Origin of the sequence: Acetivibrio cellulolyticus CD2 (assembly GCF_000179595.2) — a bacterium.
Lineage (GTDB): Bacteria > Bacillota > Clostridia > Acetivibrionales > Acetivibrionaceae > Acetivibrio > Acetivibrio cellulolyticus.
This window is the reverse complement of sequence record NZ_JH556653.1, coordinates 1,237,261-1,294,931: the sequence shown is the minus strand read 5'-3', so window position 1 is coordinate 1,294,931 and position 57,671 is coordinate 1,237,261. Positions and strand designations below refer to the sequence as shown.

At 35.2% G+C, this 57,671-nt stretch carries 52 protein-coding genes and 2 tRNA genes (1 of these 54 running past the window's edge); 45 read left to right on the top strand and 9 right to left on the bottom strand.

Translation table 11 applies throughout. From position 1 onward, the window contains the following. The 10 genes from wecB to atpC form a co-directional block, all read left to right on the top strand. On the top strand, positions 1-600 hold the 3' portion of the coding sequence (wecB, locus tag ACECE_RS0207780; protein ID WP_010246358.1) for a non-hydrolyzing UDP-N-acetylglucosamine 2-epimerase. Its footprint begins 555 nt before the window's first position; the window shows 600 of its 1,155 coding nt (coding positions 556-1,155); its start codon lies off the left edge, out of view; its stop codon occupies positions 598-600. A gap of 282 nt (positions 601-882) precedes the next feature. Then, positions 883-1,275, top strand: a complete 393-nt coding sequence (locus ACECE_RS0207775; RefSeq protein ID WP_010246356.1) for a hypothetical protein — start codon at positions 883-885, stop codon at positions 1,273-1,275. A 12-nt stretch (positions 1,276-1,287) separates the two neighbouring features. Beyond that, positions 1,288-2,043, top strand: a complete 756-nt coding sequence (locus tag ACECE_RS0207770) for a F0F1 ATP synthase subunit A (RefSeq protein WP_010246354.1) — start codon at positions 1,288-1,290, stop codon at positions 2,041-2,043. Between the two features lie 13 nt (positions 2,044-2,056). Beyond that, positions 2,057-2,275: an ATP synthase F0 subunit C gene (gene atpE / locus ACECE_RS0207765; protein ID WP_010246351.1), complete on the top strand. Its 219-nt coding sequence runs from the start codon at positions 2,057-2,059 to the stop codon at positions 2,273-2,275. Positions 2,276-2,389: 114 nt separating this feature from the next. Further along, on the top strand, positions 2,390-2,878 hold the full coding sequence (gene atpF, locus ACECE_RS0207760) for a F0F1 ATP synthase subunit B (protein WP_010246349.1): 489 nt from the start codon (positions 2,390-2,392) through the stop codon (positions 2,876-2,878). Between the two features lie 106 nt (positions 2,879-2,984). Further along, entirely contained in the window at positions 2,985-3,518 is a 534-nt protein-coding gene (gene atpH, locus ACECE_RS0207755) for an ATP synthase F1 subunit delta (RefSeq protein WP_010246347.1), read from the top strand. Between the two features lie 88 nt (positions 3,519-3,606). Further along, a complete protein-coding gene (gene atpA, locus ACECE_RS0207750) occupies positions 3,607-5,127 on the top strand; it encodes a F0F1 ATP synthase subunit alpha (protein ID WP_010246345.1) in 1,521 nt (506 codons plus the stop codon). A gap of 42 nt (positions 5,128-5,169) precedes the next feature. Continuing rightward, positions 5,170-6,057: an ATP synthase F1 subunit gamma gene (atpG, locus tag ACECE_RS0207745; RefSeq protein WP_010246344.1), complete on the top strand. Its 888-nt coding sequence runs from the start codon at positions 5,170-5,172 to the stop codon at positions 6,055-6,057. A gap of 42 nt (positions 6,058-6,099) precedes the next feature. Beyond that, positions 6,100-7,494: a F0F1 ATP synthase subunit beta gene (gene atpD, locus ACECE_RS0207740; RefSeq protein WP_010246342.1), complete on the top strand. Its 1,395-nt coding sequence runs from the start codon at positions 6,100-6,102 to the stop codon at positions 7,492-7,494. Between the two features lie 174 nt (positions 7,495-7,668). Beyond that, positions 7,669-8,076, top strand: a complete 408-nt coding sequence (gene atpC, locus ACECE_RS0207735) for an ATP synthase F1 subunit epsilon (RefSeq protein WP_010246340.1) — start codon at positions 7,669-7,671, stop codon at positions 8,074-8,076. 15 nt (positions 8,077-8,091) lie between these two features. On the opposite strand, the gene ACECE_RS32315 is transcribed toward atpC, so the two are convergent. Next, a complete protein-coding gene (locus ACECE_RS32315; protein WP_407636655.1) occupies positions 8,092-8,181 on the bottom strand; it encodes a L,D-transpeptidase family protein in 90 nt (29 codons plus the stop codon). Positions 8,182-8,593: 412 nt separating this feature from the next. Between ACECE_RS32315 and ACECE_RS0207730 the strand changes: the two genes are divergently transcribed. From ACECE_RS0207730 to ACECE_RS0207685, 10 genes are all read left to right on the top strand, one after another. Beyond that, positions 8,594-13,480 (top strand): S-layer homology domain-containing protein, encoded by a 4,887-nt coding sequence (locus tag ACECE_RS0207730; RefSeq protein WP_010246338.1) that lies wholly within the window; start codon positions 8,594-8,596, stop codon positions 13,478-13,480. A 52-nt stretch (positions 13,481-13,532) separates the two neighbouring features. Continuing rightward, entirely contained in the window at positions 13,533-17,363 is a 3,831-nt protein-coding gene (locus ACECE_RS0207725) for a fibronectin type III domain-containing protein (protein WP_010246336.1), read from the top strand. Positions 17,364-17,421: 58 nt separating this feature from the next. Next, complete coding sequence (locus ACECE_RS0207720; RefSeq protein WP_010246335.1) at positions 17,422-18,276, top strand: S-layer homology domain-containing protein; 855 nt, start codon at positions 17,422-17,424, stop codon at positions 18,274-18,276. A gap of 190 nt (positions 18,277-18,466) precedes the next feature. Then, a complete protein-coding gene (locus ACECE_RS0207715; protein ID WP_010246334.1) occupies positions 18,467-19,234 on the top strand; it encodes a YwmB family TATA-box binding protein in 768 nt (255 codons plus the stop codon). 57 nt (positions 19,235-19,291) lie between these two features. Further along, positions 19,292-20,557: a UDP-N-acetylglucosamine 1-carboxyvinyltransferase gene (gene murA, locus ACECE_RS0207710; RefSeq protein WP_010246333.1), complete on the top strand. Its 1,266-nt coding sequence runs from the start codon at positions 19,292-19,294 to the stop codon at positions 20,555-20,557. A 221-nt stretch (positions 20,558-20,778) separates the two neighbouring features. Beyond that, on the top strand, positions 20,779-21,531 hold the full coding sequence (gene sigI, locus ACECE_RS0207705; RefSeq protein ID WP_010246332.1) for an RNA polymerase sigma-I factor: 753 nt from the start codon (positions 20,779-20,781) through the stop codon (positions 21,529-21,531). Then, positions 21,524-23,368: a PA14 domain-containing protein gene (locus ACECE_RS0207700; RefSeq protein WP_010246331.1), complete on the top strand. Its 1,845-nt coding sequence runs from the start codon at positions 21,524-21,526 to the stop codon at positions 23,366-23,368. Before sigI ends, ACECE_RS0207700 begins: the two co-directional genes overlap by 8 nt. Positions 23,369-23,587: 219 nt before the next feature. Next, complete coding sequence (gene spoIID / locus ACECE_RS0207695; protein WP_010246330.1) at positions 23,588-24,586, top strand: stage II sporulation protein D; 999 nt, start codon at positions 23,588-23,590, stop codon at positions 24,584-24,586. A gap of 71 nt (positions 24,587-24,657) precedes the next feature. Continuing rightward, positions 24,658-25,542 carry a M23 family metallopeptidase gene (locus tag ACECE_RS0207690; RefSeq protein WP_010246328.1) on the top strand — a complete coding sequence of 295 codons (885 nt, stop codon included), beginning with the start codon at positions 24,658-24,660 and terminating at the stop codon, positions 25,540-25,542. 544 nt (positions 25,543-26,086) lie between these two features. Beyond that, the gene (locus ACECE_RS0207685; RefSeq protein ID WP_010246327.1) at positions 26,087-26,875 is read left to right on the top strand and encodes a dockerin type I repeat-containing protein; all 789 of its coding nucleotides are present in this window, start codon (positions 26,087-26,089) and stop codon (positions 26,873-26,875) included. Between the two features lie 153 nt (positions 26,876-27,028). Here ACECE_RS0207685 and ACECE_RS0207680 read toward each other — a convergent pair whose 3' ends face one another. Then, the gene (locus ACECE_RS0207680) at positions 27,029-27,595 is read right to left on the bottom strand and encodes an NlpC/P60 family protein (RefSeq protein ID WP_456048998.1); all 567 of its coding nucleotides are present in this window, start codon (positions 27,593-27,595) and stop codon (positions 27,029-27,031) included. Between the two features lie 532 nt (positions 27,596-28,127). Here ACECE_RS0207680 and spoIIID point away from each other — a divergent pair. From spoIIID to fabZ, 7 genes are all read left to right on the top strand, one after another. Continuing rightward, positions 28,128-28,379: a sporulation transcriptional regulator SpoIIID gene (gene spoIIID, locus ACECE_RS0207675; RefSeq protein ID WP_010246323.1), complete on the top strand. Its 252-nt coding sequence runs from the start codon at positions 28,128-28,130 to the stop codon at positions 28,377-28,379. Between the two features lie 320 nt (positions 28,380-28,699). Beyond that, a complete protein-coding gene (gene mreB / locus ACECE_RS0207670; protein ID WP_010246321.1) occupies positions 28,700-29,734 on the top strand; it encodes a rod shape-determining protein in 1,035 nt (344 codons plus the stop codon). A gap of 129 nt (positions 29,735-29,863) precedes the next feature. Next, entirely contained in the window at positions 29,864-30,643 is a 780-nt protein-coding gene (locus ACECE_RS0207665; protein WP_010246319.1) for a flagellar hook-basal body protein, read from the top strand. A gap of 131 nt (positions 30,644-30,774) precedes the next feature. Continuing rightward, positions 30,775-31,572, top strand: coding sequence for a flagellar hook-basal body protein (locus tag ACECE_RS0207660; protein ID WP_010246317.1), 798 nt, complete (start codon positions 30,775-30,777; stop codon positions 31,570-31,572). 36 nt (positions 31,573-31,608) lie between these two features. Beyond that, positions 31,609-31,962, top strand: coding sequence for a rod-binding protein (locus ACECE_RS0207655; RefSeq protein WP_010246315.1), 354 nt, complete (start codon positions 31,609-31,611; stop codon positions 31,960-31,962). A gap of 63 nt (positions 31,963-32,025) precedes the next feature. Next, complete coding sequence (locus tag ACECE_RS0207650; protein WP_010246313.1) at positions 32,026-33,162, top strand: phosphodiester glycosidase family protein; 1,137 nt, start codon at positions 32,026-32,028, stop codon at positions 33,160-33,162. A 110-nt stretch (positions 33,163-33,272) separates the two neighbouring features. Further along, complete coding sequence (gene fabZ / locus ACECE_RS0207645) at positions 33,273-33,722, top strand: 3-hydroxyacyl-ACP dehydratase FabZ (protein WP_010246311.1); 450 nt, start codon at positions 33,273-33,275, stop codon at positions 33,720-33,722. Between the two features lie 161 nt (positions 33,723-33,883). Here the strand turns inward: fabZ and murC are convergent, their stop codons facing one another. Then, positions 33,884-35,293, bottom strand: coding sequence for a UDP-N-acetylmuramate--L-alanine ligase (murC, locus tag ACECE_RS0207640; protein WP_010246310.1), 1,410 nt, complete (start codon positions 35,291-35,293; stop codon positions 33,884-33,886). 336 nt (positions 35,294-35,629) lie between these two features. Here murC and purR point away from each other — a divergent pair, with 336 nt between their 5' ends. The 8 genes from purR (at position 35,630) to spoVT (ending at position 46,239) form a co-directional block, all read left to right on the top strand. After that, entirely contained in the window at positions 35,630-36,448 is an 819-nt protein-coding gene (gene purR, locus ACECE_RS0207635; RefSeq protein WP_010246309.1) for a pur operon repressor, read from the top strand. 343 nt (positions 36,449-36,791) lie between these two features. Beyond that, on the top strand, positions 36,792-37,088 hold the full coding sequence (gene spoVG, locus ACECE_RS0207630; RefSeq protein WP_010246308.1) for a septation regulator SpoVG: 297 nt from the start codon (positions 36,792-36,794) through the stop codon (positions 37,086-37,088). Positions 37,089-37,475: 387 nt separating this feature from the next. Further along, a complete protein-coding gene (glmU, locus tag ACECE_RS0207625; protein ID WP_010246305.1) occupies positions 37,476-38,855 on the top strand; it encodes a bifunctional UDP-N-acetylglucosamine diphosphorylase/glucosamine-1-phosphate N-acetyltransferase GlmU in 1,380 nt (459 codons plus the stop codon). 208 nt (positions 38,856-39,063) lie between these two features. Next, a complete protein-coding gene (locus ACECE_RS0207620) occupies positions 39,064-40,029 on the top strand; it encodes a ribose-phosphate pyrophosphokinase (RefSeq protein WP_010246304.1) in 966 nt (321 codons plus the stop codon). A gap of 154 nt (positions 40,030-40,183) precedes the next feature. Next, the gene (gene pth / locus ACECE_RS0207615; RefSeq protein WP_010246302.1) at positions 40,184-40,756 is read left to right on the top strand and encodes an aminoacyl-tRNA hydrolase; all 573 of its coding nucleotides are present in this window, start codon (positions 40,184-40,186) and stop codon (positions 40,754-40,756) included. 33 nt (positions 40,757-40,789) lie between these two features. Beyond that, complete coding sequence (mfd, locus tag ACECE_RS0207610) at positions 40,790-44,323, top strand: transcription-repair coupling factor (protein WP_010246300.1); 3,534 nt, start codon at positions 40,790-40,792, stop codon at positions 44,321-44,323. Positions 44,324-44,409: 86 nt separating this feature from the next. Continuing rightward, positions 44,410-45,477, top strand: a complete 1,068-nt coding sequence (locus tag ACECE_RS0207605; protein ID WP_010246298.1) for a peptidylprolyl isomerase — start codon at positions 44,410-44,412, stop codon at positions 45,475-45,477. Between the two features lie 207 nt (positions 45,478-45,684). Next, positions 45,685-46,239: a stage V sporulation protein T gene (spoVT, locus tag ACECE_RS0207600; protein WP_010246295.1), complete on the top strand. Its 555-nt coding sequence runs from the start codon at positions 45,685-45,687 to the stop codon at positions 46,237-46,239. Positions 46,240-46,474: 235 nt separating this feature from the next. Here the strand turns inward: spoVT and ACECE_RS0207595 are convergent, their stop codons facing one another. Continuing rightward, positions 46,475-46,846, bottom strand: coding sequence for a L,D-transpeptidase (locus ACECE_RS0207595; protein ID WP_010246293.1), 372 nt, complete (start codon positions 46,844-46,846; stop codon positions 46,475-46,477). 351 nt (positions 46,847-47,197) lie between these two features. Between ACECE_RS0207595 and mazG the strand changes: the two genes are divergently transcribed. The 9 genes from mazG to ACECE_RS0207550 all read left to right on the top strand — a co-directional run bounded on the left by mazG (position 47,198) and on the right by ACECE_RS0207550 (position 51,375). Next, complete coding sequence (gene mazG, locus ACECE_RS0207590) at positions 47,198-47,983, top strand: nucleoside triphosphate pyrophosphohydrolase (RefSeq protein WP_010246292.1); 786 nt, start codon at positions 47,198-47,200, stop codon at positions 47,981-47,983. A 165-nt stretch (positions 47,984-48,148) separates the two neighbouring features. After that, positions 48,149-48,424 (top strand): HU family DNA-binding protein, encoded by a 276-nt coding sequence (locus ACECE_RS0207585; RefSeq protein WP_010246291.1) that lies wholly within the window; start codon positions 48,149-48,151, stop codon positions 48,422-48,424. Positions 48,425-48,520: 96 nt separating this feature from the next. Next, a complete protein-coding gene (locus tag ACECE_RS0207580; RefSeq protein ID WP_010246289.1) occupies positions 48,521-48,760 on the top strand; it encodes an RNA-binding S4 domain-containing protein in 240 nt (79 codons plus the stop codon). Between the two features lie 206 nt (positions 48,761-48,966). Then, a complete protein-coding gene (gene yabP / locus ACECE_RS0207575) occupies positions 48,967-49,260 on the top strand; it encodes a sporulation protein YabP (RefSeq protein WP_010246288.1) in 294 nt (97 codons plus the stop codon). 73 nt (positions 49,261-49,333) lie between these two features. After that, positions 49,334-49,786, top strand: a complete 453-nt coding sequence (gene yabQ / locus ACECE_RS0207570; RefSeq protein ID WP_010246287.1) for a spore cortex biosynthesis protein YabQ — start codon at positions 49,334-49,336, stop codon at positions 49,784-49,786. A 262-nt stretch (positions 49,787-50,048) separates the two neighbouring features. After that, on the top strand, positions 50,049-50,327 hold the full coding sequence (locus tag ACECE_RS0207565; protein ID WP_010246286.1) for an FtsB family cell division protein: 279 nt from the start codon (positions 50,049-50,051) through the stop codon (positions 50,325-50,327). Positions 50,328-50,443: 116 nt separating this feature from the next. Then, a complete protein-coding gene (locus ACECE_RS0207560) occupies positions 50,444-50,875 on the top strand; it encodes a S1 domain-containing RNA-binding protein (RefSeq protein ID WP_010246285.1) in 432 nt (143 codons plus the stop codon). Positions 50,876-51,203: 328 nt separating this feature from the next. Then, a tRNA-Leu gene (locus ACECE_RS0207555) sits at positions 51,204-51,292 on the top strand. A gap of 6 nt (positions 51,293-51,298) precedes the next feature. Next, positions 51,299-51,375 (top strand) — tRNA-Met (locus ACECE_RS0207550). A gap of 185 nt (positions 51,376-51,560) precedes the next feature. On the opposite strand, the gene ACECE_RS0207545 is transcribed toward ACECE_RS0207550, so the two are convergent. Continuing rightward, a complete protein-coding gene (locus ACECE_RS0207545; RefSeq protein ID WP_010246283.1) occupies positions 51,561-52,646 on the bottom strand; it encodes an acyltransferase in 1,086 nt (361 codons plus the stop codon). A gap of 292 nt (positions 52,647-52,938) precedes the next feature. On the opposite strand from ACECE_RS0207545, the gene ACECE_RS0207540 reads away from it, so the two are divergent. Beyond that, positions 52,939-54,561, top strand: coding sequence for a glycoside hydrolase family 9 protein (locus ACECE_RS0207540; protein WP_010246281.1), 1,623 nt, complete (start codon positions 52,939-52,941; stop codon positions 54,559-54,561). A 191-nt stretch (positions 54,562-54,752) separates the two neighbouring features. Here the strand turns inward: ACECE_RS0207540 and ACECE_RS0207535 are convergent, their stop codons facing one another. The 4 genes from ACECE_RS0207535 to ACECE_RS30050 form a co-directional block, all read right to left on the bottom strand. Then, the gene (locus ACECE_RS0207535) at positions 54,753-55,541 is read right to left on the bottom strand and encodes an anti-sigma factor family protein (protein ID WP_010246279.1); all 789 of its coding nucleotides are present in this window, start codon (positions 55,539-55,541) and stop codon (positions 54,753-54,755) included. A 1-nt stretch (position 55,542) separates the two neighbouring features. Further along, positions 55,543-56,097, bottom strand: coding sequence for an RNA polymerase sigma factor (locus ACECE_RS0207530; protein WP_010246277.1), 555 nt, complete (start codon positions 56,095-56,097; stop codon positions 55,543-55,545). A gap of 457 nt (positions 56,098-56,554) precedes the next feature. Further along, a complete protein-coding gene (locus ACECE_RS0207525) occupies positions 56,555-56,908 on the bottom strand; it encodes an arsenate reductase family protein (RefSeq protein ID WP_010246275.1) in 354 nt (117 codons plus the stop codon). A 222-nt stretch (positions 56,909-57,130) separates the two neighbouring features. Then, a partial coding sequence (locus ACECE_RS30050) for a group II intron maturase-specific domain-containing protein (RefSeq protein WP_010246273.1) occupies positions 57,131-57,671 on the bottom strand: 541 nt, incomplete at its 5' end.

Below are 57,671 nucleotides of genomic sequence, written 5' to 3'. Positions count from 1 at the left end.
GAAGGTTATGTTTTCCAAAACAGTGATTTGAGGGCTATTGATTTTTCAGGAAGTAGGGTTATAACTGTTACAGCTCACAGAAGAGAAAACCTTGGTGAGCCATTAAAAAATATCTGCCAGGCTTTAAAGCACGTTGCAGATACTTTTGAAGATGTGAAGATAGTATATCCCGTTCATCTGAACCCTGCAGTGCAGTCCGTTGCAAGAGAGATTATGGGAGGGCATAGCCGTATTCACTTGATTGATCCGTTGGATGTACAGGATATGCACAATCTTATGGATAGATCCTACCTTGTAATGACTGATTCAGGCGGATTGCAGGAGGAAGCTCCATCTCTGGGCAAACCAGTACTTGTCCTTAGAAACGAGACCGAGAGACCGGAGGCTGTAGAAGCAGGTACTGTTAAACTTGCTGGCACGGATAAGGACAAGATAATAGATTTGTCCTGTGAACTTCTTAGTAGCAATAAGGAGTATCAGGAAATGGCCAAAGCGGTTAATCCATATGGTGATGGATTTGCGTCTTCGAGAATTGCCAAAGCACTTCTTTATGAATTTGGGTTAACGGAGGAAAAACCTTTAGAATTTCTTATAAAGTAAATATAGAAATTTGCCGAAAAATATATTAGTTATATGAGATTTTTTTAGTACATTTTATGTTGAATAATATCATAACGTGTGTTAATATGATTTCATTGTTTAAAAAATAACGATGTTGCCGAAAAAGCTTGTATTAGAGCTGTGTCGGTTTTTTTATTAAATTTTTTAGGTAATAGCAAGTTGGAGACACCTAAATAATATTGTTTATTTTGCTATATGTGGAATGAAAGAGGCAAAAGTGAAGGGGCTATGCTCCCGAAATACAAAAAAGGATGAATAGCATTGGCTGATAATGCTTTACAGAAGTTTTTAATAAAAAGAGTTTTAATATTTTTTATAGTTTTGTTAATAATTAATTTAATATTTCTTGATCAAAGATGGTTAATAGCTATAGGCTTAATTTGCGGGACGATTTTTGGAATACTTAAGTTCTTATATACATCAAATTTTATAACAAGTTTGATTAGTATAGATAACAAAAGCTTTGTAGCTGCCAGGACATTAGTAAAATTTATGTTGGCACAAATGGCAACGTTAGTATTGATTGCAGTATCAATAAAATTTAATATGTGGTTTTTTGCAGGAGTTTTAACAGGTGTATTGCTTATACCGGCAGTAATCATGGTTAACAGCATAACTGAGGCTTTGCATATATCCCATAATAAGTTTCAATAAGAGGGTGTAAACATGGAAGGCATTGGAGAAGAAATACTTGAGTTAATAAAAAGTCATAATATTGACATTCATTTGTTTGGTCAAACGATTCAGATTCCACAGTCTGTTATAGTAACATGGCTTATAATGGCGTTTCTTATTGTATTTTCAATAGTTTTTACAAGGAATCTTAAACTGGTTCCTCATGGAAAACAAAATGTTGTTGAGGTAATAGTAGAGTTTGTAAACAACTTTGCAAAGGACACTATAGGTCATCATTGGAAGATGTTTGCTCCATATATTGGCACAGTTTTGTTGTTCCTTGTAATTTCAAATACAATATCTATATTTAATGTAATTCCAAGTGGTGAAGAGTTATATCATTTAACTCATATTGAAGCATTAAAAAGCTTACCAGACTTTAACCTGCTGCCACCAACAAAGAATGCAAGTGTTACCTTGGCTTTTGCAGTTATGTCAATGGTAGTTGTACTGGTAGCTGGCATAAAGGTCAAGAAGGTATCCGGTTGGCTCAAAAGCTTTATTGAGCCTGTACCTGTTATGCTTCCATTTAAAATCCTTGACTATTTTATAAGACCAATATCGTTGTGCTTCCGACAATTTGGAAATATATTGGGTGCTGCAATAGTAATGGAATTGCTTTATATTGCTATACCAATACTTTTACCAGGTGTACTCAGTATATATTTTGATATATTTGATGGAATTTTACAGGCGTATGTTTTTGTTTTCCTAACATCACTCTATATTGCTGAGGCAATTGAATAAGGAGGTGAAGATAATGAATTTAATGGCTATAGGAGCGGGTATTGCAGTTTTAACAGGTCTTGGAGCAGGAATTGGTATTAGTTTGGCAACTGGAAAAGCGGCTGAAGCGGTAGCAAGACAACCAGAAGCATCATCAAAGATACAAACAGTTTTACTGTTGGGTGCAGCTTTGGCAGAAGCAACTGCTATTTATGGATTCGTTATCGCATTATTGTTAGTACTGTTAAAATAATAAACGGTAAGAAACTTTTTATTCCATTATGATTTTGAAGGGGATACTGGTGTTTGGTATCCCTCTTCATAGATGGAGTATAAAAATCTAGTTTGCCGTTGGAAAGGGACTTTTATGGATTTACTATTTGGTGTTCCAGATTTTATATGGGCAATTATAAATTTATTAGTTCTTTATTTGATTTTAAAGAAGTTTCTTTTTAAGCCTATTACTGAATTTATGGAAAATAGGGCAAATTTAATAAAGGAGCAGTTGGAAGGCTCTCAAAAAAGTAATGAGGAAGCAGCTGATCTTAAGCTTGCTTATGAAAGGAAGCTTGAGACCGCACATGCAGACGCTAGCAAAATAATAAATGATGCAAAGCTTGATGCACAAGATAAGTATGATGAGATAATAAAGAAGGCCAAAGCTGATGCAGAAGTCTTAAGAGAGAAAGCAGAAGCAGAGATTGAGCGTGAAAGAAATGAAATGATAAAAGCAATGAGAAATGAAATTGTTAGTCTTGCTCTTGAAGCTGCTTCAAAGGTTATGGAAGCCAACATGAATACTGAAGCCAACAAGAAACTTGTTGATGAAGTTGTTACTAAAAAGGGCATTGCATAGGAATGTAGTTCAATAAGACTTATAGATGTGATGCCTTAAATTAAGATTTATAAAATGCAAAGACTAATTTTTTATTTAACGATACCTTATGAAAGGAAGTATTATAATGCCATTAGTAGAAAGCAGATATGCTGAGGCATTGATTGAGATAACTCAAAAAGATGGCAGTACTGATAAAGTATTGAATGATTTTGATACTTTAATAAATCTGATTAATAATAACTCAGATTTGAGCGCTTTTTTGGAAAACCCTCAGATTCAGGTTGGTGATAAAAAAAAGCTATTGATGGATATGTTAGAAGGTATTGATCCTAACATTTTAAAGTTAATTATGTTATTAATCGATAAAGGGAGAATCAAGCAAATAAGAGGTATTTTCAGCGAGTATAAAAGGTTTGCTGATGAAAGAAGAGATGTATTGAATTTGAAAATAATCTCTGCAGTTAAATTGGATGAGTTGCAGGTTGATAAAATAATAGAAAAATATAAAATGATATATAAGAAAGACCGTGTAAATACTGATCTTCAAATAGATGAATCCTTGATTGGCGGTATAAAAGTACAGATTGAAGACAGGGTAGAGGACTTTTCATTGAAAACCAGACTGGATGGTCTTAAAAGCTTGTTAATTCAAGAATAGAGCGTTTAATGCCTATCCGAAGTAGTATTCAGATATTCCTTAACATAGAAATTTAATTGATTTTCAGCTTTATAGAGAGGTGATATATATGATTCTTAGGCCTGAAGAGGTAAGTTCGATAATTAAACAACAGATAGAAAGCTATGGAAATAAAGAAAAGGTAGATGACGTTGGCTTTGTATTGAGTGCAGGAGACGGTATAGCAAGAATATATGGTCTGAAAAATTGTATGTACGGTGAACTTTTGGAGTTTGAAAGCGGAGTTTACGGTATGGCAATGAACCTTGAAGAAGACAATATAGGAAGTGTTCTCTTTGGTGAAGGTTTGGAGGTAAAGGAAGGAACACAGGTAAGAAGAACGGGTAAACCTGTTGAAGTACCGGTTGGTATGGAATTGATAGGAAGAGTTATAAATCCACTCGGTAAACCAATAGATGGAAAAGGTCCGATTTCAAGTAATCAATTCAGACCAATCGAGAGACCAGCACCGGGGGTTATTGACAGAAAGAGCGTAAATACTCCCCTCCAAACAGGAATTATGGCAATCGATGCTATGGTGCCTATTGGAAGAGGACAAAGAGAGTTGATAATCGGCGACAGGCAAACAGGAAAAACTGCTATAGCTATAGATGCTATCATTAACCAAAAGGGAAAAGATGTTATATGCGTTTATGTTTCTGTTGGGCAGAAGGCATCTACTGTTGTAGGAATAATAAACACCCTTCAGGAATTTGGAGCCATGGATTACACTGTAGTGGTTTCTTCAACTGCAAGTGATATGTCGACAGTTCAATATATAGCACCATATGCAGGCTGCGCTGTTGCTGAGGAGTTTATGTATAACCATAAAAAGGACGTTTTGATTGTATATGATGATCTTTCTAAGCATGCTGTTGCTTACAGAGCGATGTCGCTTCTTTTGAGAAGACCTCCAGGACGTGAAGCTTTCCCGGGAGATGTATTTTATTTGCATTCAAGGCTTTTGGAGAGGTCAGCAAAACTGAGTGACAGCCTTGGGGGAGGTTCCATAACAGCACTTCCTATAATTGAAACACAGGCAGGAGACGTATCTGCATACATCCCTACAAATGTAATATCCATTACTGATGGACAGATTTATCTTGAATCTCAATTATTCCATTCAGGCCAAAGACCTGCTGTTAATGTAGGTTTGTCGGTATCCAGAGTTGGTGGTGCTGCGCAAATAAAGGCAATGAAGAAGGTTGCAGGTTCTATAAGAATTAACCTTGCTCAGTATAGGGAATTGGTGGTGTTCTCCCAATTTGGATCAGATCTTGATAAGGCAACAAGAGATAAGCTGCTTCAGGGGGAGAGACTTGTAGAAACTTTGAAGCAGTCTCTGCATAAAACTTTGCCTGTTGAAGAGCAGGTAGTTATATTGTATTGTGCAACCAACAAGTACCTTATGGATTTACCTATAAAGAAGGTAAGGGATTTTAACCAAGAACTCCTGAAATATGTTAAAGAGAAACATGTTGGAATTCTTGACTCAATACGTAATACTGGAAACTTGGATGAAGCGGCTGAGAATAGCTTAAAAGCTGCAATAGATGATTTTAAAAGCAAATATAATGTAGAAAATAAGTAATCCATTGTGGAAGAATAATAAATTTTAAGCTGGTGATGAGATTTGGCTCAAATAAATGAGATTAAGCTCAGAATTAAGGGTATAAAAGATACAAAACAGATTACAAAGGCCATGAAGTTGATTTCTGCAGCAAAGCTAAAGAAGGCCAGAAAACAGCTTGACCACGCTTTGCCTTTTTTTGAGAAGGTTAGGGCTACTATGGTAGATATACTTATGCATAGTGGAGAAATTGAAAATAAGTTTTTTGACTTAAGAGATGAAAAAGAAGGCAAGAAAAAGGCCTATATAGTTATAACTGGAGACAAGGGACTTGCCGGCGGCTATAATCACAATATGATAAAGCTGGTGGAGGAGCATCTCAAGGGAGATCATGAGGCACTTTTATTTGTTGCAGGTAATGTAGGAAAATATCACTTTACAAAGAATAAATACAATGTATACATGGAGTTTGATTACCCTGTGCAGAATCCGACTATTTACAGGGCAAGGGAAATATCAGAACTTGTTTTGGATTTATTTGCTGAGGGTGTTTTTGATGAGATGTATTTAGCATTCACAAATATGCACTCAACGATATCAATAGAGCCTAAGGTTATCAAATTGCTTCCATTGGAACTTCATGAACTCAAAATGGATATGAAGATAACTGAAAATCCCGAAGAAAGGGTAGATGATGTCATTGTTTATGACCCATCTCCTCAAGAGGTATTGGATATCCTGGTTGGAAAATATGTCAAGGGTGTAATATACGGGGCTTTTGTTGAAGCATTCACAAGTGAGCAGAGTGCAAGGATGACAGCAATGGATAGTGCAACAACTAATGCCGACGATATTTTAGGAAAACTTAGCTTAAGTTATAATAGGGCAAGGCAGTCAAAAATTACTCAAGAAATATCTGAAATAGTCGGTGGGGCTGAAGCTTTAAAATAAATGCCTATTAGTGGAATGAATAAGCTGAAACGGAGTGGGAATATGGTACAGAATAAAGGTAAAATTATTCAGGTAATTGGTCCTGTTTTAGATGTAAGATTTGAAAGAGGATCACTTCCGAAAATTTATAATGCCATAGAAATTGAAGTAGAGGGTAAAAAAGTAGTAGCTGAAGTTATACAGTATGTTGGAAATGACACAGTAAGGTGTATTTCAATGGCTGCTTCCGATGGCCTAATGAGGGGAATGGATGCTATAGATACAGGTAATCCTATAATGGTTCCTGTAGGCAAAGAGGTACTCGGAAGATTATTTAATGTTTTAGGTGACCCGGTTGATAATATGGGAGAAGTAAAGACAGAGAAACGTCTTCCTATTCATAGACCGGCGCCGGTATTAGAGGATTTAAAGCCTGCAACCGAAATTCTTGAGACCGGAATAAAAGTAGTCGATCTTCTTGCACCATATGCTAAGGGTGGTAAGATAGGTCTTTTTGGTGGAGCAGGAGTTGGTAAGACAGTTCTTATTATGGAGCTGATTAGAAATATCGCTACTGAGCACGGTGGTTATTCTGTATTTACGGGTGTTGGTGAACGTACAAGAGAAGGAAATGACTTGTGGAATGACATGAATGATTCAGGGGTTATTGAAAAAACGGCTCTTGTATTTGGTCAGATGAATGAACCGCCAGGATCAAGAATGAGAGTTGGACTTTCAGGCCTTACAATGGCTGAGTACTTTAGGGATGAAATGGGACAGGACGTTCTATTGTTTATTGATAATATATTCAGATTTGTTCAGGCTGGTTCAGAAGTATCAGCATTACTTGGAAGGGTTCCTTCGGCGGTTGGTTATCAACCTACACTAGCAACTGATGTGGGTGCACTTCAGGAAAGGATAACTTCTACAAGGAAAGGTTCAATTACGTCGGTTCAGGCGGTATATGTACCTGCGGATGACCTTACAGACCCTGCACCTGCTACTACATTTGCCCACCTTGATGCAACGACAGTTTTATCCAGACAGATTGTTGAGCAGGGAATTTATCCGGCAGTTGACCCATTGGATTCTACTTCCAGGGTACTTGATCCAAGTGTTGTTGGAGAAGAACATTATAAGGTTGCCAGAAGAGTTCAGGAGATACTGCAGAGGTACAAGGAACTACAGGATATAATAGCAATATTAGGTCTGGAAGAGCTTGCGGATGAAGATAAACTTACAGTATTTAGGGCGAGAAAAATTCAAAGATATCTTTCACAGCCTTTCTTCGTTGCTGAGACCTTTACAGGCTATAAAGGGAGATATGTCCGTATAAAAGATACAATAAGAGGCTTTAAGGAAATTATAGATGGCAAAATGGATGATATACCTGAAGCAGCTTTTTATATGACTGGAACTATAGAGGAAGTTTACGAAAATGCCAAAAACATGAAGTAGGGCCGGGCTGAATAGCGAGCATTGAAGCAAAGCTGAATGACCAGCCAGGAGGAAACCGTTCACCTTGACTTTTGGAGTTTGTGGAATTTGCGAAGCAAATATCATAGAACCGAGTAGATATGCCTCTAAGTATTTTTGTTAGAGAAAGTCAAGGGGTGATATTGGAGGTTTATTATGTCAGAAACATTCTATATTGAGATATTAACACCCGATAGAAAATTCTTTTGGGGTGATGTGGAGACTGTAATTGTTAAGACTCCATCAGGAGAAATGGGTATATTGAAGGATCATATGCCTATTGTAGTAGTAATTGATATTGGTCCTATTAAAATTAAAAAAGATGGAGAATGGATTGATGCAGTATTAAGTCAGGGTTTTATGGAAGTTAAGCAGAACAAGGCTATTATTTTAGTTGATACTGCAGAATGGCCTGACGAGATTGATATTAACAGGGCTAATGCAGCTAAAGAAAGAGCGGAGGAAAGAATATTGAGAAAAGCAAGTCAGACCGAGTATATTCAGTCTAAGGCAGCCTTGGCAAAAGCTATGGCAAGACTTGCAGCCGGTAGGAAGGGAAAATAGGACTTTACCCCGTAATTACTGTTGTCCGATGCTTACAAGTTTGTATATTTCTTCAACATCCTGGTTGTACATGCCAATACAACCGGCAGTCCAATATTTTGACAGATCAGGTCTTGCGCCGCCATGGATACCATTACATTAATTAAAATGGTGTCCTGAGGCGGCGTTTGTTTGCAAAGAATTGAGAATTTCATTTCTTATACTCACATAGGTTTCTGCTATATTTGATTTGACTTGCAGCCCATCCTTTATAAATTATAGTGCGACATTTAATATTTTACTTCATTTTGCCGATAAATATATATATTGTTAATAGATTTTACCTGTATGAGGCTATAGTCCTATGGGATGTTTGACCTACGTACAAGCGGTTTGGAATTTGGTACAATAATATTAGGCCTGGAGCGTTTTAAAAATTAGCTGCAAAGTAACCATTATGCCTTTACTTTAATCAATTTTTTAAACACCAATCGCATACGTATTTATTTAATAGGACTTACAATTTGGGGGTTTTATTATGAAATTATTAAGAAATGTGCTTGCCATGGTTCTAATAATTGCAATACTATCGGGGCCTATTCCATTATTTCAACAATACGTAATGGCTGCTGCTGTTCCTGTTAATATTTATACTGACAGTTTTAGTAATGGAATTCTTACTATTCATTGGGATAAGGTTTCAGGGGCAAAATCCTTTTTGGTGAGCTATCATACACCTGATATTGGAGTTCAGACTATCAAAAGAAATGTAGCAGAAAATACATGTGTTATTTCCAGCCTTCAGAATGATTATATCTATGATATAAAAGTTGAGATATATAGTGAAGTTGATTTCGGCGGAAGTCTTATTGCTGAAGGGTTAATGTACTATCTTCCGCGAATTTCATTTTATGCGTCCAGAGTAGATCAAACAAGGGTGCCTATAGAGGGCGGAGGATATGAAATCGGAAATAAGCCGCGTCTTAATTTAAAATGGGTAATGCCAAAGGTTTGGGATGGTGATTTAGGTCAGTTTACAAATGCAAATGGGGAAGATGCACTGGATTTTGTTAGGGCAAACCTAAATGATGTTTATGGAACCAGTATTGATGTATCTAAATTGAATTTCAAAATAAATATATCAAGCAGTTTATCTACACTAAACAGTGGATCTTCACAGTCGGCTATAATTGTTAATTCCGAAAGTGAGGGTTATAATGCATATGTGTCAGGAAATCAGGATTTCACTTCAAAAGTATTAGGACCTGACATGGATGGTTATTTGAGCATGGAATTAATCGGAAGGAAAGATAAGTCTACAGCTTTGCCAGCGGTTGAAGAATATGGTTTACCGGATGGGGATATACTTCCGGGAACAGTTTATTATATGAATATCAAGCTTTCGTATCAGAATCATGCTGGACTTAGCAAATATGTGACAACAGTTGGAGATCCGACTGACTTAAACGGAAGTGTTCTAATGGATACATTCCCATATACATACACTCCATTAAGGTTTCAACTTTCTAAAGACTCAGCAGACAATGTTTACATAAAAATATATAAGGTTAATCAGGGAAGCCTTGATCTTCCAAGACTGTATTATGAGGTACAGTGTAGTGATGATGAGACTATAAAGGGAGATTGGAGTATCAAAAAGACAATAGATGACAGCTTTTTTGCTTCTGGAGCTGAAAGTGCGTTAACTCTGATATCAGGTGTAGGAGCAAATAATAAGGTTTTCTACAAGATTGTTGTTAAGACTGATACAACCAATGACAGAATTGAATCAATGCCTATGGACTATACTCTGTCGGAGGATACAAGTAAATCCCCTGTTCCAACTGGCATAACAATAGTTGACAGACAGCTGGTAACAAGGACGGTGGTAATTAACGGCACCTCTGTAGTTCAAAAGTCATCAGACATTACCATATCATGGGATAAGCCTGCCAATTGGGATAAAATAAGGGCAAATACTGATAAGAATGCAGATGTTGTATATCACATATTATTGAACATGACAGAGAATGAGGATAGCTCAATGCCATATCCTGAGCTTAAGGCTGGTGGGACAGTATATGGCTACTTTCCGTTAGTATATAGGAGAGTGGTGTATTTCTCTTCAAAGCAAGTTACCGAGAATGGCAACCATCTGGAGTATACTATTCGGGGCTTTAATCTTTTTAAAGGATCATATTATGACGGATTGGACGTGGACGGCAATCCGGTTATAGTTCCGAAAGATATAACACCTGACGAAAAATACCCGAGTTTTTTGCTTCCAAACAAGGTTTATTATATGCAGATGTATACAACAAATAATCTTAACCGAGATACGAATGAGACTGAGGATATGTCTGACAAATCAGTAATATTAAGCTTTACAACAAGAGCAGCGGAAGAAATTGATGTACCCCTACCGAAAAACCTAAGATTAAATATTAATGATGCGGACGTAATAGTTGGTGACACAAATGAAGTTTCAAATTATATTGAGCTTCAGCTTGATAAGGTTGATATAAGTTGGAATAACTACATATCGGACACAACCGTTTCCAAGGAAGTGTATTATGATATATATATGAGTAACAGAACGGATTTGACATCGTTCAAGCTTATTGGGACAACTGAGAATCCTGATGGGGATATTGCATTTATAGGTGCAGATGACGTACAGAGTACATCAATAAGATTGGTAGTCAGGGAGTTCTCTAAAGGGACAACAGCATATACTAATTTTGGTTCTAAACTAAGACCAAACACAACTTATTATTTTGTTGCAAAAACAAGGTTGCGTTCAGGGGGATTAAAGACGGAGAAGGAATCCGCGTATACTACACTTTTGCCTGTTACAACAGTAAAAGGCGTAATTGGAGAACCGGATGAATCATCAAAACGGCCTTATGCTCCTATAGATTTTAAGATTGCAGTAGACGGTGAAGGAAACCAAATTATTACTAGTACGAAAGTTACTTTTAGCTGGACAAGGGATGAAACTGATGTGCTTTACAATATTATCTGTTCATCCAGAAAGCTTGATGCCAATGAAGGGCTATATGAAGGAAGTAACGATGCAATATATCAGAGCTTCAAAGCGAACTTTGGTAATATCATCCTCGATCCATCCCTTGAAAGTTTACCAGAGAATTTTGAATATAATCCAGTATCAAAAGAATGCAAATATACCTTTAATAAATGGCTTTTCCCCAATAAGTTGTACTATTTCAGCATAAGAGCCATAAAGAAAGCAAATAATAAGATATACAGTTCTTGGGTCTCAATACCTGTAACTACAAGGCTTATCGAACAGCCGGAGTATTTGGAAGCTGTAAGCGATGTACAATTGGGATTCTTCTTTGATGATGAAGATACAGAGACTTTAGCAGAGGATTATAGTGTGTACATAAAATCCGAAAAAGACTTGAAATTTAATCTTATTAATAAAAATAAGTATACTTTTGTCAAGTTTGGTTCAACTAGCTATGTAAGGTTAACGAATCTGGAAGCTGGTACTTATTATGATGTAAAGGTATATAAGGATGACGGCAACACTCTTGTATATAAAAAGGAGGACTTAAAAACCCGCGATGCTTATCATCAAGTTGAGCTTAAGTGGAGGGGACTTTCGCAATATAAATATGAGGTCTCAGTAAAGTCACTTACGGATGACAGTTATATTTTACTTGATGATGCGAACCTTGAGGAGTATACAAATTCACAAGGAAAGATTCTACCTTATTATGCTGAAAAAAACATTAAAACCAGTGGCACAGATTATGAATTCTATTATGCCAGAATTAAAACTATTCCTGTAAAGCTGGGTGATGGGACATTTGAGGATCAGCCCTTAAAAGCAAATACGAAATATTATATAAAGGTAAGGGCCAAGAAGATAGATCCTGTAGATTTATCAATAGTGTCCTATTCAAAGTATTTAGGCCCGGTATTTATTAGAACAGATTTTAATCAGAATGATTACGATGAAGAAGACAATAACACCAAGACGCAGGCTGCATTTATGGATAGAATCAATAAGCTTGAAGATGCTTTATTTTGGAGAATAGGGATTGAAAATGGAGAGGAAAACAAGCTGCTCTTAAAAGGAGAAAGAGTGGTAAATGCAATAGAGAACAGCGGAAATTATCCTTTTACCCTTGATATATCTTATTATGCTAAAGGCACATCACTAGACACAATCTACATACCTGTTGATGTATTTAGAACTTTAGACAGAGAAAACAAGAATCTTTTGATTAGGACAAGCGGTGCAGAATACAGTATCAGACCGAATACGTTTAATTTGGATTTAAGACCTGAAATCAAGGATCTTAAAGCACATGGCAATATTAATGAAATATATTTTATGCTGAATATAGGTCGTAATGAGAGCCCAAAAGTAAGTACCCCTAAGGGATTAAAAGCTGTTTCTGATATCAATGAACTGGAAGTTAGGACCATTGGTACATCTATAACTTACAAGCAGTTAAAGAGTCAGATTGATGATCGTATTTATAATAAAAGTTCAGGTCTTGTACAGGAAAAATTGGGCACACTTCTTGACACTTTACCATCAATCGATTCAAGCAGGCTTGAGGATATAATAACGGATTCTATTGATGACATTGAGCTTGAACTCTCCAAGTTTATATATTATAAGGTGGAGGGCGGCAACGGAATAACTTCTATAGTTGTTAAAAGTGCGTCTATTAAGGATTTTGATTACCCTATCCTGGCGAAGATTAACTATACTGGAGAGGTAGGGTTAAAACTTCCTTATGTAAGGTATGATGATAACACTAAATGGCAGAAGCTAAATCAAAGTGCCATTACGTCAAAGAATAACCTGGCATTTAATGTTGTAAAAACGGGTGAATATACTATACTTCTAGAGGAAGAAATTGCATCAGATTTGACTGATAATTACAAGCAAACACCTGATGTTAAGTTACTTCTTTCAAAGTATGACTTAAGTGAAGTATTTGGGGATATGAGTGCATTCTACCCTGAAGATAATGTAAAAGTAAAGGAGATAATACTTCTATACGAAAAAGTAATGGGTTTAGATAAGGGTAACGGTGGCCTTACAATAAACCAAAAAGCTCAAAAGTATGGGCTTGAAAGTTTGATAGGATTTGGTGGTGTTGTTAGAGATATAAGCAGACAGGAGACCGCCAAGGTAGTGATGTTAATATACTCGTCAAAAACAGGTGTTAGTATAAATAGTCTTATTCCAACCAGAAGCAGTAATGCTAAAGATCTTACGGCAGTAGATGATATGTACTATAAAGATGTATTGATCTCTGTAGATTTAGGTGTACTTGGTCTTAGTGACGAAGGCAGGTTTCAACCCGACGGAACTATTACAAGGGGTGAGCTGGCTAGTGCAGTTGTAAAAGTACTTGGGCTTACAGGTGATATTTAGAAAAAGTTAAATTTTTATTTATTCTGTGGAAACTTATATAGGAGAAATTACTATGAAAAGGTTTTATAGAGTATTGGTTTTGACCATATTAATATCGTTAATTGTACAGAATATGACAGGTATTTGTGTTTTTGCCTATACTGATCTGCCTCAGATGCCTCCTACGCAATTGAGAGTTGAGTCGGAATTAGAGGGTGAACCTGCTATTGGTTACAACGAGTTTGATAAATATTATATTGATTTAAAGTGGAATGTAGAATATACAGATACTCAAATAGTTGGCAAGTATCTCAATCTATATCTTCAAGAGGTGCCAAAGTCTTATAAGCCATCAACTTCGCGTATATTAAAGGAACGCGATATTTCAGGGAGTTTTAGCTCTTATAGACTTAAGGAATTGAATTCAGGAACAATATACTATTTGGATATGACTGCTTATCACACACATTCCAATGAAAGTACTGTATATTCAAGCCCTGAGTCTGTATCATCAAACAAAGTAAAGGTGTTAACAGATATGGGCATAAATGCCTACTCTTATGGAACGAATCAAATTAAAATTGAGTGGGATGACGTATGGGATACGAGCGGCAGGATAGATTACAAGCTTTATATTTCGGAAAATGGTTCGTTTACAAATACTCAGCCGATTTATATCGGAGATCCACAGATAGGAGATGGTAAAGCTGTTACTGTAAACGAAACAAGCGGAAAGCTTGAATATATTCATACTGTCAGAGATGCTGGCAGAGTCTATTACATAAGAATTGAACCGGATTTAGGTGATGATGAAATAAAGAGGACACAGTATAGTGAAACAGTAACAGCCTGCAGTTATATACTTGTTAAAACTTCTAAAGTATCAACAACTGAAAGTGGGATAATATGGAAACTAGAATGGAGTCCCGTTGTTACAGGACTTAGTGACAGTAGTATAAAAGTTGCTTACCATATCTATAGGGGAGTTATTGGATCAAACGATTTGGCTCAATATATGGCTGCTGTAGATGGTACAAACTTTTTCGTAACTCTTCCACCTGGAGGGGATCAGTATTACTTTGTAATTAGGGCAATAGTGACAAAAGATGGTGAGGGTGTATATGACGGAATAAGAATTGAATCAGACCGTATTGTTGTTGGAGAGCAGGAAGCGGCATCAAGACCTACAGCTCCTGAAATAGTAAATTTGTTTGAAAAGGTGGCAGGGGATACCATAATAAGCTATGATAAAGAACTTTCCTCAAATAGTGCTACTGTATTATGGAGAGTTCCCTTAAACGGTGATGGCAATATTGATAGTGACATATCTTATGATATATGGCTTGTAACAGACCCTGATATGCTGGACAATCCTCCAGAAGATGAAAAAATAGAGTCTGACTTCAAAGTTGGCAGTGAAAACTATATCATAAACGGCAATACGCTAATAGGGTATAAATATAAAGTAAAGGGCCTTACGCCAAACTCAACCTATTATTTTAAAATAGTAGCTAAAAAAATGTTTATTGAGTATGTGGATGATATTTTACAGAATGTCACATACAATTCAGACGCAGCTTTAAAGGTAATTATAACACCTACTGACGGCCCTATAGACCAGCCGGTTGTACCGGAAAGGCCTCCTCTGAAACTTAAGGAGTCTGCGGACAAAGGGGTTTTGATTACGGAAGATACAGTTACTATACAGCTTAAGAATCTATGGTATGAGAAATATGACTTTGAAGCTAACAAATGGCAATATTTAAGGAGTGAGAAGCTTAGAGAAAGTGATGTTCCTCCTTTTGATCCTGATACTACGGTAGTGGATGATGTTTACTATAGAAAAGTAGCTTATGACTCAGGCATTACTTTGGATGTGGGTTGTATTAAATATTATGAGGGAATGTCCTATGAGGAATTGAAAAAAATACAGCCCAATAAGATAACAAACTACCCTATAACAGCAAATGATCCAACCGAAAACCCGAATTTTAATCCAGATGGAAAGAAACACAATATAGATATACAATTGACAGACCTTGAGTCTAATACCATATATGTTATATGGGTCAGAGCTGTTCGGTTGAGTGCCAACCTTGCTTCTGAACCATCGGATCCTATTATTATAACTACAACTCCGGTTATTGTACCACCTGAGGAAAAACCTGTTGTGCCATCTTTTAATTATAACCTCGCAAGTGACAACTATATTGATGTGGGATGGGATTTAGTATCTGGGTACAACTATTATCTGAAATATGGACTTGAGGATAATCCTGATACTGCATTAGACCAAATAACTGTTACTTCTGAAGATTTGAAAGAATCTATTTATTATCGTGTAAGTGACCTGAATCCTGACACATTATATTATTTTTGGGTTCAGGCTGAATCGATAAATGAAGCAGGAGTGAGTAGTACGTCCGAGTGGAGCGATTCATATACTGTAAGGACATTGCCAAATATTCCACCTGATACTCCTAAAGGATTTGGAATAAAAAATGCTGATGATGCAATAACAAAAAACAGTATAACCTTCGAATGGATGATAGTTGATGACCTTGAATATATACTTGAAATTGCGAGCGATGTTGATTACACGGATTCGGCAGAATATGAAGTTGGCATAGGTTCTGAGTTCACAGTTGAAGAATTGTTGTCCAATCACCGGTATTATGCAAGGCTATATGCGTATGATCCACTTAAGGAATTAAGGTCTGAAGCTACACAAAGTATAACGGTAAGAACAAAGAGAAGCAGCGATGACTACGATTCGGATCAGGATATTGAAGATGTTATAACAGGTGAATTTGTAGAAAAGGATTCAGAAATAGAAAAGGATACATGGAATATAAAAATAACAGGTGTTAATGCAGACCGTTTTGCAGAGTATGTGTTAACAGATAATAAGCTTGATTACAGGATTGATTTGACAACTCCGCCTTCACCTTGCAGTACGGTCAGGGTTTTAATATCCGATAAGGTTTTTAAAGCGTTAACTTCGATTGGTGAGAACTTAATAATTAAAACTGATAAAATATCGTTAATTATGCGCCCTGGTATTCTTACTACCGATTTAAATAATCCACTGGTTAATAAGACATCGGGAGTGGATTATGAAATAGCTATTTCACCTTCTCAAGTAAGTGGAGATGGTATAAAGAATATGACTGTCAAGGAAGATACAGGCAGATTTATACTAAGTGCTTATGAAGGTGCCAATAATATCCCAATTGATGAGGTTTTAAAGCCGTTACAGTTTGTATTGGCGTATAATGATGAAGACTGGTATAGTGAAGGGAAAACCTCCGGGTTTGTGTATGATTCCGGCATGTCTCTTTGGAAAAGGGTTAGTACTTGGGCATCATACAATAGAGATACCGGTGAGGGAAGGCTCACTTTTGAGACTTTAAATACCGGCGACACTATAGTGGCGGAATTTGGTAATGACTATTTTGACGATATATATTATCATAAGTATGAGACAGTTATCAATAATGTAGCTTCTGTTCACGAAATAAAAAGTATCACTGGAAGAATGTTTGATCCGGATTTAAATGCTACTTTGGGGGATTGTGTCAAACTAATGTTTGATGCTTTAGATTACCAATATGGAAGTGACTATATGAATGAGGCATATAAAGCAGGCTTAATAAGCTATAATGACATTTATTCGTCAGGCAAGAATTGTACAGTGACTAAGGCATATTCCATGATTGTAAAATTGTTTGAGCTAAAATCAGGTACAACTTTAAGCAACGAGAAGAAATCCAATTTTATTAATCAAAACGGATTTACCATTATGAGGGATGGACAAAATGTTTTGTCCGATACAGTTGTACGCAGAGGAGAAATTATGTACCTTATAGAAAAACTTATGGTATACATTGGTGAAGTTGGTTAAAATAAACACCTTCAAAAATCAAAAATTAGCCCATATTAAGAAGGATTTGAGGTATGTAATGGTGAATATAAATAAGGCATTGGTATACATAATATTAATTAGCAGTGTGGTTTTATTAAATGCAAATTTTTCATTTTCGCATGGTTTGAATTATGAAATAGATCAGTTAGGGAGTAATAAGGAAAGGGTTATGTTAAAATGGAGCGATCCGGAAGAGAAAATGGGGTTTGCCATCACATACCATTATTTTACCAATAGTAAGACTTTGCATATCGGATATGAACTAAAAGAAGGTTATCCAACTACAGCTTATGTAGATTACGATTTAAATAGTGTGATATCTCCAATTAGAGTTAATATACATGAATTAGGCTGCCCGGATTATGCTCCTTTTAGTGATATTAAAGGGATAGAAGCTGAAGAATATATTACACATCTGCATGATGCCGGAATTATAAATGGTAGGCCTGACGGTAAATTTGCTCCTGATAGCTTCATAAGTAGGGCGGAATTTATGGTCATAATGGTTAAAGCGTTAGGTCTTGAGGGTAAAGGTGAAAACGTTAAAGGATTTACTGATATTGATAAACACTGGGCAAAGGAGTATATTCTTCTAGCATCAAAAAATGGTTTGATTTCAGGCTATGAGGATAAAACAGTAAGACCGGATAAATCGATAACATTAGCTGAAGTTAGTTCTATTATATCGAGGTCTTTTACTTTTAAAACTACAAACAATGGAATATATTCTAAAATTCAACAGGGTAAATGGTATAGTAATTCTATAAAAAAAATGTTTGATGTTGGAATACTAAATTCTAAGGATAGCATTTACAAGGCTTTCAATGAAGAAAAATATATTAATAGAGCGAACTGCGCTATGATGATAAGCAGGGCTATTTCAACGTATTAATTGCTAAAAAATGGCTGAAATTTAAAGAAAGGGAGGCGGTGTTTTTTAATAAGAATTCTTAATAATACATCATATTCATGCTTATTCTAGATATTCAGAAAAGTCCTACACCTTAAAAATATTGCATGTATATCCCATAATCGATAGGGCAATAATTTTAATAAGTTAAATGTTCGTCGGGGGGATATATATGAATGTAAATTTGAGAAAATGCTTCTTTTGGTTGATATTTTTCACAATACTATTTACAATATCTTTTGCAGGGCTAAATTACAGAAATGAAGAAAAGAAGACTCCGGCACTTCAAAATGCTTTTTCAAGCACAGGTGCTAAATTTGTAAATAATGAAGTTTATGTATGGTGTAAAATCGATAAACAATCAGAAGACCAAAAAAGCTTATTGGAACTTGCGGATAAACTATCAGATAGCGTTGGAATGTTGAAGAATAGTGATTTTTCCAAAAATACTGTAAACAGTGATTTAATTTGTAAAACTGAAATTAAAGGCGTAACGTCTGATGGCAAAACAGTTTGTATCACTACACAGCTAAATAAAAATAAAAGTGGTACGGATAAGAGTTTTATTTCTATTGATTTAATTAATGAGTTGACACAGCTGGATATAAATGGTACTGCTAACTTGCTTAAAGAAAAATTTAAAAGTTTTGGCCTAAATCCAAAGGTTAACACTTGTATTATAGGTTACTTTGATGGTAAGCTAGACTATGGAGAAATGAACAGGATAAGCAGACTTATACTTGATGGTGCAAAAGCAAAAAAAGTAAATGGAATGTCTGAAAAAAATTTGATTAGCGTATCGGCTTATTCCCCTCTAATTGATAATAATATTGAGATAGAGGGAAGGAAGATCAATATGAATCTAGCTTTAAGATATAATGCTTTTGAGGACAAAACATACATATGGCTCGCGACACCTGTAATTACAATTGAATACTAACTTAAACGCAAGGAAGCGCATACAAAAGATAAATTTATTATGAAAGGAAGAATTAACGTGCCCAAATTGATTGTTTCTGAGGGAAATCCATTAAAAGGAACTGTAAGAATTAGTGGTGCAAAAAATTCTGTTTTACCTATTATAGCTGCATCTCTATTAGGTGACAGAGAGAGTATTATCGAAGAAATTCCTTACTTGTCAGATGTAAAGGTAATGTGTGATTTACTTAAGTCATTTGGTGCAAATGTTGAGTTTTCAGACAATAAAACGAGAATGCGGATTGATTCCAACATAATCAATAACACTACAGCTCCGTATGAACTTGTAAATAAAATGAGGGCATCAGTTTTAGTTATGGGACCGCTTCTTGCAAGGATGGGAGTTGCAAAGATTTCTCTTCCAGGTGGATGCGCCATAGGTTCAAGACCTGTTGATCTTCACCTTAAAGGATTTGCAGCTATGGGAGCAGAGATTACCCAGGGGCACGGGTATATAGAGGCAAAAGTTGATGGCCGACTCAAAGGCAGCAAAATTTATCTTGATTTCCCTAGTGTCGGAGCTACTGAAAATATAATGATGGCAGCTGCACTTGCTGAGGGGCAGACAATAATTGAAAATGCAGCAATTGAACCGGAAATAGTTGATTTGGCAACTTATCTGACAACAATGGGTGCTGATATAAAAGGTGCTGGTACAGATACAATTAAAATAAATGGAGTCACTTCCTTAACAGGGGCAACTCATGCAGTTATTCCCGATAGGATTGAAGCTGGTACATTTATGGTCGCAGCGGCTATCACCGGTGGTGATGTAAAAATTGAAAATATTGTTCCTGATCATTTAAAACCTATTACTGCAAAGCTTAGAGAAGCTGGGGTTGAAGTTGCTGAGGAGCTTTCAAGTTTGCATATAATATCTGATGGCAATATAAAACCTATTGATATTAAAACTCACCCGTATCCGGGTTTCCCTACAGATATGCAGGCACAAATGACATCGCTAATGACAAGAGCTGAAGGGACAAGTATGGTGATTGAGACTATATTTGAGAATAGGTTTATGCATTTGGCTGAATTAAAACGGATGGGAGCAAATGTTAAGATTGAAGGAAGAAGTGCTATTATTGAAGGTAAGCCTAAATTGACTGGTGCCAGAGTTAGAGCTACAGATCTGAGGGCAGGAGCAGCGTTGATTTTAGCAGGTCTCACTGCGGATGGCATTACGGAAATTACGGATATTGAGCATATTGAAAGAGGATATGTTAATATACATGAAAAACTTAAAGGTCTTGGCGCTAATATTGAAAGGGTTTCAGAAGATTAGCATACTGAGAAGATAGTTTGTATTAAGAAATTTAAAAATAAAGTAGAAAATATATTTTATAACGAAGGTGTCTCAACTGGTTTTTAATTAGTTCGAGTTGCCTTCTTTATTTTTAGTATCTTAATTTAAATCAACATATTTATTTTAGAGTATATCTTTTTGTTATTTGTATCCCTAAAAAAAGTTTGTGTTTACGCATTAAAGAAAGGGGTGTGATATATTTGCTGAAGTTTGGCGTCCGTAATAAAATAGATTTAGATACTAAAAATTCTATTGCAGAAATAGTTAAGAAAATTCAAGCAGGGGACAAAAACCTTAAGGAAGAACTAATTAGAGATAATATTCCGCATATAACCAGAGTGGTTTCTAATATTGTTGGTACATACGTAGATAACAAAAATAGTGAAGAGTATAGTATTGGCTTGACTGCTTTTAATGAAGCAATAGATAAGTATGATGAAAAAAGAAATGGTGATTTTTTTAAATATTCCAATATGGTTATAAAGCACAGAATTATAGACAAGAAAAGAAAGGATAAACGTCACAGTGATGTCTTGCCTCTTTCCTCCATTGAAGATAATTGTAATTTGAGTTACCAACTTTCAACATCAAATTCTTATAACCAGTTTGAGAAAATTGAGCTTAAGGAGGAACTATTAAGTTTTGAAAGTAGTTTGAATGAGTATGGTATTTCTATGCAGGATTTAATTATAAGTTCTCCAAAACATGCTGATTCAAGAAGGCAATGCATCAAAATTGCAAGAATCATTGCTGAAGATGAACAATTGTTTTTTAATATGGATAGAAAGAAATGTATTCCACTTTCAGACTTGTTAAAAATGGTGAAAGTCAATCAAAAAACAATTGTGAGGAATAGAAAGTTTATAATTGCAGTAAGTTTAATTTTAAGAAGCAATCTGGATGATTTGAAAGAGATGGTTACTCATACTGAAAGGAGGCAGCAATATGAATGATTTAGACAATATCGGTGTTGTTATAAAGATTGATACTGATGAAGCTATTGCAATGACCGATGATTCTATATTTATAAGGATTAGAAAGAAAGAAGACATGTTTTTGGGGCAAAAGATTCTGATAAAAAAAGAAGATTTGCTTAAAGAAAAAATGAAAAACTTTAAAAGTTTCTATTATGCAGCTGCTGGTTTTGCAGCAGTATTTGCAATTGTGTTTACGCTTATGTTTTTGCATGGAAGATCTTTTAATATGGGATTAACTTATGCCTATATAGATATTGATATTAATCCTAGCATTGAATTGATGATTGATGAAAAAGAGGTAGTTAGAGATGTTCATACGCTAAATAAAGATGCTGAAAATCTTATTAGTCAATTAAAGCTGGAAAATTTAAAAATAGATCAGGCACTAAATATAATTATTGAAAAATCAAAGGAGAATGGGTATTTAGATTTTGGCAGTGAAAGTGGATATGTATTTATTGCCGCTGCCTTGGGAGAAAACCATGCCAATAGTGGAGAAGACAAAAAACAACTCGCTGATTTACTGCAAAATATAAAAAAAGATTTAAATGAAAAATATGGGGATGATATAAAATCAAAGGTGGTCAATGTTCCTTTAGATTACCGTAATAAGTCCAAAGCAAACAATATTTCAATGGGGAAGTATTTTATTTACGCAAAAGCTAAAGAGATGAGCAAAGAGATTAGTATGGAAGAACTGAAGGAGGCGGAGCTTTATACATTACTAAAGAAAATTGATATGCTAACTGGCAAAGGAAATACACCAGTTCCTTCCATGGCAACATCAACACCTGTAGCGGTGCAAGTTAGTGAGACGGCAAACATAATAGATACACCAACACCACAAATAGCTAATACCCCTATTCCTGTAACAATTACTGGTGTAACGTCCTCCAAAACCCATACGATGCTTTATACAAGCACTCCTTATTCGAAAAGTGTGACAGCTACACCCCAAAAATATGTAAATGACTCACCCTCAGATGTAGTAAAAATAGAAGAAGCTAGGATTCCAGGCTTAAAGGGAGAGTATTATGACAATTCGGATTTTACAGAACTTAAAGTTATAAGGACAGATTCGCAGGTTAATTTCAGGTGGGCTGAAGGATGTCCGGATTCTCAAATTGGAGCAGATACTTTTTCTGTTCGTTGGACTGGGAAAATTGTACCTAGATATTCGGAGAATTACACATTTTATACTTATGCTGACGATGGGGTACGCCTTTGGATAAACAATGTTTTGTTGATTGACAACTGGAAATCGCAGCGTCCTTCAGAGTGTAAAGGCGAACTGAAGTTAAATAAAGGAACCCAATATGACATAAAGGTAGAATATTTTGAGAATATTAAATCCGGACAAGTTAAGTTGTACTGGTCCAGTAGCAGTCAGGCGAAGGAGATCATACCTGAAAGCCAACTTTATCATAACGTAAAAGTATATCAGGCTGAGCAGGCAAGCCTTTCTAAAGCTTTTATTGAGAGTAGTAATAAAGGCTTTGCGGGAAGCGGTTATGTGAATTATCAAAATGAAGTTGGCGGATGGATTGAATGGAAAATTGAAGTAGCAAAATCCGGAACATATAAGTTGAATTTAAGATATGCAAACGGAACAAATGCTAATAGAGTTGTAGAAATAAACGTAAATGATAATACTGTCAAAAATACATTGGATTTCGAGAAGACAAATGCATGGACAACATGGAAGGACAAAAGTATCATGGTTAATCTTAAAGCAGGGGTGAATACCATTCGAGTTACAGCTATATCCAGTGAAGGGGGACCAAATATAGATTATTTGGAGCTTAACCAATAATTATATAGCAACTCAAGCATTTTAACTACATTACATTAAAAAAGTAAGACGGTTATCGATAGACAACCGTCTTACTTTTTTGTGCAAAACTAATGAGCTACCTCTATAATTTCAAAGAATAAATTGATTAGGTACAATCATATTTATAGAGATGAAACAGTTTTTTGTTTTTATGCTAAATTTTCACGATTCCTTGTATATAGGAGAATGGGGACAATTATGAAAAAAATAATTTACTATATTTTTATTATGATTACCGTTACAATAATTATTCCTATGCTTATTGTAAGGGGATGCAATACGGTGCTAGATGACGTTAAGCCGGAGGGAAAAGCTGAAAAAGCACAAACAAAAATAAAAGTATACATAAAATCTGAAGACAGAGTTGAAGAGATGCCTCTTGAGAGCTACGTCAAAGGTGTAGTTGCAGCAGAGATGCCCATAGATTATGAACCTGAAGCATTAAAAGCTCAAGCAGTTGCTGCCAGAACTTATGCTTATGGCAGAATGATTAATTTATATACAGTTAAAGATGATAAGCATTGTGGGGCACAAGTTTGTACTGACTTTAATCACTGCCAGTCTTGGATAAAACAAGATGATATAATGAAAAAATGGGGTTCTATTAATGCATTGGCAAATTGGAAAAAAATTGAGACAGCAGTTAAAGAAACAGAAAATATACTAATACTTTATGACAATAAACCTATTAATCCTTTATTTCATACAAATAGTGGGGGTAGAACGGAGAATGCTGAGGATGTATGGGATGGAACAGAAACCCCGTACCTAAAAAGTGTACAAAGCGATGGAGAAGAGGAAGATAAGGGCTATAAGGTTGTTACAGCTTTTAAAGAAAAGGATATAATTGATAAGATAAAAGTCCAGTATCCAGATATAAAGCTTAATGAGGATGATCTATTAAGTAATTTCAGTATCCAGGAACTCTCAGAAGGTGGAAGGGTAAAAACTATGAAAATTGGGGATGTTTCACTTAAGGGTACAGATTTAAGACGTATACTATCATTAAGGTCCACAAATTTTAAAATTGAGAAAGGTAATAAGGGAGAATTGAATATAACTACAATAGGATTTGGACACGGTGTTGGTATGAGTCAGTGCGGTGCAAATTACCTGGCAAAGAACGGCGGAACATTTGAAGAGATTCTTAAGTATTATTACAAGGGCGTTTCGCTTGGAAAAATTAAAGAACAGTGATAAGAAAAAATTTTAACCTTTATGTATATTGTTGCCATACACGGAAACAATAATATATGGAGGTGGAAAAAGTGAATTTTAAAAAGTTATTTCCAGAAAAGAAAGCATCGCAGAAAAGAGTTTTAGATTTTTTTGATAAAAAGGGATTTTATATTGTCCTAACCTTGTGTATTGCTATTGTAGGAGTAACAGCAGCGCTAATAACTACAAAAAATATTTCATCGTCAGGAAATTTTAAAAAGGGTGAAATCATTACCAATGAAATGGCAAATAGTATTACATCTGAAGATGAAAGCAGTATAAGTAGTGCTTCAATACGTTCGGATTTGGAAAGTTCGGGTAAAACAGCAACTGACGCTCCTAAAGCAATTAGTAAGGCCACCCCTGCAAAGCAGGATTCAAAGGCAACAAGTGAGCCGAAGAAGACAAATGCAGGAAAGGATCCCAAAAAGACAAGCGAACCTTCGAAAGGCAGCAATAGTACTAAAAAGGCGTCAACAGATAGTTTGGAAGTTGAAACCAGCAATAAAGCTGAAAGTAAAAGTTTTTCAATGCCTGTTTTTGGAGATATATCATTAGAATACGCCCAGGACAAACTGGTATATTCAAAGACTCTTGACGAGTGGAGATCTCACGCAGGTTTGGACCTAAAAGCTGCAAGGGGAAGTGCAGTAAAAGTAGCAGCGGATGGTGTGGTTTCGGAAATTAAAAACGATCCAAGGCTTGGTGTTACAATAATTATAGACCATTCAAATGGATTGAAGACTGTATATGCAAACCTTGCAAGTGGTGATATGGTATCACCTAATCAAAAAGTCAAACAGGGTGAAGTGATAGGAGCAGTTGGTAATAGTGCTAGTTTTGAATCTGCTGAACCTGCACATCTCCATTTTGAAGTACTTAAAAACAACAAGAACGTTAACCCATCTGACTATTTGCCAAACAAAGCAAGTTAGTTAACGGTTGGAAATACTTATAAAAAGATTTTTATGTGAAGACCTTTTCTTATCAAAGCTATGGTAAGTAAAGGTCTTTTGTATGTTATCCAATTAGCATGCAAAATTGGAACTAAACAAGGTGTTTTTGAATATAGTGATATTAATTGAAAATTTATGGTTAAAATTAGATTATAAAAGACTCTGTCTAACTTATGTATATTTTAAATTTTTGGGTAATATAATTTAATAACAGTTATTCATTGACAATTGCAATATATTTATATAGAATTATGTATATAATATCCAAAAAAATAAGAAATCTTATTCGTGATTTTGTATGGTATGTATATATATAATACGTCGGGTTTGTTTAAATTAGGGAAATTTTAATTGTTTTATCCATAGCTTGGTGCAAAATTTAAAAATGACTTAATTTTACAGGTAATTTACTAAAATCTAATGTAGCGTAAACATACCGTTTTTTTTGATTATTCTTTGTACTTAAATGCATAAGGCATAATTTATAGTGTTATCTCTATAAAATAAAGGGGGTAATGAAAGAATGAAAAAGAAAAAGTGTATTACGCTGGTAAGTCAATTTGTAGTATTTATCCTAATTATTGCTTCAACTGTACTTTATCCATTTGGATTTGGAAAGTTGGAAGCTGCAACCCTGAACAATACATCAGGAGGCAGCCCGGGCATTGTCCAAGGTGATATTAATTACGATGGTTTAGTTAATAGTATTGACTTTGCTCACATTAGAATGTACCTATTAGGAATGTCCAATAGTTTGCTATCGGAGGAAAATGTTTCAATAGCGGACCTTAATATGGACAAGGAAATTAATAGTATTGATTTGGGAATAATGAGAGGATTTCTACTAGGTAAAATAAGTGGATTTCCAAAGGGCTCGGCATCACCAACTGTGGTACCTACTGTAGCAGCAACGCCTACACCTAAAGCGTCGACAACGCCTGTGCCTAGTTCTACAGACGATTTTACGAATTCAATTTCAAAAGCTTCATATGCCTTAGTGGTTGGGGAAGATGTTAATGGAATGATAAACTATGAAGGTGACAAGGATTACTTAACTTTCCAACCTTCTGTTGATGGAAGATATAGAGTAGATATAGTTTCAAATCCTGATACTATTGTAGGATTTTTATATGTGGAGAAAGTAGAAGGCTTAGATAGTTACTATAGCAGTTTTAAAACGTATACTTCAGATAAGGGGTGTTATGTTGAGCAGAATTTGTTATGTAACACTAAATATTACCTTGGTATAAAGAATATTAATGGAGTTAGTTCTCTAGACTCATATACAATTAAAATTTCTAAGGTAAATTGATCCGCTTTATAAAGTATTATAATAATAGAATTTAATACATAAAAAGGGCAGGCGTTGCAAAGCCTGCCTTTTCTATTGAGAAATTTTCCTAACACCTAAAATCAAGATGGTCCAATGTTAGAGATTTTTAATTCAAGAATTTATGAAATAAGTTTATTCTAAGTCTTTCCATCTAAGAATATATGAAGGTACTTTGTACCAACTATTACTATCATCCGGTGCTCTCAGGATGATTACCTTATGTTTTGATGGGTCAGCCTGTATCCACTCCTGATTGCCGATATATGCCATGGTATGGACTCCGTTTTCAGTTACCATTATATCACCTTCTCTTATTTTCTCATAATCGGTGTTGTTCAAAATCTGGTTCGTCATAATCCGTATTGTAAGGTTGCCATATTCATTACCCATGGCTTCTGCAGAGAAGTCATTAAACCACAAGTAAATACCTTTTCTTATGTATTGGGGGCTGGTGTGTAAAAAGCCCAATCGGATATATGTATCTATAAGTCCACGTCTTACAAGACCTGAACAGTCAATACCCATCGAAGTTTCTCCGCCCCAAAGGTATTTTGTTCCATTGTATCTTTTTAATGATTCTACATACTCCGATCTGATAACTTGCTTGTCTATATCAGGACCATTAAGGTTTAAGACAGAAAAAAATATAATTGGAAGTATAATCAGAGTTAGCCTTAGGATCTTGTTTTTCCATACCATTAAAAGGATTAAGGCCCATAAGGCAAATAAAGTCCCAATAAATAAAAGATTTGTGGATCTACGGTTTATAGGATTCATTGATAATATTACTGTAGCAATAATTAAAATTATAATTGAAATTACATGAAAATGTTTGGAGATCTTTTTCAAAATATCGCCCCTTCCTAATTCTTAAATTACTCTGTTTTCAAAATATATAAATTTAGCTAAAATATTTCAGCTATTCCTTAATTATATACTACTTTTATTTCGCTGGAAATACTTTACTACCGAAGAAAAATTCAAGAAAATCTCTGTGTATTTGACCCTGACAGTATTTTATTATTTTTTGATATTTAGCGTTCATAACAATATTCAAAGCATCATATATATTAAAAGAAGCAGAAATTCAAATGAAATACTAGATTACCTTGTAATATGACCTGATTTGCCAATGACCGGATTTTTATAAAACAGGTCCAATGGTAATAGATAAAATTCAGTTCAAGACAAGTTAACATATAATAGTGCGAATATGAGGGGGGCATGGTCATTGAAAGGTTATATAGAAGAAAGGGCTGTTGAACTTGCCAATTACATCATTGAAAGCAAGGCAACCGTCAGAGCGGCAGCGAAAAAATTCGGGATAAGTAAAAGTACTGTACATAAGGATGTTACTGATCGTTTGGTACAAATAAACTCAACTTTGGCAGAAGAAGCAAAAGCTGTATTAGATACAAACAAAGCTGAAAGACATATAAGAGGTGGATTGGCTACAAAAGCAAAATATAAAGGCGAAATTTAGTTAACTCATAAAAGTCGGGAAACCGGCTTTTATTTATTTTATCTTGAAAAATCAAAAATGTTGAAATATTAAGTTGCATTATTAAAATAATATGATAATATATTTATGACATGTAGTTTCTTTTCTGTTGCCTTGTTGCGGGATTCGCATGCATGGGGGAAGAACATTGGAAGTTGATTTTTTTAGACTATGATTTAATGAATTTGCGAAGTAAATGTCCTAAAATTAAATGGGGTAGTGAATGCCTCTTAGATTTTTATTAATTGGTAATTTGTCATGTTAGTAAGCACTAGTACAGTTAATCGAAAGGGAGATGCACTTTGTTTGGTATTGGTCAGGATATAGGTATTGATCTTGGAACTGCGACCGTTCTTGTTTATATTAAAGGGAAGGGTATAGTTCTTAGAGAGCCGTCTGTTGTAGCTATAGATAAAAATTCAAATAAACTTCTTGCTGTAGGTGAAGAGGCAAGGCGAATGCTTGGAAGAACACCTGGTAATATTGTTGCTATCAGGCCATTAAGAGAAGGTGTTATTTCTGATTATGACATTACTGAGAGAATGTTAAAGCATTTCATAAATAAGGTGTGTGGAAGTAGGATACTCAAACTGGTAAGACCGAGAATAATTGTTTGTGTGCCGAGTGGAGTTACAGAGGTTGAGAAAAGAGCTGTTAAAGAGGCGGCCATGCAGGCAGGAGCAAGAAGGACTTATCTAATTGAAGAACCTATAGCAGCAGCGATAGGCGCAGGCATTGATATTGCAAAAGCTTGTGGAAGTATGGTTATAGATATTGGTGGGGGGACTACCGATATTGCAGTTATCTCTCTTGGCGGAACAGTTGTGAGCAGTTCTATAAAAATAGCCGGGGATAAATTTGACGAAGCAATCGTAAGATATATGAGGAAAAAGCACAATATAATGATAGGCGAGCGTACGGCTGAAGAATTAAAAATAAACATCGGTACTGTCTATCCAAGAGTGCAGGAAGTGACAATGGATATTAGGGGTAGAAACCTTATATCGGGATTGCCCAAGACCATAACAGTAACATCTACAGAGATTATGGAAGCACTTGAAGAACCTATTTTAAGTATTGTTGAGGCTGTTCATTCTGTTCTGGAAAAGACACCTCCGGAGCTTGCATCGGATATAAGCGACAGAGGTATTGTTATGACAGGCGGTGGAAGTTTGATTTACGGCTTGGATAAGCTTATACAGGAGAAGACAGGTATTAATGTAGTTGTAGCTGATGATGCGATTTCCTGTGTGGCGATTGGTACTGGAAAGGCTTTGGATAATATTGAAACAATTGAGCAAAGCGAAGCTGCTGAGAATAGATCTATTCAAAGATAATAAGCATTACTTGAGAATAAAAAGGACTAAGTTAACAAACTTGGTTCTTTTTTTTATTAAGCTGCTAATCTTATAGTCCGATATATTATATAAGAAAAATAATCAGAGCGGAAGTTTAGGTGAATAATTATGATTCGAGCACTATATACATCCGGTTGGAGCATGAATGCTAACAACAAACAAATGGATGTAATATCGAATAACCTTGCCAATGTAAGCACTAACGGATATAAGAAGGATACGGTTGTTTATGAAAGCTTTCCCAATGCCCTGGTGAGGAGAGTTAACGACACAGAGAGCACTCTAAACCCTTCTGGAAAGGTTGGAGATGTACAACTGGGAAATGATGTGGGGCAAGTGTTTACATACTATACCAGCGGACAATTGGCGAGTACAGGCAATAACTTGGATTTGGCAATTGGTAGTTCGGATTCGGCGTTTTTTACCATAGGCGTTCCATCTGAGAATGGAGAACTAACCGAGTACTATACCCGTGACGGAAGTTTTTGCCTGAATTCAGCAAAGCAGCTTGTCACAAGTGAAGGATATATGGTTATGGGAACAGACGGTCCAATTACTTTAGAAAGCGAGAATTTCAGTGTTTTAGATGATGGATCAATAGTTCAGAATGGGCAAGTAGTGGACAAACTTGCAATAAAGGATTTTACTGACACTTCTACTCTAAGGAAGTTTGGTGAAAATCTGATACAAACTACTGAAGAAACTCAGGAGCAGGAGTTTAACGGTGTTGTAAAGCAGGGATATTTGGAACAATCAAATGTTAATGTAGTTAATGAAATGATAAATATGATTACTGTAATGCGTGCTTACGAATCAAACCAAAAAGTGATACAGGCTTTAGATGGAACTCTCGAAAAAGCTGTAAATGAAGTTGGAGCTGTAAGATAAAATTAAAAGTATAAATGGTTAAAACGAATAAAATTATCAGTGTTTATACCAAAGGCATGTGAAGTGTATTTTTAATATTATGAAGGATAAATCATAATGTTAAAAAGCTCAAGACAGGAGGATTGGAATTTATGATGAGAGCATTATGGACTGCAGGTTCAGGTATGACAGCACAACAACTTAGTGTAGATGTGATATCAAATAATCTTTCTAATGTAAATACAACTGCTTATAAGAAGGAAAGAGTGGAATTTAAGGATATGCTCTATGAGACGCTAAATAGGGCTTCGGTAATGGATGGGGACGGAAAACCTGTTAATCTTCAAGTTGGTCATGGATCATCTATTGTAGCTACTTCTAAAAGCTTTGGGATTGGAAATTTGGAGAAGACAGACAATCCTCTGGATTTTGCAATTGATGGGGATGGATTTTTTACAGTTTCAGGACCAAAAGGTACTGCATATACCCGTGATGGTAATTTCAAGATAAGTGTTTCAGAGGATGGAAACAAGCTTACTACTTCAGACGGATATCCTGTCCTTGATGATACAGGCGCAGAAATAAATATCGATGTCGATGTTTCAAAACTGATTGTATCTGATTTTGGGGAACTGTCCTATACAGATGATACGGGAGTAGTGGTTCCTTTAGGCCAGAAAATAGGTATTGTTAAGTTCTCCAACAGGCAAGGCTTAGAAAGCATGGGAAGCAATTTGTATGCCAGTAACTCAGCTTCCGGGGAAGCTGTTCAGGATGCCGAAATGGGGACTGTTAGCAATGTAAAGCAGTATTACATTGAATCTTCCAATGTTCAGGTAGTTGAAGAAATGGTAAAGCTGATAGTTGCTCAAAGGGCATATGAAATAAATTCAAAGGCGGTCCAGACGGCTGATGATATGCTGGGCATAGCAAATAGTCTTAAGAGATAATTTTTATATTGGCAATAAGCTAAGGATGTGATTATAATGGATATAGGCAAAATAAGTAATACGTATATTGATAATTCAATAAGCACTACAAAAAACACAGTTAGTGACAAGAGTTTTGAGGATAGCCTGAAAAACGCTGTAGAAAAAAAAGACGATGAAGCGCTTAAGAAAGTATGTACAGAGTTTGAAGGAATGCTTCTTAACATGATGTATAAACAAATGAAAGCAACTGTATCAAAATCAACCCTGATTCCTCAAGATAGTGGAACAGAATATTTTGAAAGCATGCTGGATGATCAAATTGTTGAGGAAGCTTCCAAAACAAATAGCATGGGCCTGGGAGAACAACTGTACAAGCAGCTCTCACATCAGCTTAAATCAGATAAGTAATAGGAATAGCCGAAATTCTATTTTCAGCATTCCCAAGTGAGTAGGATAAAGGAGTAGAATTAATTGACTGATCGTAAAAAGAGTATTATTGCGGTAACATTAATTGTGTCCCTGGTAGCTATAGGCTTGGGACACTTTTTATTTAATTTTTATGCATTAAATCAAAAAAATGGTGTTGAGGAGCCCAAAACCATTAAGAAAGAGGACTCTCAGTTGCCTGTAAAATATAGTCATATTAGCACTTCAATTAATAATAATAAACAGGAAATTGATATGCTTGAAATTAACTTAAGTACAGGAAAAGTAGAAATTGCTCCTGCACTTTCACATGAAAGTTTATTTGGTTTTGAAGAGCTAAGTAAAATTGCGTCAAAAAGTAAAGCCTATGCAGCTGTTAATGCGGGATTTTTTTATGAATATGGGGATCCGTCGGGAATGGTAGTAATTGATGGAAGAATATTAACGAAGTCCAGCGGCAATTTTCCTGTATTTACGGTGAAAGGTAATAAAGCAGAATTAAGTAAAATAAATACTGAAATATATATGCTTCACAATGGAGAAAAAGTAAAAGTATCTGATATTAACCGCATTGGGAAGCCTGGAAATATTGTTTTGTATACACATGATTTTGGGAGAGATAACAGGGCTGCAGTTTCCAATACTTCAGTTGTTATTGAAGGTAATAAAGTCATAAAAGTAATTAAAACTATAGATCCTACGCCTATTCCTGAGAAAGGGATGGTTTTGACCTTTTATGAGCCCTATAGTTATGCTTATGGCGAATTTCCTATAAAACATGGAGATAGTATTGAAATGGTCTGCAAACCTGAAATTGAGCAAGGTATGCAGGCTTATGAGTGTGGAAGTTGGATCGTAAAAGATGGAAAATCAGTTGCTCCAGATAGGGATGATTGGGTTGGCCTCCTGACTAATCGTGATCCTAGGACAGTTGTTGGAATTAAGAAGGACGGAGTTGTGGTGCTAATGACAGTAGATGGGCGTCAGCCGGGTTATAGCATTGGTGTTTCAGCAAAGGAATTGGCTGATATTCTTATAGACTATGGAGTTAAAGATGCTGCCATGCTTGATGGAGGAGCTTCTACTGAGATGATTTTGAAAGGCAAAATCGTCAACAAACCTTCATTTGATGGTAAAGAAAGACCTCTAGGCGGTGCATTGGTGGTAAGAGTTATGGAATAGTTGAAATTTTACTCAGAATCCTATCGTTGGAAATTGTGTATTGACAATTTAATGATAATAATAGAGAATTAATTTACAATAAAGAAAAAAGTTAATTAGGGGGTATTGACATGTTGACCAATATAGATGTTCAAAGTATCATTCCTCACAGATATCCATTCCTTTTGGTGGATAAGATATTGGAAGTTGAACCTGGGAAGAGAGCGGTAGGGATAAAGAATGTAACAGCAAATGAGCCATTTTTTCAAGGCCATTTTCCAGGAAACCCAATAATGCCGGGAGTACTAATTGTTGAAGCGCTTGCTCAGACGGCGTGTGTAGCGGGGCTTTTAATGGAAGAAAACAAAGGGAAACTTGGGGTGTTTACCGGAATTGATGGAATGAAAATTAGAAGACAGGTGGTACCGGGTGATACGTTAAAGCTTGAGGCGGAATTCCTGGTTTTTAAAATGGGAATGGGTAAGGTAAAAGTTCGTGCTACAGTTGATGGCGATGTGGCTTGTGAAGGTGAAATAAAGTTTGCAATGGTGGATCCAAATAAGAATACCAAGGATAATTAGCCTATTGGATTTTGAACATTGACTATTGATTTGCAAATTTCTCAAATAAAAACTCTGGGACTTCGAGTACCAATACTTTTGACCCTTTCACTTCGTTCGAAAGAGGGGAAATAAAAAAGTGGCATAAGCCACTTTTTATTGTTTGATGAGAATACTATTTATCAGCTAATTGGTGCAATATCCTTTTCTTTTAAAAACATTTCTCCAACCTTATATACGTCACCAGCGCCCATTGTTATAACCAAGTCACCAGATGAGGCATTTTCTTTGAGGTATTCTACAATAGCATTAAAATCCGGTTTATATATTGAATTATTACTTTTTGCATTTATTCTTTGAGACAAAACATTCGAATGGATTTCACCAGTATCAATTTCACGGGCAGAGTAAATGTCTGAAATTATTACTTCATCTGCATCAGAGAATGCTTCTGAAAATTCGTCCAATAGAAGTTTGGTTCTAGTATAAGTATGCGGCTGGAATACACACCAAATTTTAGTGTGATTGGTGCTTTTGGCAGCTTTCAAGGTTGCTTTAATTTCGGAGGGATGGTGTGCGTAATCATCTACTACTTTTATATTCTCGACTACGCCCTTTACTTCAAAGCGTCTATGTGTACCCGTAAAAGCTTCCAAACCATGTTCTATATCTTTAATGTCACAGCCAAGAGTATAGCAGGCAGCAGCTGCTGCTATAGAGTTGCTTACATTGTGAATACCCGGCACTCTAAGTTTTATTGCAGCTACTTTTTGACCGCTTTTTATAAGATCATAAGATGCGCATCCCGAATCGTCAAATTCAATATTACGCGCAGTCCAAGTCGCATTGGTGGAATTAATTCCATAGGTGACTACATTGGTTGAGATCTGACTTAGAATTGATGACACATTTTCATCGTCAGCACATGCAATTATATAGCCGTCTTTCGGTACCAGGTTCATAAACTTTAGGAAAGCTTGCTTTATATGATTTATGTCCTTGAAATAATCAAGGTGATCTTCCTCAATATTAAGTACAATTGCTAAAGTAGGGTAAAATTTGAGGAAACTCTCCACATACTCACAGGCTTCTGTAATAAAATACTTATTGCCTCCGATCCTTGTGTTCCCACCTATAGCATCCAGTTCTCCCCCAATGTGGATTGTCGGATCAAGGTTTGACTCTAACATAATCATTGACACCATGGAAGTAGTTGTTGTTTTGCCATGTGTTCCTGATATGGCAAGACTGAAGGGATACTTCTTCATAATCTGGCCCAACAGTACAGCTCTTTCAATTGTTGTTATGCCGAGTTGCCTTGCTTTTACAAGTTCAGAGTTATTTTCTTTTACAGCGGCTGTATATACTACCAAATCGCAATTATCTATATTTTCTTCACTATGACCAATGTGTATTTTAATGCCATCTCTTTCAAGTTTTTCGGTCATATTGGAGGCTTTCATATCCGAACCGGAAACTGTGTATCCGATATTTTTAAGTATTTCCGCGAGTCCACTCATACTGATTCCTCCGATACCTATGAAGTGGACAGTTTTTATATTCTTTGAATCTAAAAGGTTTATCTGTTCCAATATTAACACTCCTTATTCTATGATAGAACTATTATTTTCGATTCATATCATACCGAATTATATTATAATATACATAATATAAAAAACGAATATATTTTTTGAATTATGCACTTTAAATTCGAGTATTTCCAAATAATTATCAATAATTTTGGCCTTCATTTACTATTATATGAAATTATTTACAATATTATAAGTATAAAACCAAATAATATAATTTTAAACATTGATAAAAACCCTTAAATAATTTTCTCTTCTATAGTATAATATATTCCAAAAAGCTGATAGTTATATTTTATAAGTTGAAAAACTTATGTAGATTTAATATGGGGGTTTATAATGGATAAGATCAATAGGAATGAGAGAATTGCATTGCTGCTGAAACGTTTGACGGATTCACCAGGGGAAATTTTGACTTTGGGGAGCTTTACAGAAATGCTTAATTCTGCAAAGTCTACTATCAGCGAGGATATAGATATTGTGCAAAATTTACTGTCAAAGCTTGATATAGGCAGCATTGAGACGATTCCTGGTGCACAGGGCGGTGTGAGATTTATGCCTGGATTTAGCAAGGGAAAGTCGTTGAAGATACTTGATAATCTTTGTGCTGATCTTTCCAATGTTCAAAGAATACTTCCAGGTGGCTATTTGTATATGATTGATATAATCTATAATCCAAAGATTGTTAATGATATTGCGCGCATATTTGCCGGACATTTCTTTCGGAGGGGAATAGACTATGTAGTAACGGTTGAAACTAAGGGAATACCTTTGGCTTTTGCTGTTGCAAAATATCTTAATGTTCCACTCGTTATAGTAAGGCATAACAGTGAGGCTACTGATGGTGCTTCCGTTAATACAAATTATGTATCGGGATCATCTAAAAAAATTCAGACTATGATACTTTCAATCAGGGCTTTGAAGAAAAACTCCAGACTATTGTTCATTGATGACTTCATGAAAGGCGGAGGAACCGCAAAAGGAATAATTGAACTTGCAAAAGAGTTTGAATGTGAAGTTGCGGGAATTGGAGTTCTTATTGAAACAGTAGAACCCTTAAAAAAACTTGTTGAAAATTATATGTCGCTTTTAACGCTTAATGTTGTTGACGATGATGAGAAAATTATAGATATAAAACCTAGTAAAGGCAGAATGTAATTGATTTAGAAGTTTCACCTTTAAATTACAAATAGACAAAATTAGTAATATTTTATTATGAATAATAAGATTTATAAAGGCAAATCCTATAGATGAAAAACTCTGAGAATAATTTTAAAGGATGTTTTTCATCTAAATTGGATAACGTTTAAGAAAAAATAAAAATGATTAGAAAATAAGAAGGAAAATCAAAAAAAATAGCGAATATATAATATTACATGATTAATTAGATGTACTTTAAAATGTTACTTTCAAGAAAGCGGTATTTAATGCGTCTAATGAAGCAATATCTTAAAGTTCATTCACTTGCAACACACAATTTAACGGAAGGTGGTAACATCTTATGGAAATTACCGATGTTCGTGTAAGAAAAATTGACTCCGAGGGCAAAATGAAGGCAGTTGTATCTGTGACTTTTGATAACGAGTTTGTTGTTCATGACATTAAGATTATTGAAAGTCAAAATGGGCTATTTATTGCTATGCCTAGCAGGAAGGCTCCAGACGGTGAATTTAGAGATATTGCCCATCCAATAAACGCTGAAACCAGGGGCAAAATCCAAAGCGCTATTCTGGACAAGTATGAATTTATTTCCAATAATGGTGATGCCGGAGATACTGATCAAGGCGAAGATCTATAATAAGATATTATTAGAATATTTTATTTTTAAAAATCGTGAAAAACAGCGCATTAATTTTATTTCAAATTATTGAATAATAATTTGAAAAGGTAAAACAATTTATAGAATGGTCCTTAAAAAGGATTAATTATTAATTGTTTAACCATAATGCGTGTTTTTGACGATTTTTTACTGGTTTTTAGTAATATCTTTTATGTATTTTGCTGTTGAAAAGTAAGCTGAAACGTGAGAAAATATATATTGGTTTGAAATCTTTATATTTCCTATAAGGGTGTTTCGAAAAAATTGCGTTTTGCACATTTGCTTGAAAAAGCTTATTAAGCCAAGATTTTTGGAACGCTGAATGTAAAGTTTTTATTGAAGATACCTTAAAGGAGGAAGTAATAGATGGGACACTTGATGGCAGTGATACTTGCCGCCGGTGAAGGAAAAAGGATGAAATCCAAGAAATCGAAAGTCTTACACACAGCATGTGGGCTGACGCTAATTGACTGGGTTTATCGGTCGGTCAGGGATGCAGGTGTTGATGAATCAGTAATTGTAGTAGGGCATAAAGCAGAGGATGTAAAAGAAAGTATGGGCAACGATGTTCTTTATGCTTATCAGGATAAACAGTTAGGAACAGGGCACGCTGTAATGCAGGCAGAACAATATTTTAAGGGAAAAGATGGTCAGGTTTTGGTACTATGTGGAGATACACCTCTAATTACATCTGAAACAATTTCCAATACATTTAAAATTCATAGGGAAAACAATAATTCAGCTACTGTTATAACTGCAGAGCTTTCAAATCCTGCTGGTTATGGAAGAATTGTGAGAGATGTTAGCGGTAATGTACTGAAAATAGTTGAGGACAGGGATGCTTCAAAAGAAGAAAAAATCATAAACGAAATTAATTCGGGAATGTACTGTTTCAATATAAAGGATCTGGAGTCAGCATTAGGAGAACTTGGCAATAATAACAGCCAGGGAGAATACTATTTGACTGACACTATAGAAATATTGATTAGAAAGGGTCTTAAGGTTGGGGCTGTAAAAGTAGAAGACAGTAATGAAATTCTTGGAATAAATGACAGGGTACAGCTTTCAATGGCAAGTGAAATCCTAAGAAAGAGGATTTTGGTAAATCACATGAAGAATGGGGTTACAATAATTGATCCTAGTTCTACCTACATTGATGTTGATGTGCAAATAGGTATGGATTCTGTAATATATCCCTCAAGCATAATTGAGAAAGGTACAGTAATTGGAGAAGACTGCATTATAGGTCCGGCAAGCCGTATTGTAGATTCAAAAATAGCAAACGGTGTTGAGGTAAAGAATTCTGTTGTGCTCGAAAGCTCAATAGGTGATAATACTACGGTTGGACCATTTGCCTATATAAGGCCTGGAAGCACCATAGGCAAGAAGGTTAAAATAGGAGATTTTGTAGAGGTAAAGAAATCAATTATAGGCGATAAGACTAAATTGTCTCACCTTACTTATGTTGGTGATGCAGAGATTGGGAAAAATGTTAACCTTGGTTGTGGTGTTGTAGTAGTCAATTATGATGGCAAAAAGAAGAATAAAACCAAAATAGGGGACAATTCTTTTGTCGGATGTAATGTTAATCTTGTTTCTCCTGTTGAGGTAAAAAGCAATGCCTATGTTGCTGCAGGATCAACCATTACTGAGGAAGTACCAGAAAACTCATTGGCTATAGCAAGAGCGCGCCAGGTTGTAAAAGAGGACTGGGTTGTTAAAAAGGGTATGTCACGAAACGACTAAAATTTTAAATTAACATATAAGGAATGTGTGAAATGTTACTTCCACTTTTTACGTGGTTTATTTGAGGAGTTTGCAAAGCAAATATCCTAAAATCGAGTAGGGCTTTACGCCCTTGAGGTTTTTACTGGTATCAAATGAGTTACATGAAAAAGTAGTGGGAGTTATATTTCATATTTCCATAAATTTTTTATGAGAAGGGGAACATAAGATGAATTTGCATGGAAAGGATATCAAAATTTTTGCTGGTAACTCTAATAGAGCACTGGCAGAAGAAATCGCAGAAAAAATAGGACTTCCGCTTGGTTTGGCAAAGGTGGGCAAATTTAGTGATGGAGAGTCAGCTATCCATATTGAGGAGGTAGTAAGAGGCTCGGATGTATTTCTAATCCAATCTACTTGTCCGCCAGCAAATGACAATCTTGTAGATATGCTGATTTTGATAGATGCTTTAAAAAGAGCATCTGCAGGTAGAATAACTGCGGTTATGCCATACTTTGGCTACGCAAGACAAGATAGAAAAGCAAAGGCGAGAGATCCGATATCCGCAAAGTTGGTAGCAAATCTTTTGACAACCGCAGGTGCTGACAGGGTATTGACTATGGACTTGCATGCGCCTCAGCTTCAAGGATTTTTTGACATACCGGTAGACCATTTAGTAGGGGTGCCAATTTTGGCAAGCTATTTTAAGGAGAAATTCGAGGATACAAGTGATGTTGTTGTAGTATCCCCGGATGTAGGTAGTGTTGGAAGGTCAAGAAAGTTTGCAGAAAGGTTGGAGGTTCCTTTAGCGATTATTGATAAAAGACGTCCAAAGGCAAATGTCTGTGAAATTATGAATATAATCGGAGATGTAAATAATAAGAGAGTTATTTTGGTTGATGACCTTATTGATACAGGAGGTACAATAGTAAATGCCGTTAATGCTCTTTTAGAAATAGGTGCTAAGGAAGTATATGCTTGTTGTACTCATGGTGTACTGTCAGGTCCGGCAATTGAAAGAATAAATAACTCTCATATGAAGGAACTGGTAATGCTTAACACCATTCCGCTTTCAGAGGAGAAAAAGATACCGAAACTTGTTTCACTTTCTGTTGCCTCAGTATTTGCTGAAGCGATTGAAAGAATTTATGGAGATATATCTATAAGTTCTTTGTTTACTCAACAGGATTCATAATTATTCTGTATAGCTGATTAATAGAATTTATCTATTACATTAAAAATTATGTTAATTAGCGCCAAATTATTCCGAAGTACTTGGTGTAAATGCCTCCTTATAAGCTTTATAGACTTTAGGGAGGCAATTATTTTATGATGAGAGGTGCAGCATTTTGGAGGATCTGTTTGTAGTTATTGGTCTGGGAAATCCCGGAACGAAGTATGATAATACCAGGCATAATGTAGGGTTTGATACCATTGACCGGCTTTCAAAAAAACATAATATTGCTGTGACGAAAGTAAAGCACAAGGCAGTTATTGGCGATGGGACTATTGAGGGGGCCAGGGTTATATTGGTTAAGCCTCAAACTTTTATGAACTTAAGTGGGGAAAGTGTTCGGGAAATAATGGAGTGGTACAAAATTCCTGTAGAAAATATTATAATAGTATACGATGACATTGACCTTCCTGTGGGAAAGCTAAGGGTTAGACCTAAAGGAAGCGCGGGAACACATAATGGCATGAGGTCTGTAATATACCAGATACAGTCGGACGATTTTCCAAGGATAAGAATTGGCGTAGATAAGCCGCCTCAAGGATGGGATCTGGCTAATTTTGTTTTAAGCAAGTTTTCTCCTGACGAGAGAAAAAATGTGGAGGAAGCAATTGAAAATGCTGTAGGTGCAGTAGAAACTATTATAAAATCAGGTGTCGATAATGCAATGAACAGGTTTAATACTAAATAAAAACTATGCATTAAAACGCCTTAAGGATGAGCTATGGATAATTTAAAAATCAGAGAGTATTTGATAGACCCACTGCTTGAGTCAAAAGAGTACAGCGATGCTCTGGACAATATAAAAAGGGGAGAACTTCCTACATCGATAACTGGACCTTCTGAAAGCCAGAAAGCCCATATTGCATATGCCATTTGCGGCCATTTAAACAGCAAAGGGATAATAGTTGCTTATAATGAGCTTCAGGCCAGGAAAATATATGATGATCTTGTATATTTCTTTGAAAAGGATGTAATCCTCTTTTCTTCAAAGGAAGTAATGCTTCATGATATTGAAGCTAAAAGCTACGATTCTGTCTATGAGAGGATAGTGGCTTTAGACAGGATTGTAAAACATGATTACAGATTTATTGTAACCAGTGCGGAGGCTTTATGCCATAAGTTGATAAGAAAAGAGCTCTTCTTATCCAGTTGTTTGAAATTCTGCTATGATAAGAGGATTGATCTTGCTTTAATAATTCAAAAGTTGGTGTCCATAGGGTATGAGAGAGTCACTACAGTCGAGGGTAAAGGCCAGTTTGCTATAAGGGGGGGTATAATAGATATTTTCCCGGTAAATTACGATAGTGCCTTTCGTATAGAGCTGTTTGACGATGAAATTGACTCAATTAGGACTTTTGACGTACTGTCACAAAGATCTGTGGAAAAGGTTGAAAATGTCGATATCTTGCCTGCTAGGGAGATTATATATGAACCGTCAGATCTTGAAAGAATGATTTCTGGAATTCAAAATGACCTTATTGCCCATAAAGGGAAGATTGGTTCAAAAGCCAAGCAGGACTATTTAGACAAGATTGATGAAAGAATAAGCCATGATATTGATAAGTTTAAAGAAGAATGCTATTTTCCGGGGATGGACAAATACATTCCGTATATTATAGAAAGTCCCTCATTATTAACTGATTATATAGATGATGATATACTTGTTTTCTTTGATGAACCCAAAAGATTTGAGCAGAGGGTTGAAAACATTTTAGCAGAGAACAGGGAAATGTGCAAAAGCCTATTGGAAAAAGGTCATCTGCTTCCCGGCTGTTTTGATATCTACTTTGAATTTGACTATATATGGGGTAAATTGAAAACGCATAAATCAATTTATTTTAATACTATAATGTCTGATGAAATACTTGCTTCAGGCAGTCAAAAGTATAATATCGCATCAAAGCTTCTAAATTCATATCAGGGAAACCTTGAGCTCATAGTGGACGATATAAAATACTGGAAGGGTAAAAACAGCAGAGTATTGATTTTAGCTGGAACTAAAAGCAGAGGGGAAATGCTGGCAGATACCTTAAGAACTAAAGATATTGAATCGGTGTATATTGATGAGGTTAAAGATGGGATTTTGCCGGGTCAGGTAATTATAACCCATGGGAGTCTTAACAAAGGTTTTGAATACTTGTCAATGGGATTTGTTGTAGTTAGCGGCAAGGAACTTTTTGGTCAGGATAGGAAGCTAAAAAAACGCGGGGTAAATAAGAGTAAAGGAAAGAAGATAAATGTCTTTACTGACCTCAATATTGGTGACTTTGTGGTTCACCAATCTCATGGTATAGGAAAATATATTGGGATTGAGCAATTGGTTGTAGAGAATATTAAGAAAGATTATTTAAAGATCCAGTATCAGGATGATGCTTTTCTCTACGTACCTACAAATCAGCTTGACATTATCCAGAAATATATCGGCTCGGAGGGAAAGTCTCCTAAGCTTAGCAAGCTTGGAGGTTCTGATTGGATAAAGACCAAGACAAAGGCCAAGGAATCACTTAAGGAGTTGGCAGAAGAGCTTATTAAGCTGTATGCAATGAGAGAAGCTTCAGAAGGGCATGCCTTCGGAAGTGATACAATTTGGCAGAAGCAGTTTGAAGAGCAATTTCCCTATCAGGAAACTGATGATCAGTTAAAATGTATAGAAGAAATTAAAAGGGATATGGAATCTAATAAACCTATGGATAGGCTTTTGTGTGGGGATGTTGGTTACGGAAAAACAGAGGTAGCCATTAGAGCCATATTTAAAGCAGTAATGGATGGAAAACAGGTTGCGTATCTTGTTCCTACAACTGTATTGGCACAGCAGCAGTATAACAACTTTAAGGAACGTATGAAAGATTTTCCTGTTACGGTAGAAATGGTGAGCCGCTTCAGAACTCAGACAGAACAAAAGCATATCTTAAAAGACGTAAAAGCTGGTATGGTTGATGTATTAATCGGTACACACAGGCTTTTGCAGAAGGATATAGCATTTAAGAATCTAGGACTTCTTGTAATAGATGAGGAGCAGCGTTTTGGAGTTATGCACAAAGAAAAAATCAAGAACATGCGTGCAAATGTTGATGTTCTGACATTGACTGCAACACCTATTCCAAGGACGCTCCATATGTCTATGGTGGGAATAAAGGATATAAGCACTATAGAAGATCCACCGGAGGAAAGATACCCTGTTCAGACCTATGTAATGGAACACAACAATGAAGTAATAAAAGAGGCAATCAACAGGGAAATGGCGCGAAACGGGCAGGTATTCTACTTGTATAACCGTGTGCGATCGATTAACGTAAAGGCGGCAGAGATTAAAAACATGGTTCCGGATGCCAGAATTGCAGTAGCGCATGGGCAGATGAACGAGTCGGAACTTGAAGATATTATGTTCAGGTTTATCAATGGCGAGTATGATGTTCTTGTATGTACTGTAATTATTGAATCTGGCCTTGATATGCCCAATGTAAATACTATTATAGTTGAAGATTCGGATAAGATGGGGTTGGCACAGCTTTACCAGCTTAGAGGCAGGGTAGGCAGATCCAACAGAATGGCATATGCCTATATTACTTATAAAAAGGATAAGGTCCTTTCGGAAATAGCAGAGAAAAGGCTTCAGGCGATTAAGGAGTTTACTGAGTTTGGGTCGGGCTTCAAGATAGCGATGAGGGATTTGCAGATAAGAGGAGCAGGAAACCTTCTTGGTGCCCAGCAACATGGACATATTGATTTGGTTGGGTATGATATGTACTGTAGGCTTTTATCAGAGGCTGTAAATGAATTAAGCGGTAAATCCAACGAGGAAGAGGTTGAAATCTCAATAGATGTGAACCTGAGTGCCTATATAGATAACAGTTACATTAGTTCTGAAAATGAAAAAATCGAAATGTACAAGAGAATTGCTTCCATACAGGATGAACAGGATGCTCTGGATGTGGAGGATGAACTTATAGACCGTTACGGAAATATTCCTGTGCCGGTGTCAAATCTTATAAAGATAGCTCATATTAAGACATTGGCGATGAACTGTGGTTTTTCATCCGTACAGGAAAAAAATGATACTGTTATATTTCAATTTATAGATGATAAGCATATTAATTTTGAAGTGCTTGGGAAACTTATGGAAAAATACAAGCGGAAGCTTTTATTTACAGCAAGCAATAAGCCTTATATCACATACCGGGTAACAGATATTAAAAGGGAAAATTTTCTGGATAATATTAAGATTATGTTACAAGACATTATTAAATTGAAGTAATGTTTATAATTTATTATAATAGTATATAGCTATATCTTTTATATTTAGAAACCATTAGCTATTCTAAAATGTAAGGAGAGGGTACGTTGACAAAAAATAAGAAAAACAAAAAGACAATTATTATTTTTGCATCAATATTAGTTTTATTGCTGGCAGTAGCAGGTTGGCTGTATTACGTAAATTCGACGAATTATGTAGCTACAATAAAGGGTGAAAAGATTACAACTGATGAGTTTAACTTCTTCCTTGGATCAACAAAGACCGAAATGGAGACTAATGCCAATGTTGATAAGACCAGTGAAACTGCTCTTAATGAATTTTGGAACACAAAGGTTGAAGGAGTACCTGCAAGGGATTATGCAAAACAACAGGCACTTGACAGCGCAAAGGAGTTTAAAATTCAATATATAAAAGCAAAAGAAAAAGGTTTGAAGTTGGAAGAAGGAGATCTTAAGGACGTAAAATCAACACTAGACAATATCAAGAGTGGCATGTCAAGTAATTACGGCGGAGATAAACTAGGAGAGGAAGAATTCAAGAAAACCTACAATATAGGTTATGACAGGTATGAGAATATACTTAAGGATCTAATGCTGGTATATAAATATGTTGAAGGAGAGCTTCCTACTTTTAGTGTATCAGAAACTGAAATGAAGGATTATTATAAAAAAAGTGCAAGTGCTGTTGATACAGTATCAGTAAGGCGTATCATGTTTGCCACAGTAGACCTTCAAACAGGGAAGGAATTTACTGAACAGGAGAAAAAAGATAAAAAAGCTCAAGCAGATGACGTTTTGGAAAAGATTAAAGCTGGCGGAGATGCAGAAAAACTTGCTGTTGATCTGTCTGATGATACAACAGTCAAAGATAACAAGGGTTTATTTGAAGTCACAAGTAATAGTAATACAAATATACCGGGTTTTCAGGAATGGGCTCTTGAACATAAAATTGGGGATACTGATATATTGACAACACAATATGGCTATTTCGTTGTAAAAGTGGAAGACAGAACAACCTATGATGAGGTTAAAGACAAAGTCAAAGAGGCCGTTGAAACTCAGAAGTATTTGGAGAGATTGGAGAATTGGAAGAAAGAATCTCAATATGATGTTAAGAAAAATGATAGTATTTATAACAAAATAAATATAAAGTAAAATAATAAAATCTCGGGAGCGTTTAGCCACCGAGATTTTGTGCATTTGCTTTGTAAATTCATCAAGTACTCAAAGGCTGGATATTCCAGTCTTTTTTTTGACTTCATTTTTTCAGTTATCATAATTCACCTGTTATGTATAAAAAACCAATAAATAATTAATAATAAAACTGTACTATAAATTAACTGTAAAAGGAGGTAAAACACATTGAAGGCTACCGGAATAGTTAGAAGAATAGACGATTTAGGCAGAGTAGTTATTCCAAAAGAGATTAGAAGGACTTTGAGAATAAGAGAAGGAGATCCTCTAGAAATATTTACTGATAGAGAAGGCGAAGTTATATTAAAGAAGTATTCACCTATCGGTGAACTAAGTGATTTTGCTGCTCAGTATGCAGAGTCACTTCACAAGACAAGCGGACATATAACATGTATTTCCGATAGAGATACTATAATTGCTGTTTCAGGTGCATCCAAAAAGGAGTTTCTTGAAAAGTCATTAAGTTCTGATGTGGAAAAAATTATTGAAGAAAAAACTACTTTGGTTGTTAAAGCTCCTGAAGAAAAGACAATTACGATTTTAGCGGATGAAAACGGAGAAAGAAGGTATTCATCGCAGGTAGTTTCTCCAATAATCTCAGAAGGGGATCCTATTGGTGCAGTTATGTTCTTGTCAACAGACCCGAATGTACGGATGGGAGAAGTGGAAGCTAAATTAGCACAGACAGCAGCAGGGTTCCTTGGAAAGCAAATGGAACAGTAAATACAAAAGTTAATGATAAATCTTTTTTTACTTAGAGGTAAAATGACAATAACTTTGTATTGTAAAAATAACAGGTAGCCTTATGGATTACCTGTTATTTTTATTAAAATGATTTGGTCAGAAAATGGTTATATTCAAGCAGGTCTAGATGTTACTCCTCCAAGACTTAATTTGAGGATTTTTTGAAATTAAAGTATGGTCAAATGCCTTTTAGCTTCTAATGTTTTAAACTGCCTTAAATAATCTCAACAGTAGTCCCAACGGATACTATATTATATAGAGTGATGACATCATTGTTATGCATCCGGACACACCCGTGAGAAACAGCCTTTCCTATCGAAGATGGGTCATTTGTACCGTGGATACCATATCCTCCCGACGGTATACTAAGGCCAAGCCACCTTGCCCCAAATGGTCCTCCGGGATTTACGGCCTTATTTATTATACGGTAGGTGCCTTTGGGTGTGGGTGTGGAAGGTTTACCCACAGCAACAGGAAAGGACATAAACCATTTTTCATCTTTATATAGGGTTAGATTTCGAGCGCTTGTATTTATGACAATTTTGTACGCAGCTCTTATCATAAATGGACACACATACATGTACATGGATTAATTCCTCCTTTTTCATGAACCAGAATGTAAAAGTATTAAATTTATTTGAGCGCTATTTCGCATCAAATAAGCAAGGTAAGTATTTATTAATCTTTATAGCTGGATATTTATGTCTACTATATAATATTCAAAATTAAAAAAATGTAGACAAAAATACCAGATTTACTAATGAAGTTTAATAATTAGTGGTATAATTACTTATAAAGAATGCACAAAGTATTATAAACAAAGCATGTGCATCCTTATTAACAGTATAATTAATGGATAATTGGAAATTAGATTTTAAATGAACTGGATACGCAAATACACTATATAAATTATTAAAGCTTTAAGGGAGCGGGTTTTATGCTAAAGGATAAATATACATTTTCTGATTTGGTAGATATTATGAAGCTATTAAGAAGTGAAAACGGATGTCCGTGGGATAGGGAACAGACTCATGAAAGTATAAAAAAGTATCTGATTGAGGAAACCTATGAGGTTCTTGAGGTTATTGACTTGAATGATAAAAAGAGGCTTAATGAAGAACTTGGAGACTTATTGCTGCAAGTTGTTTTTCATGCACAGATAGCTCAAGAAGAGGGGAATTTCACAATTGAGGATGTAATAACGGGCATATGCAGGAAAATGGTTTTAAGGCACACACATGTTTTTGGCGAAGCTAAGGCTGAGACTGCTGATGATGTTCTGGTAAATTGGGAAGAGATAAAAAAGAAGGAGAAGGGTATTGAAAGCCAGACAGGTGTACTTAAGGATGTTCCTTCAAATCTTCCAGCTTTAATGAGAAGTTATAAGGTACAACAAAAGGCATCCCAGGTTGGGTTTGATTGGGATAATGTTGAAGATGTGCTGAAAAAGGTAGACGAAGAAATAGATGAATTGAAGGATGTATATAAAAGTAAAGATGTGGAAAGAATAAATGATGAGCTAGGGGATGTATTATTTTCCATAGTAAATTTGTCCAGATTTTTAAAAGTACAACCGGAACTTGCCTTAACGGGTTCAATAAATAAGTTCATCAAAAGGTTTGAGTATATTGAAACAGAAAGCAAAAAGGAAGGCAAAAGCCTTCAAGATATGTCTTTAGAAGAAATGGACGAGCTATGGAACAAGTCAAAAATACATATTTAAAAAAATTTTTTGATAAATTATTAAAACAGAAGGAGGAGATTTGCGTAGAACGTAGAATATAAAGAACTTGCTTGATAAAGTTATTACAAATTGATAATTTTGCAGCTGAAACATAGAGTTTCAAAAAAATAAAAAATATATAATAATTATTAGGAGGATTGAACAATGAATAAGACAGATTTAGTTGCAAGTATGGCAGAAAAAGGTGATTTGTCAAAAAAGGATGCAGAAAAGGCGCTTAATGCTTTTATAGAAAGTGTAGAAGAGGCTCTTTCACAAGGTGACAAAATCCAATTAGTAGGCTTCGGCTCATTTGAAGTAAGAGAAAGAGCAGCAAGAAAGGGCAGAAACCCACAAACTAAAGAAGAAATCAATATTCCTGCAACAAAAGCTCCAATCTTTAAGGTTGGTAAGGGATTGAAGGATTTAGTCAACAAATAGTTTGCATATATGACAAAGAATAAAAGGCTTCTTTTTAAAAGAAGCCTTTTTATGGTTGTGGTTTTAATAAGTAAGCACTACAGGGGGGAATAAGTTATGAGAATAGACAAGTATCTTAAGGTATCAAGACTTATCAAAAGGCGTACTTTGGCAAACGAGGCCTGCGAACAAGGGCGTGTGAAAATAAATGATAAGGTTGCAAAGCCAGGTTCAGAAATCAAAGTAGGGGATATTATTGAGATTCAGTTTGGAAACAGCAATACCAAAGTGGAAGTCACGTCGATAAGTGAGCATGTTCTCAAAGCCGATTCAAAAGAAATGTTTACAATTCTATAAAATCCAATTTCAAAATCCGAAAATTTAATCTGAAATACTTTATTGAAGAATATTCTAAATGTTGGGATATTCTTTTTTGCGAATAGGTATTTTTGGGTTGGTACATGCATAAATATTATAAGTATACTTAATTCAATTAAGTTAGTGCCAAATAACATTAATGTTATTAAGATGCACGCATATATACAAATGCAGGAGGGATTGAAATGAATGAGGATAAGAAAATATCAAGGCAAACTTCTCAAAATCTTATAATGGAGAATAGGGAGAAGCTTAGCCTATCTGGAGTTCTTAAAGTAAGAAGTTTTGATGATGAAACTGTAGAGATAGAAACAGAGTTAGGTGTACTTATTGTATGTGGTGAAGACTTACATATCAACAAATTGAGTATAGACAATTCAGAACTTAGCATTGAGGGGTATATTGTCAGCTGCGAATACAATGATAGTGAAAGTTCAAGATCTAAAGGTATGGGCTTCTTTTCCAAAATGTTTAGATAGAGGATAAGTGATCAAATTGTTTGTTTCTATTAGTAATCAAGCATATGTTTTTTTGTGTTGTGTGCTGGGGGGAATGATTATAGCCTTTATCTATGATGTTTTCAGGATTAGAAGGAAGGCTATAAAGTCAAGTAATATAATTGTATATTTCGAGGATTTTATATACTGGATTTTAGTGTCCCTGGTACTTTTTGCTGTCGTTTATATAAGTAATGATGGGGAGCTAAGAGGATATTTACTTATAGGAGCTGTTATAGGTATAATTTTGTACTCTCTGCTTCTCAGTAAAATTATAATGACAGTATTTCTGTTTACAATAAGGGTAGTTTATAAGTTCTTTGTAACTGCTTTCAGTATAATATTATTTCCTTTTAAAATTATCTTTAAGATATTGAAAGTACCTGCCAAAATAGTCTATAATAGTTTGGGAAAAGTTTTCGGGAGAGCCCGCAGATTAGGTAAAGATAACATAGGCAAGTTTAAAATTTGGAAAAAAAGGTTTAAGAATATTATAAAAAAGATTTAATATTCTGCTAATAGGCACGTATAAACAGATAAATGTACTTTACAATAGCAAAATAAAAAGAATAATTGAAAAAATATAGGAGGATTTTCCTAAACTCCGTAGAATAAATAATATTATATGCATATTTCAACGGTGCTTGCGCAAAAAAGCAAGTTCCATTGAGATAAATAGACGACATATACTCTAAAAAGGTCTGACCCAAACATACTTTTTAGAAGAATAAATATAAACTGTGCTTTTAGTGTTGAGGGAGAGTAGCTTTATGAACAAAAGAAAAAAGTCTAAATTTGGAACAATAGTTTTTTTTGCTGCCCTTGCATATTTGATTTATCTATTGGTAAATCAACAGGGTGTTCTTTATGCAAAACAGGCTCAAATAGACGGAATTGATTCTAAAATTCAGGCAGAGGAAGAGAATAACGCAAGACTTAAAAAACAGAGTGAAGAGATTAATTCTAATGAAAGTGTTGAAAAGATAGCAAGAGATATGCTTGGTATGGTTAAGCATGGAGAACGGGTTTTTGTTGACAATAACAAATAAGTTTATTATCATAAATGTCTTTTGTTTTTATGCTCAATTTGGGTTGATACTTGACTTAGAACGGCATATGTTATATAATCATATTACTTTATATAATCAGGAGGATTATTAAATTTATGCTCGTTGAAGTAGGTAAAATCGTTGAGGGAAAGGTTTCTGGCATTACCAATTTTGGAGCTTTCGTTCAACTTTCTAATGGCCAGACCGGATTGGTTCACATCTCAGAAGTTGCCGAAGAGTATGTTAAAGACATTAAAGCACATCTTAATGAAAACCAAGTTGTAAAAGTTAAAATCATTTCTGTGGACAAAAATGGAAAGATAAGCTTATCCATTAAGAAGGCTTTAGATCCAAAACCCGTTGTAAAATCTAGTAAACCTGCAGAGATTGACTGGAATAGCGGAAATTCTGGAAATTGTGGAAATTTGTCATTTGAAGATCGCCTTTCTAAATTTATGAAAGACAGCGACGAGAAACTTCATGACTTGAAAAAGAATTTCGAATCTAAAAGAGGTGGAGGCGGATATAAGAGATCTGCTCAATACTAATCTCTGTCGAGCAGTTTATGTTCTCAGATTATTTTAATGGTGTTTCAAATATAATAGTCTTTTAGATTAAGTTGCTATAGTTGTGTAGTAGCTTAGGTTAATGTGTAAATTTTATTTTATATATAGAAAACGGTTTTTGTCACTTGACAGAAATCGTTTTTTCCTTTAACATATCTTTTGGTTTTAAAAATGTGCACTTATTAAGTGGGATTTTCATATAGTATTGTAGCAGCAATAAATTTTCGTAAAATTACCAGCAAATAATTGTTGACATGAGAAACAACATGTATTATAATAAGTAAGTCGCTTGATTGAGTGACATATAGATGCCGAAGTGGCGGAACTGGCAGACGCACAGGACTTAAAATCCTGCGGGACTTACCTCCCGTACCGGTTCGATTCCGGTCTTCGGCACCAATATATCGCGGGGTGGAGCAGTATGGTAGCTCGTCGGGCTCATAACCCGAAGGTCAGTGGTTCAAATCCGCTCCCCGCAACCAAGATTTATCACGCTTATCCGTAAGGATAAGCGTTTTTTAGTTTGTTGTGATTTTAGGACAAAAGGTATGAAATGAAATAATGGTTATATTAAAATAGAATAGAATGTAGAGCAAAAAAGGGAGATGGCCCCCCCGATGCTATGCGTGAAAACAATGAAATTTAAATGTGAATAATAATGTACTTCTTATTTGCTTATAGACCTAGAACTGTTAAAATTGATTTTGTTCTTGAAACCTCCAATAAATGGAGCAATTGGAGTTACTCCTACAATTAATGCAAAGATTAAAGTTAATAATAGTGTTTCCAGGAAAAGCAAAACTAAATATGGGGTTCCTGTTACTACTGCTGTTAAACCAAGTTTTCTAAGCGTATAGCCTGCAACTTTCATAAAGAAGAGATGACTGAAATAGATCAAAAATGATTGGGAAGAAAGCCAGCCAATCAAGGTATGGATTTTAGCTGAATGTATTTTTATATTTGTTAATATGCTGTATATGAAAAAGAATGTTAGTATGCAGTAAAGAAGCACACTAGGTCGTACACTTTCGAAAATATTTGTTAATTTACAGTCCACGAGCAGCAATATCAGGCTTGAAATCCACATTACTCCCAGAAGTACAGTTTTATTACTAATAAAGTCGGTAAATTTTGATATGTTTTTTGCTACGAACATACCGAATATAAAGAAAAATAACCATGTCGGTACAAACTCATAATATGGTAACGGGGACCATGGGAGTTTAATTTTACCCAGCATTGATAAATATATTCCAGTTTGATAAATACTAGTGATTAAAAGTGAAATGCACAATGTAAGGCGTTCCCATTTGTTGATCATATAATTTAGTGCAGGGTAAAGCAAATACAGTTGGACTATTATGGTAATAAAATAAAGATGAGCATGTCCATTGCCATATATCAGGCCTTTTGTAAAAAGTATAAGAAAGCTTTGAATAGTTGCTTGACCTGTTTTTATAGCGTTGAAATTGGATAACAACAAATAAAACAATGTCCAGAAGACGAAAGGAATAAAAACTTTATTTAGACGTTTCTGGTAAAAGTTCATTATTTTCAATTCCTTACCCTTGTGTGAAAGATAAAGAAGTAATCCTGACAACAAAATGAATAGTGGAACGGAATACCTTGAAAATTGGTTTATAAAAAGTGCATACTTGTTCTGGTAAACGTAAACTGAAGTGATATGGATTGCAATAACGGATAAAGCGGCAAAAACTCTTATAAAATCAAACTCTGTATATCTTTTGCTCATAATGACTCCTTTACTTTAGTAGGAATTGACATATGCTGGTTGTTTTACAATATAAATAATATATAGTATATAAAAGAAAAATTCAATAATTTACTCTAATTTCCAAAGGATTTATGGGCTAATTAGGAAACACAAACAGAATATGAATTTTTATTGGATGCCTACAATTTAAGGTTGTTGATTGGTAAATAATATAGTATTATTATTCTATAGATAAAAAATTTCTTATCAAAATAGATAGGAAAATTTTTTGTAATCGATTTACAAACAAATGGGGAGGAGATTAGTAAAAATGAAAAAATTATGTTCAATTTTTATGGTGGCTGTGATGTCACTCACAACCGCTATTGTTCCAGTTTTCAACGCATCAGCTGCAAGCATATCCAGTTCGAGTTATTCTGAAGCATTAAAGGATTCGATTTGGTTTTATGATGCTAACAAGTGCGGAAAAGATGTAGCAGCTGACAATGTATTCAGTTGGAGGGGTGCATGTCATACCACCGATGGAAGTAACGTTGGAGTTGATCTTACAGGGGGCTTTCATGATTGTGGTGACCATATCAAATTCGGTATAACAAACGGGTACGCTGCTTCAATTCTTGGCTGGTCACTGTATGAGTTTAAAGGTGCTTTTGATGCATCGGGAAACACTAATAAGATGTTATCCACACTCAAGTATTTTACAGATTATTTTATGAGATGTCGTGTAAGTGCCACAAAATATTATTACCACGTTGGTGATCCTTCCGATCATGAATATTGGGGTCCACCGGAACAACAAACAGGTTCAAGATCATTAACGCGTTATATGGGTTCGGGACAAGGAGCTGCTGATGTATGCGGGTTATATAGTGGTGCTCTATCACTTATGTACTTAAATTACAAGAGTATTGATTCAACATATGCAGACAAGTGTCTTACATATGCCAAAGAACTGTATGCACTTGGTAAAAATAACCCTGGACTTTGCAGTGCAGATGCGTTTTACACATCAAGTGATTGGAAAGATGATATGGCATGGGCTGCAATGTGGCTGTATGCTATAGAAAAAGACAATTCATACTTAAATGATGTTAATACATGGGTACCTATACCTGCTACAAACTGGACAATTTGCTGGAATGATATGAAGCTTGCTGTAGCAGCAGTAGGAGCTGAAGTAACCGGAGAGTCCAAATATAAGGATGCCCTATCCTCCAGCTTGTCATTTTGGAAGAACAGTGTTACTACATCAGGTGGTGGATTGAAAATACTCGATTCCTGGGGTACGTTAAGATATACTTCGGCTGAGTGTTTGCTTTCGATGGTATACTACAAGTTATACAAGGATGATTCGGCTAAGACCTTTGCTAAGTCACAAATGGATTATATTTTGGGTAACAATCCGGCCAACATGTCTTATATAATCGGATTTGGATCCAATTATCCAAAACACCCACATCACAGAGCAGCTAGCGGATATGTAGGTTGGAATGATTGGAAGAATCCAGCGAAGAATGTTTTAACTGGTGCGCTGGTTGGTGGTCCAGATAGTGGCGATTCATATACTGATTTGACAGACAAATATACGTGTTCTGAAGTTGGAATAGACTATAATGCAGGTTTAGTTGGTGCTTTAGCGGGTATGGTTCAATACTTCGGAGATATTCCACAGAATACTAATACACCAGTTACTCCATCACCTACACCTACATCTACAAATCCATCATTTACATATGGGGATCTAGATAATAATGATAAAGTAAATTCTATCGACTTTGCATTATTAAGGCAAGTTTTACTTGGCATTCCTACTACAAATGTAAATATGTCAGCTGCCGATCTTAATGATGATGGACAGGTAAACTCGATTGACTTTGGAATTTTTAGAGGATATTTGCTTGGGAAATTTAGCCCGTTGCCATATAAAGTCTAGCAAAATTAGCCTCAGGGGAATTTTGACTTGAAATAAATAAAATAATTAATTAGTGTTAAAGCAAGTTTAATAAATGAACCATAGCTAATCTGCCGGGAGCATATCAACTGCCCGGCTTTTTTCTTTGTGCACAAAATTACTGTTTTGTTTTTGAGTTTGTTAGCATTTTATATGTAGATATGAAATAGACACTAGGAGGCATATAAAAGCTCCTGAAGAATATTCTTTAAAACTTCTTTCATTTGGGCTTTATCTGAATCTTTTAGCCAAAGATCATACTTGAAATTGTAACCGCCAGATGGTAGAAATACATGGTATTCAATACAACTTTCTTGCGTATCTGAATAAGCAGGTGAATTTACACGAACAGTATAAATTGTATGCTTACCACTAAAGCTAGACACAAAGGTCTCTTCAGAAAGTATTTCACTGTCATTTGGGAGCCCATATTTTTCTTCTATAGCTCCAACTTCGTTTCCGGCTTCATCAAAAATATTAATTACATATCCCAGATCTACTTTTTTCCAACCTAATGGGAGTTCAAACATCAGGGGAATTGGAAGTGGATATATTAAATCAATAGGTGTGACAACTATCTGATCTCCACCTTCAATGCGTGTTTTAGGTCCGGTGATATAACCTCCATATTGAAAAACAAGAATTGTGCAAAGAAAAACTGCTAATAATACAGAAGCGGGTTTCAACACTGGAGTAAGCTTGTTTATAATCCTAAATGCAATGAAAGTAGTCTTGTTTCTCCTGTACATTTGAGGATCAAGCTTATCAACTACTTTTGTATAAAAGAATTCATCGACTTTAATTTCTTTACTAATATAATTGTTTGTAAGACACATGGCATTATAAAATCTTTTGCAGTCTGTACAGCTCTCCATATGTGATTCTATCTTTTTAGATTCTTCAACAGAAAGCATATTGTCGATATATTTTGAAATATTTTCAGGTATATTTATGCAATCCATATTACTTTCCCCCTGCAAAGCTTTTTATTTTATTCCAGATTGTTGTTCTTGCTCTTTGAACCTTCATTTTTACAGCTTCTGCGGATATTCCCATTATTTCTCCAACTTCCTTATTAGAAAAACCTTGAACATGGCGAAGAATAAGTGCTGTTTTCTGATCGGAATTAAGGGTGTTTATAATCTGAACAATATATTTGTACTCTTCTTTAATTTCATAAGAATCCTCTATGTTTTCGTAGGAACTCAAAAGCGATTCTGGGATAGCTTCTTCAGGAATAAGGTTTTTGTTTTTCTTATTCTTTCTATAGTGAGTTTTGAAAGTGTTTAATGCAATACGGTATATCCATGAGGAAAATGGCTTTTCAATATCAAATTTATAGAGATTGTTAAAGGCTTTTAGAAAAACATCCTGCATTATTTCTTCAGAATCTTCCTTTGATAGAGTCATCTTAAAAAGTAAGCTGTAAATAGGCTGCTGATATTTTTTAATAAGTAATGTGAAGGATTCTGTATTGCCTTTTAATGTGTCCTCAATCAGTATATGATCGCTATTCAATCAGAATAACACCCCCAAAATAGACTTTCTATATAATAATACTACTAAATATGCAAAGGGGTAACGGTATTGAGTAAAAATGATTTCTATAATATCTAGGTGAGGTATTAAAAATTTGGGTGAATTATTTTTTCTTTAGCAACATTCCTTTTAGCTACAGTAATCTCTTTTCCATATATAATGGCTACCAATGCAGTCTTCTATGAAGAATTAAAGCAATATTGTATTGATAATAAGATTATTGAAGAAAACGATATCGTATCAAAGAAAAGTTGGGATCTATAATTAAAAGGGGATTATAAGAATATCTACAATAAAAAATCAATGTGTTCTTTTGCAATTATGAGGGGCTGGGAATGAATTTATAGTTACCACTTCTGTAATAATTAATAATAACTGACCCATAAAGATTTTACAACTTTTGGGTCAGTCTGTTTTATGTAATGTGCTTTTTGAGTTAATTTTTAACTACATTCTCCCATTCATCCACCTTGAAACCAACAAGCACAAAGTTTTCGTCAACCAGAATAGGTCGCTTGACTAACATCCCATCAGTGGCAAGGAGGGTCAGTTGTTCCTCATCGGTCATTGCAGGCAACTTGTCCTTTATGCCGGATGCTTTATATTGAATACCACTTGTATTCCAAAAACGTTTCAGAGGAAGTTTGCTTTGACTGTACCACAATTTCAGTTCTTCGGCAGTTGGATTATCAGTCTTAATATTTCGCAAGTGGTAACTAATGCCATTAGAATCCAGCCACTTTTGTGCTTTTTGGCAAGTAGTACATTTTGGGTAACATATCAATAACATAGTTTCACCTCCTTAATGCTACTAATTTAATTGACATATTAATTATCCTGTTGTTATTTTACAATATAAAATAATAATAATCTATATTATATATAATAATGGGTGCATAAATTAATCCTTACAGTCGGGTAGGTTAGAGACTTTACAGCCTCCTTCCCCCCTAAGAACCGTGCGTGAAAGTTTCCCCTCACACGGCTCAAGCACTTGTAAACTTACTCAACTCTATGAGTAAGCCAGCTCAATCGGGTTTTGTATATAACCATGTAGGCTATTATGACATTTTGAATGCACTATGTATTTCTTGTTTGCTTGCTCGTCCTTATGCATTCTCCACGTCCCTTTTTCAACTACTCTTTCGCCACATATTGGGCATAATCCTTTTTGTCTGTTCCACATTCTTCTTAAGGCATTTCTTCCGCTCATACTTTCAAAGAGTTTGTAACCTTCCCTTTCTTCAAAATATGATTTCCATTCTGTATCATAAGGGTTTGCTTCTTTTCTTATCTTTACATGCCTTAATATTTTAGTATCAGAAGCTCTTTTTAACTTTACCAATCCTTTGTCGGTCTTTGCTGCAAATACCCAGTTTCTTGTCTCTATACTATGGAAGTATCTATTCTTTATCCACTTCTTGCCCCTTCTTGGATGTCTCCTGGCACACCACTGCCATAATTTAAGGAATATCTGATTATCAACATGACCAAATGCCTTCTTTGATACTTTAATGTCTGTGATGATTTGCCCATCCTTGTATTTTAGGGTT

Coding starts and splice junctions, on each gene's coding strand:
- purR (WP_010246309.1), top strand. CDS start 35,630: ATGGATAAGATCAATAGGAATGAGAGAATTGCATTGCTGCTGAAACGT.
- atpE (WP_010246351.1), top strand. CDS start 2,057: ATGAATTTAATGGCTATAGGAGCGGGTATTGCAGTTTTAACAGGTCTT.
- yabQ (WP_010246287.1), top strand. CDS start 49,334: ATGATTATAGCCTTTATCTATGATGTTTTCAGGATTAGAAGGAAGGCT.
- ACECE_RS0207535 (WP_010246279.1), bottom strand. CDS start 55,541: ATGGATTGCATAAATATACCTGAAAATATTTCAAAATATATCGACAAT.
- fabZ (WP_010246311.1), top strand. CDS start 33,273: ATGTTGACCAATATAGATGTTCAAAGTATCATTCCTCACAGATATCCA.
- ACECE_RS0207685 (WP_010246327.1), top strand. CDS start 26,087: ATGAAAAAGAAAAAGTGTATTACGCTGGTAAGTCAATTTGTAGTATTT.
- ACECE_RS0207665 (WP_010246319.1), top strand. CDS start 29,864: ATGATTCGAGCACTATATACATCCGGTTGGAGCATGAATGCTAACAAC.
- ACECE_RS0207655 (WP_010246315.1), top strand. CDS start 31,609: ATGGATATAGGCAAAATAAGTAATACGTATATTGATAATTCAATAAGC.
- ACECE_RS0207585 (WP_010246291.1), top strand. CDS start 48,149: ATGAATAAGACAGATTTAGTTGCAAGTATGGCAGAAAAAGGTGATTTG.
- ACECE_RS0207580 (WP_010246289.1), top strand. CDS start 48,521: ATGAGAATAGACAAGTATCTTAAGGTATCAAGACTTATCAAAAGGCGT.
- ACECE_RS0207680 (WP_456048998.1), bottom strand. CDS start 27,595: ATGGTATGGAAAAACAAGATCCTAAGGCTAACTCTGATTATACTTCCA.
- atpA (WP_010246345.1), top strand. CDS start 3,607: ATGATTCTTAGGCCTGAAGAGGTAAGTTCGATAATTAAACAACAGATA.
- ACECE_RS0207700 (WP_010246331.1), top strand. CDS start 21,524: ATGAATGATTTAGACAATATCGGTGTTGTTATAAAGATTGATACTGAT.
- ACECE_RS0207595 (WP_010246293.1), bottom strand. CDS start 46,846: ATGTACATGTATGTGTGTCCATTTATGATAAGAGCTGCGTACAAAATT.
- ACECE_RS0207565 (WP_010246286.1), top strand. CDS start 50,049: ATGAACAAAAGAAAAAAGTCTAAATTTGGAACAATAGTTTTTTTTGCT.
- ACECE_RS0207720 (WP_010246335.1), top strand. CDS start 17,422: ATGGTGAATATAAATAAGGCATTGGTATACATAATATTAATTAGCAGT.
- ACECE_RS0207660 (WP_010246317.1), top strand. CDS start 30,775: ATGATGAGAGCATTATGGACTGCAGGTTCAGGTATGACAGCACAACAA.
- spoIID (WP_010246330.1), top strand. CDS start 23,588: ATGAAAAAAATAATTTACTATATTTTTATTATGATTACCGTTACAATA.
- atpH (WP_010246347.1), top strand. CDS start 2,985: ATGCCATTAGTAGAAAGCAGATATGCTGAGGCATTGATTGAGATAACT.
- ACECE_RS0207525 (WP_010246275.1), bottom strand. CDS start 56,908: ATGTTATTGATATGTTACCCAAAATGTACTACTTGCCAAAAAGCACAA.
- atpF (WP_010246349.1), top strand. CDS start 2,390: ATGGATTTACTATTTGGTGTTCCAGATTTTATATGGGCAATTATAAAT.
- mfd (WP_010246300.1), top strand. CDS start 40,790: ATGGATAATTTAAAAATCAGAGAGTATTTGATAGACCCACTGCTTGAG.
- ACECE_RS0207725 (WP_010246336.1), top strand. CDS start 13,533: ATGAAAAGGTTTTATAGAGTATTGGTTTTGACCATATTAATATCGTTA.
- ACECE_RS0207560 (WP_010246285.1), top strand. CDS start 50,444: ATGCTCGTTGAAGTAGGTAAAATCGTTGAGGGAAAGGTTTCTGGCATT.
- ACECE_RS0207730 (WP_010246338.1), top strand. CDS start 8,594: ATGAAATTATTAAGAAATGTGCTTGCCATGGTTCTAATAATTGCAATA.
- atpC (WP_010246340.1), top strand. CDS start 7,669: ATGTCAGAAACATTCTATATTGAGATATTAACACCCGATAGAAAATTC.
- ACECE_RS0207540 (WP_010246281.1), top strand. CDS start 52,939: ATGAAAAAATTATGTTCAATTTTTATGGTGGCTGTGATGTCACTCACA.
- ACECE_RS0207770 (WP_010246354.1), top strand. CDS start 1,288: ATGGAAGGCATTGGAGAAGAAATACTTGAGTTAATAAAAAGTCATAAT.
- yabP (WP_010246288.1), top strand. CDS start 48,967: ATGAATGAGGATAAGAAAATATCAAGGCAAACTTCTCAAAATCTTATA.
- ACECE_RS0207545 (WP_010246283.1), bottom strand. CDS start 52,646: ATGAGCAAAAGATATACAGAGTTTGATTTTATAAGAGTTTTTGCCGCT.
- spoVG (WP_010246308.1), top strand. CDS start 36,792: ATGGAAATTACCGATGTTCGTGTAAGAAAAATTGACTCCGAGGGCAAA.
- ACECE_RS0207620 (WP_010246304.1), top strand. CDS start 39,064: ATGAATTTGCATGGAAAGGATATCAAAATTTTTGCTGGTAACTCTAAT.
- glmU (WP_010246305.1), top strand. CDS start 37,476: ATGGGACACTTGATGGCAGTGATACTTGCCGCCGGTGAAGGAAAAAGG.
- atpD (WP_010246342.1), top strand. CDS start 6,100: ATGGTACAGAATAAAGGTAAAATTATTCAGGTAATTGGTCCTGTTTTA.
- ACECE_RS0207715 (WP_010246334.1), top strand. CDS start 18,467: ATGAATGTAAATTTGAGAAAATGCTTCTTTTGGTTGATATTTTTCACA.
- mazG (WP_010246292.1), top strand. CDS start 47,198: ATGCTAAAGGATAAATATACATTTTCTGATTTGGTAGATATTATGAAG.